Origin of the sequence: Olleya sp. UBA1516, from assembly GCF_002323495.1 — a bacterium.
Taxonomy (GTDB): domain Bacteria; phylum Bacteroidota; class Bacteroidia; order Flavobacteriales; family Flavobacteriaceae; genus Olleya.
On the sequence record NZ_DCQO01000005.1, the window covers coordinates 57672 to 115342 of the forward strand.

The window sequence follows — 57671 nt, forward strand, 5'->3', positions numbered from 1 at the left end:
ATGGTTGTTTTTCCGGATCCCGAAGGTGCTGAAAATACGATTAGTTTACCTTGTTTTTTTGTTTGTTTAGTCAATGTGCTAATAGTTTTTATTGTTTGACACTTCGATTGCAAGTCCTGCAGTCGTGGTTAGTGCGACAATGCCTTTATTAATTAAAGGACATTAAGTAATTGTTCTTTAATTTTTTCTAATTCGTCCTTCATTTGCACAACTAATTGCTGCATAGGTGCGTAATTACTTTTTGATCCAATGGTATTGATTTCTCTACCAATTTCTTGAGCGATAAAACCTAGTTTTTTTCCGTTAGAGTCTACACTGTTTATACTTTCTATAAAGTAATTTAGGTGGTTGTCTAGACGTACTTTCTCTTCAGTAATGTCAAATTTTTCAATGTAATACACTAGTTCTTGTTCAAAACGGTTTTCGTCATATTTTTCTTTAAGCTCTTCAACCCCTTTACGTAGGCGTTCTTTAACACCTTCAACACGATCAGGATCCATTGCAATAACTTGTTGTAATAAATCTGCAATGTTTTTAATACGGTCGTTAAAGTCTTGCTCTAACACTTTTCCTTCATTAAGTCTGTAGTCTTTTAAGCTATCCAAAGCGACATTAATTTCGGCTTCAATTTGTTTCCACTCAGTGTTATCAATTTCTTCTCTAACAGTATTTAAAGCATCAGGAAAACGTACAGCCATTTTAAGTAACTCCATCTCATTACCATCATTATAAACTGCTTTTAATTGCTCCATATATTGCTTTACAACAGGAGCATTAATTTGTGTTGAGGTATCATCTGCAGTGGTTTCGACGTATATAGAAAAGTCAACCTTACCACGTTCTAATTGCTTAGCTATTAGTTTACGTAAGTCTAGCTCTTTCTCTCTGTAAATTGAAGGCATTCTAGCGTTTAAATCTAGGTTTTTGCTATTAAGCGATTTTAACTCGATAGTTATTTTTTTTGTTGGTAATTGTAATACAGATTTACCATAACCTGTCATTGAATATATCATATAAACACTAATTAATTGCTACAAAGGTAAGTAAAATGTTAACGCCTAAGAAATCCAAATTTTATTATGCATGCAGAATATATTATTGTAATTTTGAAATAACAAAAGTTAACGATTATGTATAAAAAAGATTTTGAAATTAGATGGAGTGATATTGATGCTAATAGACATTTAGCAAACTCGGCTTACATTAATTTTATGTCGCATACCAGAACCGCTTTTTTACAAGATCATGGGTTTTCTTTAATGGCTTTAAGTAAAGCTGGTATTGGTCCTGTGGTGTTCCATGAGCATGTTCATTATTTTAAAGAAGCGTTTTTAGGACAGCCAATTACGGTTAGTTTAGAGGTGTCAGGATTAAGTGAAGATGGTATGTTTTTTAAATTTGACCATAATTTTTACAATAGTAAAGGACAAAATTTAGCATTTTGCGAAATCTCGGGAGCTTGGATAGATTTACATACCAGAAAGCTTACTGGTTTATCTGAAGACTTATTAGAAATGGCTAATAAATTTCCTAGAACAGCAGACTTTGCCATATTGACTAAAGAAGACATGCGTAAGCATGGTCGCTTACCTAAGGATTTAGTACTTTAGGTTTTTTAGTTACCAAATACACGCCAAAGAATATTAACGATGATGCTGTTAGTTTAACTATTGTAACTGCGTCACTACCTGCTATTACTGCATAAATACCAGCAATTAATGGTTGTAAGTATATAAACACAGTGACAGTAGAGGCTCTTAGGTGTCTCAATGCTAAGGGGTTAAGTAGGTAGGTACCAAAGGTTGCACCTATTATTACAAATACTACAGAAAACCATATGTATGGTGTAAAGGTCGTTATATTTATGGCTAGAATATCATTAAATCCAAAAGGTAAAACCATAAAAAAGCCTATTAAAAATAACCATCTTATAAATGTAAATGGATGATAGCGATAGGTTAGTTTTTTAATTATTATAATGTATATACTATAAGAAATAGCATTTAGTAATATCATGATATTTCCTAAAAAGACATTATCACCTGGACTCGCGGATTTACCATAGACTGTAAGTATTGTTGCACCTGCAAATCCAAAAAGAACACCTAATATTTTGATTTTTGTAATTTTTTCTTCTAAATAAAATGAAGATAGTAATAATACGATAATAGGGCTTATTATCATTATTACAGAAGCATGTATTGGTGTGGTTAATGCTAATCCTTTAAAAAATAAAAGCATATTTGTTGCCACTCCAAAAAAGGCTGCATAGATTAGGGTTAAAAAATCTTTTCGTTCTATTTTTTCTTTTGGTCCTAAGCTACTAAATAGCCAGAATAATATTGCTGCGCCACCAACACGTAGCACAATAAAACCAAATGGTTTTATAAAACCACCAACCATAACGTCTTTAGCAAAGGTGTAGTTTAGTCCGTAAAGTACTTGGACCATAAAGGCTGCTAATAATGCCCAATACCTAGTTTTCATTAAGTGCTAATTTGGTCGATGCTGTGGTTTTTTTAGAATTACCAATAAAAATAGACTGATCAATAACTACAACTGGTCGACTTAAAAAGGTGTAGTGTTCTAGTAGGTAATGTTTGTAATCTTTTTCGGTTAGGTTTTGATCTTTAAGTCCCATTTCCTTGTATAGTTTAGCACGTTTGCTAAATAAGGCTTCGTAACTACCTGATAATGCTGCTAAATCTTCAACTTGTTTTACGGTTAAAGGGTTTGCTTTTATGTCTTGTAATTCAAAATCTGATGGTAGATTAAGCTCTTTTAAAATACGTAAACAAGTACTGCAGGTTTTAAGATAGTATACTTTTTTCATGGTACATTTTATTTTTTGCTAAGGTCGTTTTTTTTGTTAAAAACTACTTCATTTTTTTATTAAAACTAGTCCTTGCAAGGCGAAGCTTCCGCGAAAGCGTTATGTATAATTGGAAAATTACATGAGCGTGCTATAAAGCACATGGTATTGGCTTTATGATGTAATTGGTTGGCTTTAGTAATCATGCTTGCGTCTGCAACTGTGACTTTTGGGTGTAGGGTAACGCTGGTAAATTGACCACTTCCATCTTTGTTTTCTTGCATTATGCCTTCTGCATGGTCTGTGTAGTCTGTAACTATTATATTGTTGGTTGCACACAGGTGTAAGTACCATAGCATGTGGCATGATGAGATGGATGATAGTAGTAACTCTTCTGGATTATAACGTGTGTCATCGCCGAAAAAGGTAGGGTCAGCACTTGCTAGTATAGTTTGCGATTTATTAGAGTTTGCTATGGTGTGATTGCGATTATAGCTTTTGTAATTAGTTGTTCCTTTGCCTTGATTACCTGTCCATGTAACGGTTGTGTTATAGTTGTGTGTTTTCATGTTTTAAGTTTAAACACTAAAGTTAAAAATTGAAGTTTAATTAGTTTTATTTTTTTTAATTTACTTTCTTGTGCAAAAATTAAAAACTATGGACTTTACATTTGATGTTACGCTAAAAAACAGAGCAATTTTTAAACAATTTTTAGAGACTTTTACGCTAGAGCAATTAAATAAAGTCCCAAATGGTTATAGTAATAATATTTTTTGGAATATTGCGCATACTGTTGTAACGCAACAGTTGCTAGTGTATAAGTTTTCTGGGTTACCTTTGGTTGTTAGTGATGCACTTGTTGAGGCATACAAAAAAGGAACAAAAACAGAACGAGCGGTTAGTCAAGCTGAAGTTGATGAAATAAAGGATTTACTATTTAGTACTATTGAAAAAACTGAGGAAGATTATAAAAACGGAGTCTTTAAATCTTATCAAGAGTATACTGTGTCTACAAAAAGTACATTAAAAAGTGCAGCAGATGCTATCGTATTTAATAGCTTTCATGAAGGGATCCACTTGGGTTACATCCTAGCGCTCAAAAAAAATATTTAGTAGTTAATATATTGATCTACTACGGTAAAAGGTATGGTAAACTCTAGTAACTGTGTGTTGACATGACCTAAGTCAAAATTGTCGTATATTATAATTACTCCGTTGTCATTAAAGCCAATGGTTTCTGGTAGTTTAAAGTCGCTAGTGTCGTTGTTTATGCTTGTGTAAGTAGTCATTAACTCCTTGTCATAATACTTTTTGACAATAGCTTTAAAAGCGTCAATATCGTTAATAAGCTCTTTTGTTGTTAATGATTTTCCATTGGTTAAATCAAAATTAAAAAACTTAAACTTTAAGTTGCTACTTGCAGCTCCTGTGTTGATACTTCCATTCATGGATATACAAACTAACGCTTCGTTTTGGTAAGATACTTCTCCATCAATTAAAGCTTCCCATCTTGGAAATTTACTGTCAAAATCGGATAAAAATGATTTATTAAAATTAGTGTAAGCCTCGTTAAATGCTGCAATGCTTTCTTCAATAGTTTCTTTTTTACTTTTAGCACTATCTATATTTAATATCTGACAAGCAAAATTGTTAAGTGTAGCATTTATGTTTTTTGCAGTTTTGGTTTTACCATTTGCTTTAGGCAAAACGATTTCTACAAAGGTTTCTTTTTCTTTGGATATTTGGGTTTCAGAAAAAGTAATAGTCTTGTCTTTTTGACAAGAGGTTGTCATTATTAAGCAGTAAACTACAGTAATAAGTAACGATTTAGAGTTGGATAAAGTGTTAAACATAGACTAAAGATATTGTTCTAGTTTGAATACAGCGAATTAAAAACTATTTTTATTGTTAACAAAAGTTTTCTTCATGAAATTTAATACAAAAACAATACATGGTGGTCAAAAACCTGATCCAGCTTATGGTGCAGTAATGCCACCAATATATCAAACATCAACATATGCACAATCAACACCTGGAGGTCATAAGGGTTTTGAGTATTCTAGAAGTCATAACCCAACAAGGCAGGCTTTAGAAAATGCATTTGCTAGTTTGGAAAATGGCAATTTTGGATTAGCATTTGGATCTGGATTGGCAGCTATTGATGCAGTTATAAAATTATTAAAACCTGGAGACGAAGTTATATCTACTAACGATTTGTATGGTGGCACCTACCGTTTGTTTACCAAAATTTTTGAAGGCTTTGGTATTAAATTTCATTTTATTGGTATGGATAATGCTGCTAATATAGAAAAGTACATAAACGCAAATACTAAATTAATTTGGGTAGAAACACCAACTAATCCAATGTTAAATATTATTGATATTGCTGCAGCTTCAAAAATTTCCAAAAAGCATAACATACTATTGGCAGTCGATAATACGTTTGCTACACCTTATTTGCAGCAACCTTTGGATCTTGGAGCAGATATTGTTATGCATTCTGCAACTAAATATCTTGGTGGACATAGTGATTTGGTCATGGGAGCTTTGATAGTAAAAGATCACAACTTGGCTAAAAAACTATATTTTATACAAAATGCTAGTGGAGCAATCTGTGGTCCTCAAGATGCTTTTTTAGCTTTACGCGGAATAAAAACATTACACGTTAGGATGCAGCGTCACTGTGAAAATGGTAAGGCTGTAGCCGAATTTTTAAAGTCGCATCCTAAAGTAGAAACGGTCTATTGGCCAGGATTTGATACGCATCCAAATCATACCATTGCTAAACTACAAATGAGAAATTTTGGAGGTATGGTTAGCTTTGTTACTAAAGGAAATAATTATGATCAAGCTATTAAATTTGTTGAAAACCTTGAAGTATTTACACTAGCCGAATCCCTAGGTGGTGTCGAGTCACTGTGTGGACATCCAGCAAGTATGACGCATGCTAGTATACCAAAAGTAGAACGCGAAAAAATTGGTGTTGTTGATAGTATGATAAGGCTAAGCGTTGGAATAGAAGATGCTGAAGATTTAATTAATGATTTACAACAAGCCTTAGGTTGATATCTAGGTTGTAAACATAAAAACGGTCAAGTTTTTAACTTGACCGTTTTTTATATTGTAATTTGATTAATTAATCAAGGTAATAAATGTATCCAACATTTAACCAGACTAACCAATCATTGTATTTGTTATATTCTAACTGGTGGTTTAAACCATCAATCCAATCGTTAAAATAATATTGACCTCTCAGGTCTAACATTAAGTCAGAAATTGTATTTAATTTATATCGTACACCTATACTAGATACAACAGACCAAGTGCTGCCACCACTAATGTCAATAGGGTTTTCTAAAGGAGGTCTAGACCAAGGGTTATAAAAATTATTTAAGTTATTAATATTTCCAGGATCACCTTCGCCAAGGTATGACGTACTAACTTTAGGATTAAAAGATACATAATGCGCACCTAAACTAACAAATGGAGCAAATCGGTAACCAAACGCTTGAAAAGATCTAATGCTTAACGGAAAATACTCTATTTGCATTCCAATATCAAAGTTATTGGCTTCACCAGAGTGTGCTCTTAATCTATCTGCATCAGCACTAGTTTGTTCTGGTTGCACAAATAAACCAAGATGATCTAATTTAGTCTTGTTATAAGAAATTTCGGTACGTAATTTAAAGTGATCGTTAAAGTAATTGTCTGTAGTGTAGCAATTACAATCTGCTTGATAAGCAAAATTAATATAATGCACCAATCCAATACCAAAACCTGTGTTACCAGAGTTAGTCGAAAAATCATTACGTTCTCCAAAATCAGATTTAAAAGCAACAGGTCCAGTAATTATCCCAATTTCATGAGAGAAGCCTAACTGAGAAAATGCGTTACTAGTACTTAACAATATAAGTATGACTAGTATCAATTGTTTAAGGTTAAACATAATAAGGCTATGGTTTAGAGGCTATTTATTAAGCAAATATATAAAATCACGACGAACATACAAATTTTACAGATAACACGTAGTCTTTTATTTTAAATTTTAATATTTAGTAATTCTACTATAACGTTTGCGAAAATTAAAAAAAAATAGGTGTACAAATAAAGATAATGTATCTTTGTATCACATTTTTATGGATTGTATAACACTATCGTAATTATTTACATAATGAAAGATAAAATTGAAGCATTTTTAGATTTAGTAAAACAAAAAAATGGCAATGAGCCAGAGTTTTTACAAGCAGTACACGAAGTTGCAGAAACTGTAATTCCGTTTATAGAAGAAAATCCAAAATATCAAGGTAAGATGTTGTTAGAGCGTATGGTAGAGCCAGAACGCACAATAATTTTTAGAGTACCTTGGATTGATGATAAAGGAAATACACAAGTTAACAGAGCTTTTAGAGTTGAGTTTAACTCGGCAATTGGACCATACAAAGGTGGATTACGTTTTCATCCATCAGTAAACCTAAGTATTTTAAAATTCTTAGGATTTGAACAATTATTCAAAAACTCTCTTACAACTTTGCCAATGGGTGGAGGAAAAGGAGGAAGTGATTTTGACCCTAAAGGAAAAAGCGATAACGAGGTCATGCGTTTTTGTCAATCTTTTATGACAGAATTATTTAGACATATTGGAGCAAACACAGACGTGCCAGCTGGAGATATAGGAGTTGGTGGACGTGAGATAGGATATATGTTTGGACAATACAAACGTTTAAAAAACGAATTTACAGGAGTATTAACTGGTAAAGGATTATCTTATGGTGGATCTTTAATCAGACCAGAAGCTACTGGTTATGGTACAGTATACTTTGCAAAAAACATGTTAGCAACTAAAAACGATTCATTTGAAGGTAAGACAGTTGTTATCTCTGGATCAGGAAATGTTGCACAATATGCTTGTGAAAAAGCAACCGAGTTAGGAGGTAAGGTAGTAACTATGTCAGATTCTTCTGGATATATTTATGATAAAGATGGTATCGATGCAGATAAATTAGCATATATCATGGAAATCAAAAATGTTAATAGAGGTAGAATTAGTGAATATGTAGATAAGTATAGCTCAGCAACCTTCCATGAAGGAGAAAGACCTTGGAGTGTTAAATGTGATATTGCTATGCCATGTGCTACGCAAAATGAGTTAGACAAATCTGAAGCTGAAACTTTGGTAAATAATAATGTTATTGCTGTTGCAGAAGGTGCAAACATGCCAACAACACCAGAAGCAATTGAAGTGCTTCAAAAAGCTAAAGTATTGTTTTCTCCAGGTAAAGCATCTAATGCAGGAGGAGTTGCTACTTCAGGTTTAGAAATGAGTCAAAACTCTTTACGTTATAATTGGACTAGAGAAGAAGTAGATGCTAAACTAAATCAAATCATGGATGATATACATGCATCTTGTGTAAAATATGGTACTCAAAAAGATGGAACCGTAGATTATGTTAAAGGAGCAAATGTTGCTGGATTTGTTAAAGTTGCAGACGCTATGTTAGCACAAGGAGTCGTTTAAGATTTTATTGTAATTTTTATAAAAACCCCTTAGTTGCTTAATGTAACTAAGGGTTTTTCTGTTGTATAAAACAGACACACAATACAATAAATTATAGTATTTTTGAGTTTTATTAATTTACTTTTATAAATGTCTAAAATCAAAATAGTTTTCAATCTGTTTGTTATAGTGCTTAGTTGTCTTTTTGTGGTTAAGACTAATGCGCAAGATTTTTCTGACTCTTGGAAGGGTCATTTCTCATATTTAGACATTAAGGATGTGTCTCAAGGAAGCACTAAAATTATTGCTGCTGCAGAAAATGCTGTATTTATTTATGACAAAAACACTAATGTAATAGATAAACTTTCTACAATTAATGGGCTATCTGGAGAGACTATTTCTGCTATACAATATATAGAGGACAGTAGTTTGATACTACTAGGTTTTGAAAATGGTTTAATTCAAATTTATAAAGAAAGTGATAATACTATTTTATCTGTTGTAGATATTCTTGAAAAGCCAACAATTCCACCTAGTGATAAAAAAATTAATCATTTTAATGTTTTTGATGGCAAAGCATATATTGCTACAGATTACGGAATTTCTGTTTACGATATAAATAATTTAGAGTTTGGTGACACTTATTATATTGGTTCAAATGGTACGCAAATAGTTGTTTCGCAAACCACTATTTTTGAAGATAAAATTTTTGCAGCAACCTCTATAGGTATTAAAAGTGGAGCATTGTCAAATCCAAATTTAATAGATTATCAAGAATGGAACCATTTAGTAGGGTTTTATTGGTTAGGTATACAGGCAGTTGGTGATAAATTGTTTGCGACAAGAACAAATAGAAGTGTTTATGAATATACAACTAGTGGTGTTCAGCTTAAAGCAACTTACCCAAATAATATTGTAGATATTAGAGCTTTTGACAATCAATTAGTTGTTACTACAGAGAAAGAAGCTAATGTATATAATCCAGAGGGATTTGTAAATTTAGCACAAGTAGGAAACATACCAGAATATATTACTAAGTACACATGTGCTGTAATTGATGAGACTAATCAGATTTACGTAGGTACTGAAGGAACACTTTCAACAGCTAAACCTGGTTATGGTTTGTTAAAAACAAATGTTACTGATACCTCTATTCAAGAGGAAATACATCCTGACAGTCCATTATTAAATAAGTTTTTTAAAATAAAAACTTTAGCAGGTCATATTTATGGAACACATGGAGGTTATGATTTTTCATATAATCCTTATGCAATTACTACTAGAAAATCTGGGATTAGTCATTATTTTGATGATGCTTGGCAAAATATTACCTACGATTCTATTCAGCCAATTACTGCTTTTCCATGGTCTTTTTCTCATATATCTATTAATCCATTTAATCCTAACTTAGCATATATTAGTTCTTCTGTATATGGCGTCTTAGCTTTGGAGAATAATGAGCCAACGGAATTTTTTAACGGAGAAAACAGTACTATACAACCCTTTTTTACAGACAATCACTTTGTTTTTGCCTCAACTTTTGATGAAAACGGAACTTATTGGGTGTTAAATGCAAGATATGATGCACCTTTAAATAAGTACAAGGATGGTGAGTGGACTTCATATAGCTTTTTGGATTTAATGAATCCAGCTACGAGTAATAATGGTTTTTCTTCTATCGTATTTGACTCTAATAATAATATTTTTATGGGTACACACCAATATGGCCTTGTAGGGTTTAATGAAAATGGAGGAAATTATATTTTTGAACATGTTGTAGATGCAGAACAGAATATGCCATCACCTAGAGTAAAAGCAATAGCAATTGATCGAAATGGTCAACTGTGGTGTGGTACAGATTCAGGGTTAAGAATTGTGTATAATACAGAGCAATTTATGTCAGGATCTCCAGAAGTTGATAATATTGTGGTGTTAGATGATGGTATTGCTAGAGAGTTATTATTTCAACAATACATAACAGATATCGAGGTAGATGGATCTAATAATAAATGGATTGCTACTTTGGATACAGGTTTGTATTATTTTTCGTCAGACGGTCAAGAAACCATCTTTCATTTTACAAAAGATAATTCACCTTTACCTACAAACGATGTTTTAGATGTAGATATTGATAGTGTAAACGGTATTATATATATAGCTACAGACAAAGGTATGGTGTCCTTTCAGTCAGATGCCTCTAAACCTAAAAGTACCTTAGAAGATGCTTACGTATACCCAAATCCAGTACGACCTAATTTTAATATCCTAACCGAGAAGGTTAAAATTAGAGACATATCAGAAAACGTAAATATTAAAATTGTTGATATTGAAGGCAATTTGGTAGCAGAAGCAGAGTCTAGAACAAACTCTAGATTTAAAGGTTATAACCTTGAAATAGATGGTGGTACAGCACTCTGGAATGGTAAAAATTTAGGAGGAAATATTGTGGCATCTGGTGTTTATCTAATCATGCTAAACGATTTAGATACCTTTGAAACTAAAGTGTTAAAAGTGATGGTGGTTAGATAATGTTAACAACAACAAACGCTATTGTTCTCTCAAAACTTAGATTTAAAGATAACGACTTAATTGTTAAGTGTTATACTCAAAAACAAGGTGCGGTTAGTTACTTGCTTAAAGGGGTTTTATCCTCCAAAAAAGGAAATAAAAAAGTAGCTTACTTTCAATCGTTATCTCAACTCCAATTAAACACAGACTACAAGTCTAATAGGTCGCTGCAATATATAAAAGATGTAAAAACAGATTTTTTGTATACTTCACTTCATACAAATATATTAAAAAGTGCAATTGTAATGTTTTTGGCAGAAATCTTAGCTCAGGCATTACAAGAAGAAGAACAAAATGATGCACTTTATAGATATATACAAATCACATTACAGTGGTTAGATGCTAATGATAGTTATTCAAATTTTCATCTATTATTTCTTTTGGATTTAACTAAGTATCTTGGTTTTTATCCAGATCAAACAGAGATTGATACAGCTTCATATTTTAATTTAATGGATGGCGAGTTTCAGCATGAAAACAATTCTAAATATGCCATTACTGGCGAAAATTTAACACTATTAAAACAGTTGTTAGGCATGACATTTGATGATATAAAAACCATTAAAATTAGTGCAAAACAGAGGCAATCATTTTTAACTATAATTTTAGTCTATTTTGAACTACATTTAGGCAACTTTAAAAAACCAAAATCTTTACAAATCCTCAATGATGTTTTTAATTAAAAATATGAAATTATTATTAAGTTTATTACTAATAACTTTTTTTACACTTTCCTTGTCTGCTCAATCAATTACAGTGATTGATATAGACTCTAATCAACCCATTGCAGGCGTAGCTATTTACAATAAAAGTCAATCCAAAAGTCAAATTACTAATATAGATGGTATGGCTGATTTAAGCAATTTTAATGCTTCAGAGGTGCTATTCTTTCAGCATATTTCACACACAATACATCAAGTTAAAAAAAGTAATATTACTAATAGTAAAGTCTTCCTTGAGTCTAATGAACAAGGTTTGGACGAAATTGTTATTTCTGCCTCAAATTTTGGACAAACAAAAAGGGAGATTCCTAAAACAATAGCTACCATAAATGCCAAGGATATAAGCTTTACTAATCCTCAGACTAGTGCAGATTTATTAGAGGGAACAGGTCAAGTATATATACAAAAAAGTCAATTAGGAGGTGGTAGTCCAATGATAAGAGGTTTTTCTACCAACAGATTACTAATTACTGTGGATGGAGTAAGAATGAATAACGCTATTTTTAGAGGTGGAAATCTTCAAAATGTTATTTCTATAGATCCTTTATCTATTCAAAATACAGAGGTAACTTTAGGTGCAGGTTCTATTATTTATGGTAGTGATGCAATTGGTGGTGTAATGAGTTTTTATACTAAAAAACCTGAGTTTTCTTATACAGATACGCTTAACGTAAAAAGTAATGTATTGATGCGTTATGCCACTGCTAGTAAAGAAAAAACGGGACATATTGATTTAAATTTTGGTCTGAAAAATTGGGCGTTTTTAACTAATGTTAGTTACACGGATTTTGGAGATTTAAGAATGGGTAGTCATGGTCCTTCAGAATATCTAAGACCAGAGTTTGTAGTGACAAATAATAATCATGATGTTGTAGTACCTAATGATAATCCCAAAATTCAGAAAACAACAGGTTATGATCAAATTAATGTTATGCAAAAGGTTAGTTATAAAGCTAACGATGATTTAGATTTTGATTTAGGATTGTTCTATACCACAACCTCTGATTACTCAAGATATGATAGGTTGATACGTTATAGAGGTGATGATTTAAGATCTGCAGAATGGAATTATGGACCACAAAAATGGTTTATGTCTAATTTAAGCGTTACAAAAAGAAGCAGTAATGCAACGTTTTATGACAACATAAAAACAACTTTAGCTTATCAAAATTTTCAAGAAAGTCGAATGGATAGAGATTTTCAGGATACTGATAGAAATGTTAGAGAGGAGTCTGTGGATGCGGTTTCGTTTAATATAGATTTTGAAAAAGAACTAAGCACGACATCAAAAATATTTTATGGTTTTGAATATGTATACAATAAAGTAGGATCAATTGGTTTTACTGAAAACGTAGAGAATAATACTACTTTAAACACAGTGTCTCGTTATCCAGATGGTGCCACTTGGCAAAGTGCAGCTCTTTATGCTAGCTACAAATTTAGACCAACTAAAAAGTTTGTTTTTCAGACAGGTTTAAGATATAATACGGTAATCCAAAAGGTAGATTTTACAGATAATAACCAGTTTTTAGATTTACCATTTTCAGAATCTAATAATACCGCAAATGCTTTAACTGGGACTGCAGGTGTAACGTTTGTGCCTAATGAAACATTACAATGGAAATTTAACTTGTCCTCTGCTTTTAGAGCACCAAATGTTGATGATACAGGAAAGGTATTTGACTCAGAACCAGGATCTGTTGTAGTGCCAAATGATGATTTAGACCCAGAATATGCCTATAGTGGAGAGTTAGGTTTAAAGTTAAATTTTGACAAAGTGGTTATTTTTGATATGGCAACATATTATACTTATTTGGATAATGCTTTGGTTAGAAGAGATGGTACTTTAAATGGTGAATCACAGATTATCTATGATGGCGAGCTAAGTAATGTGCAATCTATGCAAAACGCTTCTAAATCTTGGATATATGGTTTTGAAGTTGGAGCGCAAGTTAATTTTTCGGATGCTTTTAAATTAACATCCCAATACAATATTATTGGTGGTACAGAGGAAACAGATGGTGTAGAAGTACCAGTTAGACATGTTGTGCCTAATTTTGGAAACACACATTTAGTATGGCAAAAAAATAAGGTTAAAGTAGACGGTTTTGTTAATTATAATAATGCGTTGTCATTTGACCAATTAGCACCTTCAGAAGCTGAAAAAGATTACATATACGCATTGGATCAAAATGGTAAGCCTTACTCACCATCTTGGTACACTTTAAATTTAAGAACGCAATACGAAATTGGTGATGCTGTAGTGGTGTCTGCTGCTTTAGAGAATATTACAGATCAACGCTACAAAACGTATTCTTCAGGGATTGCGGCTCCAGGTAGGAACCTGATAGTCTCCTTACAATACACATTATAACAAAAAAAACCTCAATGTAAATATTGAGGTTTTTTTATAGTTTATTTTTTTAAAGCTTTTTTACTAAGTATTATGCCATTACTTAATTCAATTTGTGCAATATAAGCAGTTGGATTAAGATTTGTAAGGTTGTAAGTTTCGGTGTTATTTTCTCCTTTTAAATTGTATAACAATCTACCCAACATATCATAAATTTTTATAGATTTTATGGTCAGGTCTTTGTTGTTTAATGAAAACGTCACAGTATCATTCTGGTCTTCGTAAATAATTAAATTCTCAGATGTAATAAGTGTTTCGTTAACAGATAAACTAGGTTGATTAAATACAATTTCAAATCTATTATTAAATTCACCTGCTTCTGCAGTAAATGAATAATCTCCTGCATTTAAATCTTGATAAGTGTTAGTAAGATTATCTTTTAAGTAAATCGTGTTGTTTGATAAAAATTCACCTTGAAACTGATTAATAGATATAGTATAAATTGTTGGTGTATTAATGTTATTGAAAAAACCTAGGTTTATAGTTTCGTTTAAATCTAAATCGCTTGGTGATTTACCTTGAATTGCTAATTTTTTTGAGTCACTTGGTAATACTGAGTAAAATGAAAAATCAGCAATGGTTGCACCATTTTTTTTAGCATCGTAATATGCTCCATCATTGGCAGCAGTTGCACCAGGAACATAACCAATAACTGTTTGGTTAAACAAACCTGTATCTGTTGTCATATTTAACCATAATTTGTTATTTGTAATTGTAGCTGTAGCTGAATTTGTATTGGATGCTCTAAAAAACTGAGTGTTATTATTTGTAACACGCATGGCATTATTAAAAGTAACAGTACCAGTTGTAGATGCAGGATTGTCTGAATATGTTACAAAAAAACCTTGACCAGAAGGTATGTGTCTAGTAGGTGTTATTCCGTCTCCACCAGCAAGTTCTGCTGTTCCATTAATTCTAGCATAGTCACTAAACGAAAAATTTAAGGCTTGATTACCATTAGCTGTACCATCAGGAGCTGTTGCGTGTGACCATAAATATAATTCGCCATCAAGTTTACCATTGGTTGGATTAGATAGGTAATTGTTTTCTGCAAAAAATAAATCAACATCAATAGCAGAAGGATATGGATTTCCTATTAAATTCCAGTTGGTGTCATTTGTTTCGGTATCATTTCTCTCAACAGGAACCGTTATATTTCCATTATTTAAAGTACCTCTAAATGAATAGCTATAACTACCAGCTCCAAAAATGAAAGCGTCTTGAGAATGTGTAGCAGTATAGCCAACGCCAGGAGCCATTAAATCGCTAGATCCTTTTAAAAACCAAACATCTCCATTGTCATCGATGTCATCTATTCCTGGACCATTAACTAAGGTGTTATCATTATTTGTTTCGTATTGTGAGTCAACAAAGTTTGCTGCGTTAAATTCAAATCGTCTATATTGACTAGATTGAAACAAGGCGTTGCCAAAAGTTTCGTTAGCAACAGGAGAACTCCAATAGGTGTATTCATACCATTGATTAATAAAGGACGTATTTCTTTCTACTACAGCTGCATTATCTGTTGTAAAAAAGGAACTGCCTGTATCATCATAAGTTGCAGAGTTGTCTACTTGTACAAAAGAGCCTGTATTTTGAATAGCTATACGACCATTATTTGTTACATCTGTAATAATTTGGACATACTCATTAGATGAAACGGTAAGATTAACTCCAGGATTTATAACTAGGCTACAAGCAGTAAAACTAGGTTGACCAACAGTACTAGTGTTATAGTTGCTAGCCAAAATAGCAGTGGTAGATCTGTTTGGAGTTGTTGGTAGCCAATTTGTGCCATCCCAAGTTACAGTTGAGGTGCAATTTTGAGTTCCCCAAATCTCAATGTTATCTATAGCTATATCCTCTTGACCTTGATTAAGTCTAAATCTAATACTAATATCCAAAAGGTTACCAGTTCCGGTAATGGGTCTAGTATGTTGTGTAAAAGTATCTGTAATTGCTACACCATCACCAATACCATCAAAATCAGTATCTATTAAAGGCGCTCTGTTTGCGCCACCATTATCATTTTCTATCCATAATAAATCAGAGTTGGTTCCGCTATTATCAATATTGTAAGTAAATCTTACACTGTCATTATTATCCCAATGTTCTGTTCTAGTTCCACCGTTAGTAGTTTGGTCGTCTTCCGCTAAGTGTACTCTAAATTCTAAGTTTGTATAATTACTTATGTCTATATTTTCAATAAACAGTCTAGCAGGTAAAGGTGCACCTTCACCATCTGTGTCTTGTGCTGCAAAGTAAAAGCCTCCTTGTAAATTATTAAATAAGACTCCATTTGGACCATGGTTAAAGTCTGTTCCGTCTGTTCTTAAAAAGTAGTCGCGACCATTGTCTGTAAATTCGGTAATATTAGTCGTGTAGCCACCAGGAGTTTCAAAATTTAATTCGGCGATTTTAGTTTGTGATAAACAGAATGAAACGGTAAGTAAGCATACTATTAAATGTAAAGATTTAACTTGCATTGAGGGTTTTTTAAAAAGATTATAGCAAGCTAAATATAGTTTGTAAACTTTTTTAGAACAAAAAACTCCAACTTTATTAGTTGAAGTTCTTTTTTCTATGATAAAGTGTAAGTTGTAATTACTGTTTGATAGCTTTTTTAGAAATTAATTGGCCATCACTTAATTGTATATGTGCGATGTAGGAAGCTTGACTTAGGTTTGAAAGATTATAAGTTTCAGTATTAGAGTTTCCTTTTAAATCATATAATAATCGACCTAAAACATCATATATTTTAATAGACTTTATGGTTAAGTTTTGACTTGTTAAGCTAAATGTTATATCGTTATTTTTGTTTTCGATTATCGAAATATTTTGTGTTACACTTGTTTCTTCGTCAATGGAAAGGCTTGAGTCTTTAAACACAATTTCAAACCTATCATTAAAGGTGCCTGTCTCTGATGTGAAATTATAGTCGCTATTTGATAAGTTATGAAGACTTGACAATAAGTTGTCTTTTAAATAAACGGTGTTGTTGGATAAAAAGTCTCCTTCTAGTTGTGCTATTGAGAACGTGTATACCGTTGCTGTTGTAATATTTGTATTAAATCCTACAGGTATAACTTCGTCTATAGTTAAGCTCTCTGGAGCTTTACCTTGTATAGCTAGTTTATCAGAATCACCAGGAACTGAAGTAAATATTTCGGCAGCATTATTATTATAAAGTGTTTTGTTAGCGTCATAGGCTTTACTGTCTTTTCCATCTGTTGCACCATTTACATAAGCTACTAGTATTTGATGAAACACACCTGTGTCTGAGGTTAGGTTTACCCAAAGTCTGTTGCTTAATGTATTACTAGATCTAAAAAACTGGTCATTACTTGTGGCATCCGCAGTACGTAAACTATTATTAAACGTTACACTACTATTAGCAACTCCTTGTACAAAAAAGGCTTGACCAGATGGTATATAACTGGTTGGTATAATACCATCTCCTCCTGCTGTGTTACCACTTCCAGTTGTAATGATGGCGTAATCACTACTATTAAAATTTGCGCCTTGATTCCCGCTTGCATTTGCATTTGCAGGTGTATTGTGTGACCATAAATAAGCGACACCTTGTATAGAAGCAGCGTTATTAGTTAAAAATGCATTAGCATCTATTGCAGATGGATAAGGGTTACCAATTAAATTCCAGTCTTCATCTCCATTTGCTCCATTATAAGCAATTGGGCTAGTAATAATTCCGGTATTAAATGCGCCTTCAAAAGTGTAAGTGTATTGTGAGCCGACAGAAAAACCAATTGGCGAATGCATAGATATGTATCCAACACCAGGAGTCATTACTGTGCTTCCTGGTATTAATGCCCAATCATTTCCATCGTCATCAATTCCGTCTGGTCCAGGAGTAAAAGTATTGGTGTTATTGATTTCAGTTAGATTATCTAAAAAGTTAACAGCATTAAATACATAGCGTCGACTTGGATTAGCAAAAGCTAAACCTTGTCCAATGGTAGTATTTTCAACTGGCGAACTCCAATAAGTGTATTCATAAATACTATTAAGTGGTGTAGTACGTTTGTTAACTAAAGATAATCCATCAGTATTTAGCGTAAATGTTGCTGCATCGTTATTCTGAACAAAGTTTCCTTGTGTTTCGATATATAATTCTCCGTCAACAACAACGTCATTTTCAATTTCCACGTAAGTGTTATTATTTACGGTTAATCTAAATTCTGTTCCAGAAGGATTGCTATTAATAGTTAAAGAACATGCGCTAAAACTACCAAAGGTTGCAGTGTCATAACTATCGTTTATGATTACTTTGGTGTTTAAGTCTGGAGTACCATTGTCCCAAGCGCCTAAAGTCCAAGTTGTTGTGCCTACGTTTATACGTGCTGCATTTGTGGCAGTACTACAAGATGCATCTTCAGTCACCTCGCAATAAAATTGGTAATCTTGTAGGTCTGCTCCTGCGATTGATAATGTGGTTGAGGTTTCTCCAGTGACTGTTCCTGGAGCAAAAGATGAACTAATTACACTAGTCCATCCATTAGAAACCGTATCGTTATAATACCATTGATATGTTAACGTTCCTGAGTTTCCTGGTGTTGCTGCTGTAGTAAATACAATAGCGTCGTTACAATTATTTATGTCTTGAGGCTGTAAGGTTATTGTAGGTGTATTAGTAAGTATTACAAACGTACCTAAGTTACTTGTGTCACCTGATGTTGCTGTTGTCCATTCGGAAGCATCAAATGCTGTATTTGGGCTAACCACGTCAGTATTTCTTCTATAGACATAACCTGTTGCACCAACTAGAGTGTCATGGAAGTCATCCACAACAACGCCTGTTGCTACTAATGTAAGTTCAAGCCTATCGTTGTCATTAAATCCTGCTGTAGAGCCACCAAAGATAAAATCATGTGCGCTTCCTGTGTCTGTACTGATCTTTCCTACTAATACTTGACCATCAGCTATTGTGCTTCCTGTTCCTGTGGCTGGGAATGTATAAGTGTGTGAACTGGTAGTGCTGGTTAATGTACCAAAACGATTAATTTCATATAATGTTAAATCGACAGTAGCTCCTGTTCCGTTAAAAATTTCAACATAACCTAAAGATCCTGATGAATTGTCATAGACTTCAGTCATCATTAATCCTGTAGTACTACCACAGCTTCCAGAATTATCAATTAATGTAAATGGTGTACTTGCAGGACAACCTAAATCATCTGTGATTTCAATAATTCCTGATGTTGCTCCTGTAGGAATTGTAACCTCCATTGTGGTCGCAGATAGATTATTAACTGTAGCAGCTAGTCCGCTTACAGTTGCTGTTGCTGTTGTTAAATTTGTACCTGTTATTGTTACAATAGTGTTTTCTGGACCAGATGTTGGTACTATTGTTATACTTCCAGGATTGCATAATCCATTACCTTGTACTGTAAACGTAAAAGGATTCTCGTCTAAATCGTTATTAGTAATTGTAATGGTAGCAGTTCTGGTGCCAGAAGCCATAGGCGAAAATGTTATTTCAAAAAGACCTGGTGGATTTTGATTTGGTGTGACCGTAAAAGGTGCAGGGTTTAAACTTATGGTAAAATCACCTGGATTAATTCCTCCAACAGCAATGTTGGCAATATCTAAATTAGCTGTTCCAATGTTTTGAATTCTATAAGACTTAGTTTGAGAGTTTCCTATGTTTTGAGCAGCAAATAATGTATTGTCTAAGCTGCTTGGTGTAATATCTCCATTAGCAATATCTGGAAAGGCTCCCAGATTACCTTCTACATTAATCTCTTGTTCTGGTGTAGTACCAGTACCTTGTAGTAAAATAGTACAAGTACCTTCATCTGCATCATTGTTGTTTATTGTAAGTGTAGCGTTTTTAACACCTATGGTCGTAGGCGTAAATCTAACAGTTACAGTTTGCGTACTACCTGCTGTAACAGTAAAAGGTGTTGCAGGTGTGACAATACTAAAGCTAGTTGCGTCTGTACCACTTAGTACTAAGGAAGCGATATCTAAATCTAAAGTTCCATCATTATCAATATCAAAAGTAATATCTGTATTAAATCCTGTGGCTTGCGATCCAAAAGCTATAGAGTAACCACAAGCTTGGTCTGTATTAGAGGTGTCAACTAGCTGTAATTCTGGAATAGAACAAGGAGAAATTAAAGTGTTTGCTCCAGGTGAACCACCTGTTGCAACTTCTTGCCAGTTACTACCAGTATTAGAGTTATCTAGAGTAGCATCAATAACATGTAATGTTGAGCCATTACCATTTGCTCCATCAGTACTGTTGAACACTACTGAGTCAACAATAGATGTTCCATTTGCAGCGTATAGGACAATAGTCTCACTTGTATTATTAAGGTTATTTGTATTATTAATCGAAGCACTTACACCATAATCTGACATGAAAGGGCAATCATTATTATATGATCCATCTCCATTACTACCTAGTGATACCGTAATACACGTACCAGCTGCAATACTTGTAGCAGCAGGAAAAGTAAACAATACACTTCCGTTATCTACAATATAGCTGTTTAAATCTTGCGCGATTCCAGACAAATTACATATTTCTATCCACTCATCATCACCACCAGAAGAGTTGTAAGATAATTCAGTAATAACAACATCTGCTAAAGGAGCTAAAACGTCTCCAGATAGTGCAACAGTTTTATTAGTTGCCAATGCGCTTGTAGCTGTTATATCTCCAGTATATGTGTTAACTGTCAAACCAGCAGCTAAGCGCGTGTAAATTGTGGTAGAAGCGACTGTTCCTGTTGTTGGAACTAAGCTTACTGTAGCGCCAAAACCGGAACCTGAAGTTGTTGAAATTTCATAATTAGTTGGTGCAGTAAGTAGTAAATTGGAGGTTAGTAAAAAACCTTCAGCAGTAAACGTTTGCTCTGTAGATGGACCTGCTCCAAGGGAATAATCTAATCCTGTTAAAGCTGTTGGATTTAATACAATTGTTGGTCCTGTAGGGGCATCTCCTTCTATTAAAACATCATCTATAACCCAAGTTTCGTTATTCGAGTTATTAGACATTTCAATTTTTATTCTAAGATTTGATGAGCTCGGTAGATTTGTGATTGATAAATAACTATAACCATCTGCAATACTGTATCCTCCAGTAGCTGGATTAAATACTGTGGTAGTATTGTTTCCATCGTAATTAATAGATGCAATACCTGTTCCTGCGTTAGTGCCACTAAATCCCCATTTAGCGTTGTTATTTCCGTTAATTTCTAATTCATCGGAGTAGGTTGTCCCACCATCAGTACTGATGGAAATTATTACATAATCTGAACCATCTGCACCATTACCTGAAGTGCCTGCAAATGATGCTAATCTAACACTAAAGTCAATATTAGAATAAGTTGAAGCGTCCACAGGAGAAAACTCTATTGTTCCCGTTGTGTTATTAATGCCAAAACCAGTAGTTGCAGAAACGTAGTTTGGTGTATTAGGGAAAAGCCCTGAGCCAATTATTGTTGTTCCTGCTGAATTTGTGTAATTTAAAGTGGGTAAACCACCATCAAAATCTTGCAGGCCAATTGTTGTTTGACTAAAAGTAAAAGTGATTGAAAATAGCAGTAATATAGAGAGTAGATTTTTTTTCATAATCAGGGAAATTGGTCAATCAGTTAGTTAAGTTGTTTTACAAACATAATAACGCACCATTAATTTAATCTTTAAAGTTTATTATTATAATGTTATTTTTAGCACATGAACATTACTAATACTTTTACTGTAGACGAAGCTAAAAAAAAGCTAGAGCATTATTGTGCGTATCAAGAACGTTGTCACCAAGAGGTTAGACAAAAACTAAAAAGTATGCATATGATACCTGAAGCAACAGATATTATAATTGTACACCTTATGGACCATAATTTTCTTAATGAAGAACGTTTTGCTAAATCTTTTGTTCGAGGTAAGTTTAGAATCAAAAAATGGGGTCGTCGTCGACTATTACTCGAATTAAAGAAAAAGGATATATCCAAATATAATGTAAATCAGGCGTTTAGAGAAATTGAAGAAGCGGAGTACATCGAAGTTTTTAATGATTTAGCCGAAAAAAAAGCACAAACTTTAAAAGAGACCGACAAATACAAGAAAAAGAAGAAGCTTATTGACTATTTATTGTATCGTGGGTGGGAAAATCATTTGGTTTATGATAAAGCCAATGAATTGATAAAATAGGACATAAAAAAACCTTTTAATGTATGACACTAAAAGGTTTTTTTATGATGTAATTTTAAGTGCTATAAGTTGAAAACAGCACCAACATTTACGGTAAATTGATTATGAATTTTTTCAGCAGGAGTTAAAATATCCGAATTGTATTTGGCAAACGTTGTTCCAAATTCTGAAAATATTCCAAAACCACTAGAGAAAAAGTAACGCATTCCTAAATGTCCACCAAAGTTTTTTAAACTTAAGCTAATACCAGGATATAAATCAAAATTATCACTAATGTTTAAAACGCTACCTAAGTTAGCATTAAAACGACCTTCAATCTCTACTCGATCTTCAAAATCTGCACTTAAACCATTATTTAAGTTTAATGCGTAACCAGTTACTACTCCAACAGATATGTTTTCGCCTAAACCATAGTCGTAAGTTACAGTAATACCGTTAACGTTATCCTGAAAGTTTGCTCCGATTTGTAATTTTTGATCGCCTTTTCCTTCAAAAGACTGAGCGTTTACTAATCCTATAGTTAGTAATACAGCTAATAAAAGTAATCCTCTTTTCATTTTAATTTGCTTTAAAGTTTTTGTTTGTATTAACAATGGCTTTATTGTTTTTCCAATTAATCCATTTTTGACCTTTAATACGTCGCATTAAGTTGTCAAAATTACGCATTATAAAGACATTGTATACTGCTTTACTTAAATTTTTTGGATTTCTGGCTATTGCACGTAGGCTCATGGAAAAACCTGGTGTTATGTAGCGCATGTAATGCCAATAGCCTTCTGGCATGTATAAAACTTCACCATGGTTTAATTGACATTGCCAACCTTTAGCATTTTTTAAAGCAGGCCATTTTGCAAAATCTGGATTAGAAAAATCTATATCTTCTCGTGTAATTAAAGCAAATGGGACTTTATATAAATGCTTGTTTTGTTGTTGATCAAATAAAATAACTTGTTTTTCGCCTTCAAAATGAAAGTGAAAAATATTTGCTAAATCTATATCATAATGCATGAAGGTGTAGCTGTCGCGACCTCCAAAAAAAAGCATAGGCAATCCCTTCATTAGTCTTAAACCAAAGTCTGGAAAGCTAAAATCCTTTTGAAGCTGAGGGACTTCTTTTAAAATATTCCATAAAAATATTCTAAATTTTGTTGGCTCGCGTTTAAGCAAATCAACATAGTCACTCATTTTCATTTTAGCGTGTGGCTCATTAAACCCATCTTTATGGTCAACTGGTCTGTCGTCATATAAAGGGACTGTTTTGTCTCCAGCAACTGTTTTAATATACTCTAAATTCCATTTAGAATATGCAGGCCAATCTGTTATAAACTGCTCAATAACAACAGGTTTTTGAGGCTTAAAATAGTTTTTAATAAATTCCTGTTTTGTTATTGTTTTAACTCTTGGTATGTCTTGAAGGTTTAAACTCAAATTTTTAAAATTAGGGTTCAAAGTTAATAAAACGTTACCAAAAAAAGTGTAAATGTTTGTGTTACACTTTAGTTAAAGTTAAAACGCATACCAAATAACACGTTACTTGGAGGCATTGGTGTAAAACCAGTTTCGATATAATCTGCATCAAAAATATTACTTGCAGTAGCTGTAAACTCTAATTGTTTAACAGTTAAAATTAAAGAGGCATCCCAAACATTATAGCTTTGTCCTGTTGTACGTTCGGCATGTTTATAGACGATGTTTTGTCTAACATTTTTAAATAATTGCGTGCTTAAGCGTGTTGTGTAATGATGCTTTAAAGTGTTTAAAGAGTATCGTGATAATTCTTTATTTTGATCTAAAATATCATCTTCTAAAAAGGTGTATCCAATAGCTAAGGATTGATTATAATCTGAAATTTTAAAATTGTAAGAGGCATCTACTTCAAACCCTTTGGTATTAACTTCTGCAATATTGGTCGCTGTATAAATAGTTTCAGTAGCATTAGGCCTAATAAAATCTATAAGGTTTTTTGCATCTCTGTTAAATAAAGCTATCGTTCCGGAAAAATTATTAGTGTTGTATTTTATACCAAGCTCTTGTGCAAACGCTTCTTCAGGCTCTAAATTAGCATTTCCAGAGGTTCTGAAATCATTATAAAATAGGTCTGTATAGGTTGGGATACGGTAAGTATAACCAATGTTTCCGTAAAGCTTTATATTGTCGTTAACTTGGTAGCCAAGATCTAATCCAGGAAAGGCATGAAATTTAAAATCTGAAAAGTATGTTACTGCAATTCCTGGAGTGATATCTAGTTTATCCTCTAGGAATTTAAATTGGTGTTCTAAAAATAGGTTAGTCATAAATCGATTACGATTCCCTAAATTATTACTTCTAATATATATTTTAGAAACATCAACACCAAAACCAGTAACACCAGCTGTTGATGTATAAGATGCATTTACTTCTGCTCCCATTTTGTCAGTAATGTGAAGGTTTCTAAAAAATGAAGGATCCTCACGTTTTAGTAAAAATAAATCTTCGTTACGTTTCCAATAAATACGAGGTTTAATTTTAAGTTTTTCTGTATTAAAAGTTGTTGTAAATCCAATTAAACTGTTTTTAGTTTCTTCATATTCATTAAAAGCTGGATTGGTCGTGTAAAAGTTTTCTGCTCCAAATTTACGGTCAGAAAAAGTTGTAATCATCTCTATAGCTTGCGCTTTTTTGTTAAATACACTTTTTATAAAGTAGTTAGTATTGTCGTAGTCTGAGTTGTTTCGGTAACCCTCAGATGTCATTTTACCAACGTGAATAATGTGTGACGAGTTGTCCAATTCTGTGCCAACAGTAACACCTGCATTTAATTGACCAAAAGAACCAGTTTCTAAATTTGCCGAAACCGAATTGTTTAAATTAGTTTTAGTTACAATATTTATTGCTCCTGTAAATGCGTTTTGACCAAATACTCTAGCAGCAGGACCTTTTATAATCTCGATACGTTCAATAACCTCAATAGGTAAGGCTGCGTTCATGGTGTGGTGACCAGTTTGTGCATCGTCCATTTTTATACCATCAATTAATAATAATGTTTGGTCAAAACCACCACCTCTAATATATAAATCGGCTTGACTACCAGCAGTCCCACGACGTCTAATGTCTACTCCTGCAACTTGTTGTAATAGATCTGCAACATTGGTTGCTGCACTATTTTTTATGTCTGAAGACGAAATAACAGTAATAGTTCTTGAGTTTTCCTTAAAAGGAAGCTCAATTCTAGAGGATGTAATTATAACCGAGTCTAATTGCTGTTGTTGCTCTAAATCTTGAGCATAAGATGTTAAAGATAATAGCCCAATTAAAGTAAATAAGTAAGTAAATTTCATAATAAAATATATTCGCATTTTTTGCGATGCAAAATTCGTAACTTTCCGGATCACTAAAGTAGTCCAGTTTTAAAACAATGAGTAGTCCGGTTGAAGATATATTACAAACGTTAATTCATTTTGAAAAATCGCCAAACACTTCGATTTATATTCAGATAGCACAACAAATGATAAATGCTATCCAACGTGGTTATTTACAAGAAGGAACAGCATTACCAGGAACACGAAAATTTAGTAACTTATTTAGTATAAATAGAAACACTGCTGTTGCTGTTTATGACGAGTTAGCCTCACAAGGTTGGGTGGATATTATAGCTAATAAAGGTACTTTTGTTTTAATGCCAGAACGTAAGACTGCAACTATAAAAGGTGTTTTGCAAGGTGTGGAGCAATTAAAAACGTATCCAGAGGTTGCTGGATTTAGGTTTCAGTCGTCTTTTAATTTGGCGTCAACTGAAGAGTTTTCAGTTAGTAATTATGTGGTTAACGATGGGCAACCTGATTTAAGATTGCATCCAACTTATCAATTTTCTAAATGGTATAGTGCTTCCATGAAGCGCACTTCCTTAATATCTAAATGGAATCAAACCCAAGAGCAATCCTACACAACTTTTAATATTCAGTTGTGTAATTATCTAAACGCGACGCGAGGTTTTTATATCAAGCCTAATAATATTGTAAGTACACGTAGTACAGAAATGAGTTTATATATCATTTCTCAACTATTAATACAGCAAAAAGATGTTGTGCTTGTTGGTAATTTAAGTCATTATAAATCTAATATGATTTTTCAGCAAGCAGGTGCAAATTTAATTACTATTCCTGTAGATGCACATGGTATTGATGTGGATTTTATCGAAAAAAACTTTACTAAAAATAGTATTAGATGCGTGTATGTGTGTGCACATAGACAATATCCAACAACAGTGACATTGACAGCAGAGCGACGTTTAAAATTATTGCAATTAGCTAAAGCCTATAATTTTGCTATAATTGAAGATGATTTTGATTACGACTTTCAGTTTGAAGGATCAGCAATGTTACCTATGGCTAGTGCAGATGTAGAAGGTGTGGTTATATACTTAGGGCGTTTAGGGCAGTCTTTTTTTCCTAGTTTTCAAATAGGGTTTGTAGTGGCTCCAGAAAACATTATAAATGAAGCTAAAAATTACCTACAAATTCTGGACAAACAAGGCGATTTAATTCAGAAGCAAATCCTGACAGAATTAATATCTGAAGGCGAAATACATAGGTTAATTAAAAAAAACATAACTATTTACAAGCAACGACGTGATTATTTATGTGCTTGTTTAATGACTCATTTTAAAGATGATGCTACTTGGCAAGTTCCTACAGGAGGTTTAGCGGTTTGGATAAATTTTAAGCCTCGTATATCACTTATAAAATTAGCTGAAAAAGCAAAAACGTACGATTTATTTTTACCAAAAACCATATTGTATCAAAGCAAAACGGTTTGTGCTATACGTTTTGGTTTTGGGCATTTAAACGAGACTGAAATTGAAACCATTGTTAATATTTTAAAGCGTTGTTTTGAGGCGCTAAGGCATCCATCGATTAATTAATCTGTATAAACTTTTGTACCATGATCTTTGTACTGCTTTTTATCCATCCACTTAAAGTCGCCTGCTTTGGTTGCATCAAGCATGTTGGCGTTTAAGGCATCTGCAAGTAGTAAGGCAAGGTTAAAGGCTTCTTTTTTATTTTGTGTAGTGCTAGCTTCAATTTTTTTATTATTTGTGCAAAAAAGATTGATAGCATAAATGTTTTCTGTAATGTTTGTGGATGCTGTGCTAACCCAAACCGCTGTGGTTAAGTTAGTTGAAAAAACAGAAACATAATCTATTTTTGGAAGCGGTAGCCATTTACCAAAGTTAAGACCTAAAATGGAGTAAGTTTTTCTGTAGGTATTTGATTTTAAATCTATTTGACAGCCCTCCGTTTGTAATAATAAAATGCTAAATGCTATAGGTACAATGCCATATATAAGACCTGAAAATACAATGTACAAACACAGTATTGCAATTGTAATACCAAGGATGGTTTTCCATATTGGTACTTTTTTAATGTAGTCTACGGTATATTTCATTTAAAAAAAATCTATTTAATATCAAATTCCGTGTTACAATTAGCACATCTGTATTTATCTTTTGAATAGAAGGGAAGTGTACCAGAGATAAACCCGAATATAAATGCGAAAAAAGATTTTAAACTTGTAATTGTAGAAAACAATTGTACTTCTGTACTATTACAATTTGGACAGTGTATTGCTTTGCCTTCATCATCAATAGAGTATTTATTAATACTCTCTAATATGTGCTGTGCTTGCATAGCATCTGTAGCCAAAACTTTTAATTTAACACCACCTATTGCATTGCTAACCAATGGGTCTGTGTCAATAGTAATATTGTCACTTAAAAAGACTTCAATACCTTCAGACTCTAACCTTCCCTTTATTATTTGGGCTTCTGATGAGTACTGGAATTTAGCTATAGTTTTAAAGGTTTGAGACATAGACTATTGATTTGATGTTTTTGTTAAATATACGACGTGTTGTTTCATTTTTAAAATGAAATTAAAGTAAAGAATAATCTATTTTATAAATATTATTATTGTTTTTCGATAATTTTATTATATTTGTTATTGTTAAACGATAATAATAATGAAAAAATTAAGTATTTTAAAAGTTATAGTAGACTTTTTTTGGATAATCTCACTTCCATTAATTCCTGTGTTATTTATTTTTATTGGCTTTGTAATATTTGATAATAGTTTGGAAGGGTTTCCTATTAAAATAAATAATATTGAGGTTACAAGTTTTGATGGTCTAAGCAAAGCTATTTTAATAACCTTAATGTGCTCTTATTTAATTTTAATGTATTGTGTGTTTTTATTTAAAAAGGTGTTGAGGTATTTTACTAAAGTTAATTTATTTGACAATGTTGTAATTTACAATCTAAATAACATTGGTATTTGGTTAGTGGTCGCTGCTTTTTTACAAGGTGTTCCAACTTTTATTTATAAAATTTTGTAAAAACAGAAAGTAGAACTTGAAATTGGTTTTAGTTCTTTTTTAATAATGCTTTGTTTTGGGTTATTTTTTATGGTGCTAAGTGAAGTGTTTAAGGTCGCTAAGTATACAAAACAAGAAAACGATTTAACTATATAGCCTATGTCCATAATAGTAAATCTTGACATAATGCTAGAAAAGCGAAACATGAAAAGTAACGAGTTGGCTGAAATTGTTGGTATAACCACAGCTAATCTATCCATACTTAAAACAGGTAAAGCTAAAGCTATACGTTTTTCTACTTTGGAAGCTATTTGTAAAGCATTAGACTGCCAGCCTGCAGATATTTTAGAATATATTGAAGACTAAAAAAACCTCACTGATATAAAATCGGTGAGGTTTTTTATTTATAATTTAATAGTAAAGTTATTCGGTCTTACTATCCTCTATTGTAGCTTCTTCAATACTTGGTTTATCTTTTCCTTTTAAATATTCTGGTAAGTCCATTCCGGCCATATTAAACATGTCTTGTAAAGGTGGGACAGATTTGTACATTCCAGATAAGAAGTTAGCAGTAGACGATTTTCCATCGTCACCACTTCCGCCATTCTCCCAAACCGTAACCTTGTCAATTTTAATATTTTTAATAGCTTCTGCTTGCGTTTTAACTAATTCTGGTAACTTATCAGCAATTAGTAATAGTACAGCGTCTTTAGAGTTGTTTCCTGCAGCCTTTACAATTTGTTCCATACCCGCAGCTTGCTTGGTTAAAATTTCAAATTGACCTTGTGCTTCGGCTTGTGCCTTAAATAAAATAGCATCCGCTTCCCCTTTTGCAATTCTTCTAATATTTTCAGCTCTAGCTTCGGCATCAATTTCAACTTTACGTTTATCAATTTCAGCAGGGACAATAATATCTGCCATTTGAGATGATCGCTCGCGCTCCGCTCTAGCAGATTCTGCAACTTGCTCAGCAGCATAAGATTCTTCTAGCGCTTTGGCAGTTTGTACTTTCTCTGATGCTACAGCGACACGTCCAGCTTCAGCTTCACGTTGACGACGTAAAGAGTCTGAGTTTGCTACTGCTATTTTAGCGGTATTTTCTCCTTCTACAGCTTGTGCATTAGCTGCTGCAACTTGCGTTCTTTCGTCTTGTACAGCATTAGCTTCTCCAATGGATCCATCTCTGTTTTTTTCGGCTACAGATTTACGTGCAGCATTTATGGCATGTGCGGCTGCTTCTTTTCCTAAAGCCTCAATATAACCAGACTCATCAACAATATCCGTAATGTTAACGTTAATAAGTTTAAGACCTACTTTCTTTAATTCAGACTCAACACTTTCAGAAATATTAGTTAAAAATTTATCTCTATCACTATTAATTTCTTCAATATCCATAGAAGCAACAACTAAACGCAGTTGACCAAAAATTATTTCTTGTGCCAATTCTTGTATATTATCTTGGTTTAATCCTAATAAACGTTCGGCAGCATTTTGCATAATACCTGGCTCTGTAGACACACCAATAGTAAATCTTGAGGGTACATTAACACGGATGTTTTGTTTTGATAGAGCGTTGACTAGATTAACCTCAATTGATATTGGTGTTAAATCTAAAAATTGATAATCTTGTATTACTGGTAAAATAAAGGCAGCACCACCATGTATACATTTGGCAGATTGTCCACCTCCAACTTTACCATAAACCACAAGTATACGGTCAGAAGGACAGCGTTTGTAACGTCTTATTAAAACAATAAAAAATAAGAAAATAAATAGTACAGCAGCAATAATAGCTACCGGGAATCCTAAATTTAAGGAGTCTTGGGTGATTTGTAAAGTCATAGGTTTATTTAGTTGTTCAGTTTTTCAATAATTAATATTCCGTTGGAAGTCACTTCTTTGACCTTTATTACAGTTCCTGTTTTTAAGTCTGACGGATTATCTGTTAGAGCTTCTAATTCGCGTAAAGCACCTTGTATTCTAACATGTGCTTTTCCTATTTTAGATCGGTTGGCGCCAACCGTTAAATAGACTTCTCCAATTTGGTTCAAGGCATTGTTATAATCTAAAGTACCGCTATCACTAAGTTTTCGCATAGAATAAAACATGGCAGCCATTATTGCCATCATTACTAAACCGCAACCTATTGCAATAATTATAGTAAGTGTTTGAGATAATCCTGCGTCGATGCATGCAATTCCTGACCAACCAAAAATGGTAAAAAAACCAACAAGGTTTTTAAAAGTTATAAATTGAAACCCAATGCCTGTATCGCCATCAATATCTGCGTTCACATCTCCAAAATCTTCCGTATCTCCACCAGCAAAAGACATGATAATGGTAACAATAAAAATAAACGAAGCTATTATTGCGATCATCCAAAATACTTTTGGAAACCACGCTAAGGCATTAAACCACTCTAACATAATTTTTAGTTTTAAACATTGAATATAGTGTGTTTGAAATTGTTAGGCAAAATTTAAAGGTCCACATTTCAACTTCTTAACTATAGGTAGCCAAAACTTTATTTTTGTTACAATAATTAAAATAATCAGTTATTTTTATTTTGGTTAAATTTTGGTTTATTAATAATTAGGTATGTATAAAATTGTAATTGTAGCAAAATAATGTTGTAGGTTATGTGCTGTAATGCCTATCTTTAAAAACAGGAATTAAATACGTTACTAACTTAATTTTTTAGGGCGTTACCCAAAGGGTCAGGCTTTCGCTACTTGCTCTCTGCGAGAAGCTCAGACAGACCGCTCAATCCTTAACGAGTAAGCAGATATCTAATAGAATAACAGTTATGATAAAACATAAATCAGGAAGCTTAACCTTCTTTACACCAGATGCTGTAGACAATGCAGCTGGACAATTTTTTGATACTGGAATTTCGGCAGGTTTTCCTTCTCCTGCAGAGGATTTTAAAGAGCATCGTTTATCATTAGACGAAGAACTTGTAAAAAATAAAGAGGCTACTTTTTATGCTAAAGTAAGTGGTCAATCTATGATAGGAGCTGGATTAGATGATAACGATTTATTGGTTATTGATCGTAGTTTAGAGCCTTCTAACAATAAAATTGCAGTTTGTTTTTTAGATGGTGAATTTACAGTAAAACGTTTAAGAGTCTCTAAAGATGAAGTGTGGTTGCAACCAGAAAACCCCAATTATCCAATTATTAAAATTACAGAGGATAATAATTTTTTAATTTGGGGAATAGTTACAAATGTGATTAAAAAGGTATAATTCTTTTTTAGGTATAAAACAAAAAAAACGCGAAACATATGTTTCGCGTTTTTTATTATGATTTAATAATATTAGTCAGCCAATATTATTACTTTGTTTCCATTCATTTCAAGTGTACCAGAGTTTATTTTTAATAAAGTTGTGTTTTTATCACCTGTTGTAAAGCGATCTGCTACTTCTTTATCTAGTACAATATTACCAGCTATTTTAACGGTTCCTTCTTTTAATAAAGACACCACTGGTGCGTGATTGTTTAACATCTCAAAGTCACCATTTACTCCAGGAACAGTAACGCTAGTTACTTCTCCTTTAAATAATGTTGCTTCTGGTGATACAATTTCTAAATGCATGTTTTTAATTTTTTAGATTAAGCTTCAGCAAGCATTTTTTCTCCTGCTTCAATAGCTTCTTCAATAGATCCTTTAAGGTTAAATGCAGCTTCTGGTAAGTGATCTAAACCACCATCCATAATCATATTAAATCCTTTAATAGTTTCTTTAATGTCTACTAAAACACCTTTAAGACCTGTAAACTGTTCAGCTACGTGGAATGGTTGAGATAAGAAACGTTGTACACGTCTTGCTCTACCTACAGCCATTTTATCCTCTTCAGATAATTCCTCCATACCTAAAATGGCGATAATATCTTGCAATTCTTTATAACGTTGTAATAACTCTTTAACACGTTGTGCACAGTTGTAGTGCTCATCACCTAAAATGTCTGCTGTTAAAATTCTAGAAGTAGAATCTAATGGATCTACCGCTGGATAAATACCAAGCTCTGCAATTTTACGAGATAATACTGTTGTAGCATCTAAGTGAGCAAACGTTGTTGCTGGTGCAGGATCCGTTAAATCATCCGCAGGTACATATACCGCTTGTACAGATGTAATAGAACCTCTTTTAGTTGATGTAATACGCTCTTGCATTGCACCCATTTCGGTTGCTAATGTTGGTTGGTAACCTACTGCAGAAGGCATACGACCTAATAATGCAGACACCTCAGATCCAGCTTGTGTAAAACGGAAGATATTATCAACAAAGAAAAGTACATCTTTTCCTTGTCCTTCTCCAGCTCCATCACGGAAGTATTCTGCTATAGTTAATCCTGAAAGTGCTACACGAGCACGAGCTCCAGGTGGCTCATTCATTTGTCCAAATACGAAAGTAGCCTTAGACTCTTTCATTATATTTTTATCCACTTTTTGAAGATCCCATCCACCTTCTTCCATAGAATGCATAAAGTCATCACCATACTTGATAATTCCTGACTCTAACATCTCACGAAGTAAATCGTTACCTTCACGTGTTCTTTCTCCAACTCCTGCAAAAACAGATAATCCACCGTGTCCTTTTGCAATATTGTTAATTAACTCTTGGATTAATACTGTTTTTCCAACTCCTGCACCACCAAATAATCCAATTTTACCTCCTTTTGCGTAAGGCTCAATTAAGTCAATTACTTTAATACCTGTAAATAATACTTCTGTAGATGTTGATAAATCTTCAAATTTTGGAGCAGATCTGTGTATTGGTAATCCTGCATCTCCTGCTTTAGGTAGTTCTCCTAAACCATCAATTGCATCTCCAATCACGTTAAATAGACGTCCGTAAACATCTCCACCAATTGGCATTTGTATTGGAGCACCAGTAGCAATAACTTCTGTTCCTCTACTAAGACCATCTGAAGAATCCATAGCGATTGTACGTACAGTGTCTTCACCAATGTGAGATTGTACTTCTAATACTAATTTTGAACCATCAGCCTTGATAATTTCTAATGAATCGTAAATTTTTGGTAGTTCAGAACCAGCAGCGAATTCTACATCGATAACTGGACCTACTATTTGAGCAACTTTACCTGTAACTTTTGACATTACTTATCTATTTAATATTATGGTATTTAATTGAAAGAAAACACCTTCTGTTTTCGCGTGCAAAGATAGGTGTTTTAATTTAAAAAAAAAGGAGGATTTCCTTTTTTATCTATAAAAAAACACCTGCTATCTTAACACAGAATAACAGGTGTTTATAAATTATATAATTTTTGTTTTTATTGTAGTGCTGGAGAATATGTTACACCAAAGTCTTCTGCTTTAGCAACATTACCTGAAGCTACAAAGTTTGATCCGTAAGTTGCATCTATAGCTTCTAAAAATTTATTAGCCATTAAAGCGTATCCTCTTGCTGTTAAATGCACACCATCTAAACTTACTAAACCACCAGTAACTAGACTTGTTGATAAGTTGTAATCATCAAATTCTACTCCCATTACAGAGGCTTGACTTAAAATAGCGTTTAAATCTACTAAAGCTAAACCTTTAGAGTTTGCTACACTTGCAATAGTTGCGTTGTAGGCATCTGTTGCAGTTTTGATTTCAGCTTGTTCTGATGGTAATACTACCCATTTGTCTGCCAAAGGTAAACTAACACCTTCTACAGAGAATTGTCCTGCTAAGGCTTGTGGTAAACCCTGTCCCATTAAAGTTGCAACATTGGCAGTATTAACTGTTCCTATAATTGAAGAGCTAGGTAATACCAATAAATCAGCTTCAGTAGCCTGTCTTGATTGTCCATAAGTAGCACCTAATAAATTTGCTACTAATGGTGCTGCGGATGCAGGTAAACCAAATTGTGCTATAAAACCTGGGAAGGTTGGACTTGCATTTAATTGTTGAATTATGATTGCAGAAATATCTGCTAAACTTTCATCTTTAATAACAACAGGACTTGCTGATGTTTCAGAAAATACAATTGCTCTAGCTGGATCTACTGCATTAAATATTGGGTTTAAAGCTCCAAATATTGAGTTTAATAATGGTATTTGTGGTCCAAAGCTAGGGTTTGTAGGATCTAATGGGTTATGCGGTACAGTTGTAAAGTGTGGTAAGTCGGTTATGTATGGCACATTAGTTACAACTCCGTTAGGACAAACAGCAGTTAATTGATTAACCATATCAGTAAAAACTACATCAAAAGTTGCAGTAGGTGTGATAGGGTCTGATCCATCTCCACCTGTAGTTGCATATCCTAAAACATCATTCCCACCAATTTCAGACAGTGTAAAAAATGTTGGGTTTTGTGCAATTGCATATTCTAACATTGAAATTGTTGAACTTGTAGCCATACGACCAAAGTAAGGGTTTGCAGTAGCGTATCCATTAAAATCTATATGTGTACTTTTAGCTCCAGGAACACCTACATTAGTAAAGATGCTACCATCTGCAGCTAAACTAGTTGTAATATCTGTTGTTGGTGTAGCAGGTAAAACTTGTGGTCCAGAACCATTAAAAAATAATCTTGGATTAGCCACAACTGTTGATCCAAATACAAGACCTCCAATATTATCATTCATTAATGGTAGCGTTATAGCAGTACCATTTACCTTAACAAATTGTTTAGATAATGTGTTTGGAAATGAATTTTCTTGAGCTGCTTTAAATAAAGCGCCATCAGTGTAACCAGAAGTAAATGATGCGCCTAAAGCTACGTATTTTGAAAAATCTACAGAACCATTAGTTAGTGTTGGTAATACAACACCTGTGTCTGGTTGTACATCTAAAAACTCTTCATAATCTGATTCATCATTACAAGATGTGAAGCCAATTGCAATAGCAATAAGTCCAATGTATTTTATGTTTTTTAAAGTCTTCATTATTATTAGTTATTAATAGTTATTGATGCATAATACATAGATCCAATAAATCCTGTACCAAAAGCAGTAAAGTACTCGTTACCTGTAAGGTTTGTAGCTCCTACTTTGATAACTGATTTTATGCTAGGTACTTCATAATTAATTTGCGCATCTAATACATGAAATTCTGGTACTATACCATTTCCAAATGTTGCTTCCCAGAAATAATCATCACTAAACCTATATGCGATGTTAAATCCAAAGTTTTCAAATAAATCTGTATGACCAAAAGTTGCTTTAAATTTGTGTTCTGGTGTATTAAAGCTAGTTTGGAAATCTGGGTTAGCAGCTTGATCAAAATCTTGTTTAGTAAAAGTATAACTTCCTCCTAGGTCAAATCCATTTAGTACTTTAGTAGAAAGTCCAATAGATGCTCCATAAGAGTTAACATCTGCATCAGAGTTTGTGTAAGCACTATAAGCTTGATAATCTCCATTAGCAATTGCTTGAGCAGAAAGTCCTCCATCACCAAGTCCTCCATTACTTACTGTTCCGTAAAAAGGAGCTATTACAACTTCTTGAGAAATAAAGTCTTCATACTTGTTGTAATAAGCGCTAATATCTACTATTACACTTTCGTATTTTCCTCTATAACCAACTTCAAGAGAAGTTACTTTTTCCGGTTTAATAATTTCAGGGTTAGCAACTGTTAATAAAGCTGGGTTTCCTGCAGCAGCAAAAGCTGTAACAGAACTTGCTGAATATGAGTTGTTGTATGCAGCTGCACCTGTTTGAGTAACTGTACTAGGTTGTCCAAACATGGTTTGACCTTCAAAACTAACATTAAAATCTCTAGTATATCTATTTAAGTTGTCAGGAGCAGAACCTACTAAAATTGCTCTACCAGCATCTAATCCAATAAATAAATCTTGAGTTGTCGGGTTTCTAAATCCTGTTTGTACAGAAGCTCTAATATTATGATTTCTGTTTAAAGTTAAACCAGCTGATAATCTTGGAGAGAAGAAACCATCAAATAATTCTGATTTGTCATAACGACCTGATAAGGTTAATTTAAGCTCCATTTCTTCTGATAATTCAATATCTTTCTGTATTTGAGAATATACTCCAAATTCAGAATATTCAATTGGGCTTTGACCATCAGTGTATATTGTACCACCAGAATTTAGTGTGTATTTTCTATAAGAACCACCAACTTGTATATCTGCAATATCCACTAAGTGGCTAAAGTTGTAATTTGCATCACTATGAAAATATTTTGATGCATCTTGAAATTTAGACCCAGTAGCTAAATTTGGATCATTTATACTTTTGTTAAATGCACTTTTAAATTGTGGTGATCCTGGTTCGTATCTTCCTGTGTCTGCTGCTGCTCTTGCTGCATCATGTTTTTGTTGGTCTGTTAATCCTAATGGGTTACCACCTAGTTCAATTCCAGCATAAGTTGCTATATAATCACCAAACCAGTCTTCGTCACTTTTCCAAGCTCTGTTAACATTAATTCCTGTAAACACCATGTCATAAGAATCTCCTGCTTTGTCAGACACTTCATAAGCTCTAACAAAAAAGTTGTCGTTTCTTACTTCTAGTTTGTGTTGTTGTTGGAAAAAACCATCAATATTATATCTGTTTGTTCCTTGATAAATAGTGGTACCTGTTCCTACTTTACCAACATATGAAAACTCTAAACTGTTACCTTCAATTGGACGGTAATATAAACCCCAATCTGCTTTTACGCTTTCTGCATTGTATGGTGTTAAGTCTCTTTCGTTATAACCTGTTCTACTTACTACAACATCTGGTATAACACCTAGACCTGATGCAGCTCTAATGTTAGTTGAAACTTCATCACCATAGACATTTATTCCGTCATAGTTTGTGTTTGATCTTGTTCTAGTTGGGTCAATTTTGTCAACTTCACTAGTCGCTTGCCAATCTGTACCTTTTAAGTAACCAAAGTTAATTTTTGCAGCAAATTTATCGCTAAACTTGTGCGCCATTCTTACACTTAAATCGGTGTACGGATTGTCACCTGCAGCTTCTTGAGATGTTATACCTCTTTTAAAAGAAGCACTAATACCTTCATGATCAAATGGGTTTTTACTTCTCATAAATAAAATACCATTAAATGCATTTGCACCATATAAGGCAGATGATGCACCAGGTAATAACTCTACACTTAATACATCAGTTTCTGTCATACCTACTAAGTTTCCAATAGGGAAGTTTAAAGCAGGAGTAGAGTTGTCCATACCATCAACTAATTGCATAAATCGTGTATTTGCAAAAGTTGCAAAACCACGCGTATTTACAGATTTGAAGGTTAAACTGTTAGTGTTAACATCTACACCTTTTAGGTTTTCTAAACCATCATAAAAATCTGCAGATGCAGTGTTTTTAATTTCTTTTAATCCAAATCGCTCTACAGTAACTGGAGATTCAAAAATACGTTCTGGAGTTCTAGACGCAGAAATTACTACTTCGTCTAACGCTGTACCTTCATTAAGGACAACATTAATAATTTGTTTATTAGTTGTTACTTCAACATCTTTAGAAGCAAAACCTACACTACTTATTTGTATAGTGAAAGGAGGATTTTGATCAGTCGTTAACGAAAAGTTACCATCAAAATCAGTTGCTGTTCCTACTGATGTGCCAGTAATAATAATGTTTGCACTAGGAATTGGTTGCTGACTTACATCATCTACTACTGTTCCTGTGATCGTTGTTTGCGAAAAAGTTAGTCCGCAAAAGCACAAAAATACAATTGAAAGGATTGTTCTCATTTTTTAGATTTAGTTAATTTATAATGCCAATATACGTTTTTTAACGAAATTTTTAGAAAAAGTGAGAATAAATTATGCACGCATAATAAGTATTTCTAAAAAAAAGACGCTTTAAAGCTAATTATTCACAAAAAACAGGGTTGGTTTTTGCGTAATTAGAAGCTTTAAAGCGTCTTTGATGTATAAACAGTTATCTGACTACTCTACAGTAACAGATTTTGCTAAATTTCGTGGTTGATCGACATTTTTTTCAAGCATTACCGCAATATGGTAAGATAATAGTTGAAGAGGAATTGTTGTAAGTAATGGAGTTAAAGACTCTATTGTCTCTGGTACTTCAATTACATGATCTGCAACATTTTTAACGTCTACATCTCCTGTGGTAACTATACCTATTATTTTACCTGATCTAGATTTAATTTCTTGAATATTGCTTACAACTTTTTCGTAGTGTCCTTTTTTAGTAGCTATTACAAAAACAGGCATTTGCTCGTCAATCAATGCAATTGGTCCATGCTTCATTTCTGCAGCAGGATAACCTTCTGCATGAATGTATGATATCTCTTTTAGCTTTAATGCACCTTCCAAAGCTACAGGAAAATTATATCCACGACCTAAATACAAACAGTTTTTAGCATCTTTATATATTTCGGCTACTTTTTTAATGTGTTCATCTGCTTTTAAAGCTTCTTTTACTTTTTCAGGTATTAGCTCTAACTCTTGTAAATGATGATGGAAATCTGAATTTGACATACTTCCATTAGCTTTAGCTAACTTTAAAGCTATTAAAGTCAAAACAGTAATTTGTGTTGTAAAAGCTTTAGTGGAAGCTACACCTATTTCTGGTCCAGCGTGTGTATATGCTCCAGCATTTGTTTCTCTAGCAATAGTAGATCCAACGACATTACAAACTCCAAATACAAAAGCACCTTTTGATTTTGCTAATTTAATCGCTGCAAGTGTGTCTGCTGTTTCTCCAGATTGAGAAATTGCTATTACCACATCCTTTTCTGTAATTACAGGATTACGGTATCTAAACTCTGATGCGTATTCTACTTCTACAGGTATTCTAGCAAGGTCTTCAAAAATATACTCGGCTACCAATCCTGCATGCCAAGAAGTACCACAAGCTACTATAATAATACGATTAGCATTCAAAAACTTTTCTATATTATCATCTATACCAGCCATACGGATTATTCCTTCATTGGCTAATAAACGACCTCTGTAAGTATCCCTGATTGCATTTGGTTGCTCATGGATTTCTTTAAGCATAAAATGCTCGTAACCACCTTTTTCAATTTGCTCAAGATTAAACTTAAGCTCCTGCATTGAGGGATTAACTTCAGAATCGTCTTTGATTTTTCTGATTTTTATTTTTTTATTTCGACGCACAATTGCCATTTCTTCATCTTCAAGATAAATAGCATTTTTTGTATATTCAATAAAAGGAGAGGCATCACTTGCTATAAAAAACTCGTCTTCTCCAATTCCAATTGCTAAAGGACTACCTAGTTTAGCTACGACAATTTCGTTTGGTTTGTTTTTGTCAAAAACAGCAATAGCATAAGCTCCAACAACCTCGTTAAGTGCTAGTTGTACAGCCTTACCTAATTTTACGTTTTGTTTTTTCTTAACTTCTTCAATCAGATTTATTAAGACTTCTGTATCTGTGTCTGATTTAAAAACGTAACCTCTTTTTATAAGCTCTGTTTTTATCGAGTCGTAATTTTCAATAATTCCGTTATGAATTATAACTAGATCACCTGAATTAGAATAATGTGGATGAGAATTTACATCGTTTGGTACACCATGCGTTGCCCATCTTGTATGACCTATTCCAACTGTTCCTTCTGTTGTGATTTCTTCTTTTACACGTTCTTCTAGATCAGCGACTTTACCTTTAGTCTTAGATAATTTGATATCAGTACCATCATATAGCGCAATACCTGCGCTATCATAACCTCTGTACTCTAATCGTTTTAAGCCTTCCATTACAATAGAATAAGCTTCTCTATGACCTATATATCCAACAATACCACACATAATAATTTAATTTTCAGGTTCTGTATAAAAAATTTCAAAACTAGCTCTTACGTTTTCTGGAACAGCTGGTGTATTCCCGTAAAGTATTGTTCCTTCTGGAGCGATAACTGAACTTTGAGGAATAATATTTACAATGTTACTTTCATTAGTATTAAATACTTTTGAAGTTCCAAATAAGTTAATATTATTGGTTACGTAAATACCTAATTTTGTATTAGTCGAGTCATTTAATAAGATGTTATTAATATGCTCAGTAAGTCTAATTTTATATTTCACTCCGTTTCCGCTATCATCTCTTTCAAGTTTTGGAGAGTAAATTATTTTTGAGTTATAAGGATCTGTTGAGTTACTAGTTACATCAACAAAATAATCGATAATTGGAAGGTTGTTTTTTAAATCATAAATCATTATCCTGTCTGGCTCTGATGTTCCTCCAGTATAAGCACTATGATCTACATATAGATTTAGATTAGCTTCATTAATTAACCATTGTCCATTTTTACCTTTAAAGTATTCCCAAGAATCTTGAGTAGCGTTGTTTTCGTCAATAATGTTACCGTTAAATAAGTCTAAAACAGTCATTGATCCTTCAAATCCTTTAATGAATAATTGATCATCACCAGAAGTGCTATTTCCGTCTGTTAATGGTGTAAAGTTTGAAAGGTTTTTAAAAGTATTAAACTTGTTACCGTTAAAGTTAAAGGTGTAGGTTCCTGTTTCTCTATCTCCTGCGTCATCACCATCATATTCATACTTAATTTCAACTTTAGCATTAGTAGTAAGGTCTAAAAACAGTAAGCTACCGTCAACAGAAGTATCGTTTTGCTCAACTTTTAAAATTAGTCCTCTAAAAAAGTTTTTAAAGTCAGCTGCATTTGTAATTGCAGGGTTTGCGCTTCCGTCTGCAGCAAAGATTATGTCTTCCCAAAAGTTAGCAGGTACAATACTTGGATCGTTTAAATCAACATAAATTCCTGGAGCTAATCTTTCTTCAACTTCAGGGTCTTCTCCTGGTTCAACCTCTGCTTGAATTACATGCTCTAAAGCACTAGGTGTAAATGTTTGATTAGGATCTGCAGGATAAAGTAATTGTTCTTCAAAAGCTTCTAAGTTTAAATTAGTGTAAGCGTTTGAATAATAAGCTTGTTCGTCCTCAAAATTTGTTTCAGGATCTAAGTTTCTTAAAAAGTAACTAGATTTGTAAATAGATAATTTAAAAGGACTTGAAGAATCTCCATATATTGAGTCTAGAGTGTAAGTTGAGTTACCATCTTCATCAGTTTCAGTTACTGTAGAAAAATACGGAAGATATAATTTAACAGAAAGTATTGATGGATTGTCACCAAAATCTGGAGCTAAATCGTCAGGTGTAATTTGAGAGATAAAACTTGCAGCTGTTGATCCGTAATTAGGATCGTTATATATACCTAAAACATTACTAGATAGACCACTTGTTTGTACTCCTTCTAATTTTTTATTGTATGCTATAAAAGGGAAAACTCTACTACTTGTAGAAAAATTTTGAGCACCTCTAATATCACTTTCTACATTTACAAAATCTTTGTCGCAAGCAATAGCGGTAAAGGCAATAATCATCAAAACGACTAATGGTTTGATGCTTTTTAATATGAATCTTTTCATAGATATTTCTTAAATATGGCAATATTGCGTTAGTCTAAAACGCTAGTTGTATAAAAATTAGTGTATGCTTCGCTAAATTCGTCTTTAGCATGAAAATCTAGTACAGGTTTTTTAGACTCTTTTAAATAGGATGTTAGCTCTTCAGGTAAATCTTCTGATCCAACAATTAAGGCGTCAGAGTTGTCTATTGCTACCTTCATTAGATTATTATAAGTAGGCTTAACTAAATCCTTTATTTGATCTTCATCAATATTATCAAATTTAATTTTATCAACTAATTTTGAATTTAACTCGTTTTCAAAGCCACTTTTATATACTGAAGTAACAATTTTACTTTCGTTAAATAAAGGTTCGTCTTTGTAAAATTGCTTTAAATATAGTGGTAGTAAAGAGGCTAACCATCCATGAACGTGAATAATATCTGGTGACCAATTTAATTTTTTAACGGTTTCAATAACTCCTTTAGCAAAAAAGATAGCTCTTTCATCATTATCAGAAAATAAATTTCCATCCTCATCTGTAAGTGTTGCTTTTCTTTTAAAATATTCATCGTTATCTATAAAGTAAACTTGAATACGTTCTTTAGGTATAGAGGCTACTTTAATAATTAAAGGCATGTCTAAATCATTCACAACTAAATTAATACCAGAAAGACGGATAACTTCATGTAATTGATGTCTTCTTTCGTTGATATTTCCATATCTAGGCATGAAAATTCTTATTTGTCCACCTTGCTGATTGATCATCCTAGGTGTTTCAAATGACATTGAAGAAATTTCTGTTTCCGGTAAATAAGGCACCACTTCAGATGATACATATAATATCCTCTTATCTTTCATATATTGTATAGCTTTTTCAGAATTATCATTAAAAAACACGCAAAAGTACAAAATTTTATGCAGATTGCCACTAAAATATTAAGTTTGCATCCGTTAATTAAATATTAAAAATGCTTGTATTTACTAATAAATCTAAAATTGGTGCCCATATTTCCTTGTTAAAACAAGAGGGAGAAACTATTGGTTTTGTACCTACTATGGGAGCTTTACATCAAGGACATTTGTCATTGGTAAAGGAAGGATTGGCTAATAACTCTAGGTTAGTTGTTAGTATTTTTGTTAACCCTACTCAATTTGATAATGCTGACGATTTAGCAAAATATCCACGAACTTTAGAGGACGATGTTGCTCTTTTAAAGACCGTTTCTGACAAAATAATTGTGTATGCACCAACCGTAGATGATATTTATGATGGTAATACAAAAGCCCAACAATTTAGTTTTGATGGCTTGGAGTTTGAAATGGAAGGAAAATTTAGAGCTGGACATTTTGATGGTGTAGGTACTATTGTTAAACGATTATTTGAAATTGTAACACCTAATAACGCTTACTTTGGAGAGAAAGATTTCCAGCAATTGGCAATTATAAAAAAATTAGTGAGTAAATATCAGCTGCCTGTAACAATAGTTGGGTGTGATATTTTTAGAGAAAGCTCAGGTTTAGCTATGAGTTCTAGAAATGTACGTTTAAAACCTGACTACAAACAAGCAGCACCTTTTATATACAAAACACTTAAAGAAGCTAAAGTTAAGTTTGGCACAAAAAGTGCAGATAAAACAACAAAGTGGGTTCAACAACAGTTTGATAAACATGAGTTATTGCAATTAGAATATTTTATTATAGCTAATGTTGACACTTTAAAAACCGTAAAAAGAAAAAATAAAACTAACACTTACAGAGCGTTTATTGCAGTTTATGCAGACGACATCAGATTAATAGATAATATCGCTCTAAATTAATTATCTTTGCCCTATGCAAATACAAGTAGTAAAATCTAAGATTCACAGAGTAAAAGTAACAGGAGCTGACCTAAATTATATAGGTAGTATAACCATTGACGAGGATTTGATGGATGCAGCAAATATTATTCAAGGTGAAAAAGTGCAAATTGTTAACAATAACAATGGTGCAAGACTAGAGACATATGCCATTCCTGGCCCAAGAAACAGTGGTGAAATCACATTAAATGGAGCTGCCTCAAGATTAGTTGCAAAAGACGACATCTTGATATTAATAACGTATGCGTTTATGGATATTGAAGTAGCTAAAGTGTTTAAGCCTTCTTTAGTTTTTCCTGACGAAGCGACCAACCTGTTAAAGTAAATGTCCAAAAGGCTTCTAGTAAAAATATTAAAAATAACGCTCCCAATTTTATTGGGAGTTTTTTTAATATGGTATTCTCTATCTCAATTATCTTTTACAGATATAGTTCAGTTTGCTAAAAATGCAGATTATAAATACATTTTATTAGGTGTTTTTTTTGGCTTACTAAGTCACTTGTCTAGAGCCTATCGTTGGTTATTTATGTTAGAACCTTTAGGTTATAAAATAAAATTAGGGAATAGTATAATGGCTGTATTTGCTACTTACTTAATTAATTACACAATCCCTAGAGCTGGAGAAGTAGCAAGAGCAACTATATTGACTAATTATGAAGGCGTCCCTTTTGAAAAAGGATTTGGTACAATAGTAGCAGAGCGTATAGCAGATATGATAGTCATGTTAGGTATAATAGCAATTACTTTGTTTTTGCAATTTGACTTTATATACAGTTTTTTAGTGGATAAATTTGATTTTACTAAAATCCTTGTTGCAGGACTAATCTTAACGGTTTTTGCACTATTTTTTATTCTTTTTATAAAAAGAAGTCAGTCAAAAATAGCTTTAAAAATTAAAGGATTTGTAACTGGTTTGATTGAAGGAGCTCTTAGTATTTTTAAAATGAAAAAAAAGTGGGCCTTTATATTTCACACTTTATTTATTTGGACCATGTACGTGCTTATGTTTTATGTAACTACGCTAGCTTTTCCCGATTTAAACGCTATGCCATTTGGAGCTGTTTTAATAGGGTTTATTTTAGCAAGTTTTAGTATTGCAGCTACAAATGGAGGTATAGGGTCGTATCCAGAAGCTATTGTTATTGCTTTTACTTTATTTAATCTGCCAGTGGACCCAAGTCGTGCATTTGGTTGGATTATGTGGAGCTCGCAAACAATTTTGGTTTTTGTTTTTGGAGGAATTTCGTTATTATACCTTCCCTTTTTTAACCGAAACAAATAATTTGTAACTTACACCCAAACTTAATCATCACACATCATGAAACATATATTTTTTCTATTTGTAGGTTTATTTTTAACGTCTAACCTTAGTGCGCAAACTATATATAAAGAGCTTAACTCTGAAAGGCTAGGAGAAACTAGACAAATAAAAATTCAATTACCAAGAAACTACGATACATCAAGTAAAAAATATCCCGTTATATATGTTTTTGATGCAGATTACTTGTTTGAACCTGTTGCAGGAAATGTGGACTATTATGCCTATTGGGAAGACATACCAGAAGCTATTGTTATTGGTGTTAATCAATACGGATTAAGAGAAAACGATTGTTATTATAGCGAACAAAACTCTCTGCCAATCGAAAGTGGAGCAGCCTTTTTTGAGTTTATTAGCATGGAGTTGGTTCCGTTTATAGATAAAACCTTCCGTACAGAAAACTTTAAAGTTGCTGTAGGACATGGTAAAACAGCAAATTTTATTAATTACTATCTGTTAAAAGGTATTCCTTTATTTCAATCTTATATTGTCTTAAGTCCAGAGTTAGCTCCAGATATGGCTAATTATTTAACAGAAGTATTTCCTAAACTAGAACAAAAAACGTTTTACTATTTAGCAAGTACTACCAATGATGCCTCAAATATTCATGAACAAACTGAAGCTTTGTCTAACGCATTAAAAGCAGTAGACAATAATAATGTTTTAAAAACATTTGAGACGTTTGATGGACCATCACACTATACCTTACCTACTCATGCAATTCCTAAAGCGTTAGAGAGTATCTTTTTAGTGTTTCAGCCAATTAGTAAAAAAGAGTACAAAGAAACAATTCTAAATCTAGAAGGCAATCCAGTGGATTACCTGACGGAAAAATACCAAATGATTGATGAGTTGTTTGGAATAGAAAAACCAATTTTAATTAACGATTTTAAAGCAATTGAAGCAGCTATTAAAAAGAAAGAAAATTGGGAATATTTTGAGGATTTAGGAAAATTAGCTAGAAAAGAATATCCAGATACATTATTAGGAAATTATTATTTAGGACGCTTTTATGAAGAAACAGGAGAGCCTAAAAAAGCAATGAAAACATACCAGTCGGCCTATGTACTATCAGAAATAGCAGGTATTACTAAAGATCACGTTTTAGAATTATCAGAACAGATTAAAGCAGATTTTGGATATTAACTTATGGCTAAAGTAAAAACCACCTTTTTTTGTCAAAATTGCGGTACGCAATATGCTAAATGGCAAGGACAATGTAATGCCTGTAAGGAGTGGAATACAATTGTTGAAGAGGTTGTGCAAAAACCAGAAAAAAGCGATTGGAAAACACCGACTAATAATACAAAACGAGCATCAAAACCATTAAGAATAAACGAAATTGATTCTTCTAAAGAAGCAAGATTAGATACGCTTGATGCGGAGTTTAATCGTGTGTTGGGTGGTGGGATTGTACCAGGATCTTTAACGCTTTTGGGCGGAGAACCAGGTATTGGTAAAAGTACATTGTTACTTCAAATTTCATTAAAATTACCTTATAAAACCTTATACGTTTCTGGAGAAGAAAGTCAAAAGCAAATAAAAATGCGTGCCGAGCGTATAAACCCGGAAAACGAAAGTTGCTACATTCTTACTGAAACAAAAACACAAAATATTTTTAAGCAAATCGAAGCCTTAGAACCAGATATTGTAATTATTGATTCTATTCAAACATTGCATTCTGATTATATCGAATCTTCAAGTGGAAGTATCAGCCAGGTTAAAGAGTGTACGACTGAGCTTATTAAATTCGCTAAAGAAACCAATACACCAGTAATTTTGATTGGTCATATAACAAAAGATGGTAACATCGCTGGACCAAAAATATTAGAACACATGGTAGATACAGTGCTTCAGTTTGAAGGAGATCGTAACCATGTTTTTAGAATTTTACGTGCGCAAAAAAACCGATTCGGATCTACACACGAACTTGGAATATATGAAATGCAAGGTTCGGGATTAAGAGAAGTTTCTAATCCAAGCGAAATATTAATTTCAAAAAAAGATGACGAGTTGTCTGGTAACGCTATAGCAGCAACATTAGAAGGTATGCGTCCATTAATGATTGAGGTTCAGGCATTGGTTAGTACAGCAGTTTATGGTACGCCTCAACGTAGTGCAACTGGATTTAATGCTAAACGACTAAATATGTTGTTAGCAGTTTTAGAAAAACGTGCAGGCTTCAGGCTTGGCGCAAAGGATGTTTTTTTAAATATAACTGGAGGTATATCTGTGGATGATCCAGCAATAGATTTAGCTGTGGTAGCAGCAATTTTGTCCTCAAATGAAGACGAAGCTTTACAAGCAAATTTTTGTTTTGCTGCAGAAGTAGGTTTATCTGGAGAAATCAGACCAGTACAGCGTGTGGAACAACGTATACTTGAGGCAGAAAAACTGGGCTTCTCCACTATATTTGTATCTAAATACAATAAAATTTCTTTAAAAAATACAGCAATAAAAATCCAATTAATCTCTAAAATTGAAGACTTAGTAGATTTGATAATTACTTAAACTTCAATTGTAATTATAATTTTGAGATAGTTTTTGTTAATGAACAAAACCATGCGTTGTGTCTTTAAACGGATTAATATTACGTTCTAACGAAAATAAAAGGTAAATTGAAACCTACATATGATATTTGTCGTAGGTATCTTGCTTTTATGTAAATCCTTTCCCTCATAGCTTTTAAAAGAAAGTAAAATATATGCTATAAATCTATAATTTAGTTTATTATGAGTGTTTTGAATGGTAAAAAAATATCGCTTTTATTTGATAAAATAGTTAGGTTAAAATACTTTTTAACCTGGTTGTTTGTTTTTTATAGACAAAAACATTTTTCATACTAATTTATCTGAATTTTCCTTCAAACAACATTTTGATGTGCTCAATATCAATATATTATTCCTTAAACAAATGGTTTTAAAACAAGCTCTAGCAAATATTTGCTTAAAAGTAGTGGTGTTTATTTTGCTTTTAATCGGTAATCAAACTGTTAAAGCACAATGTATTCCTTCAGGGATGCAATCATGGGACTATTTTAATATTAGTAATGTGCAAATAAATGGAGATGGAGCAAGTCAACTAATTAATTTTTCAGGAGGTGATAATGCTGTATATAAAGATTTTACTTCTCAATCCGTAAATGTGACTGTCGGTAACACTTATAATGTGACTATTGATCATGTAAAAGAGACATGGGGAAATGTAAAGGTAAAAATGTGGATTGACTATGAGGGAAATGGAACTTATATAGAGGTTTATGATTCAGGTATAGCAGTAAATAATAATCAATCAACTTATACTACTAATGCATCTTTTGCAGTAGGTAATGTTTCGATTCCAGGATCAGTTGTTTTAAGGGTTGCTGCAACTTACCATGGAGGAAGTATTACGGATGCCTGTACATTTATTGATAGAGCAGAGGTGGAAGATTACACATTAAATGTAACACCAATATCTGCTACACCAATTGCTGTAAATGAGGAATTGACTGTGACTAAAAACAGTACTGCTGGTTTGGATAATCAAGTAAATGTAGCTGCCAATGATTATATTGGAACTACAGGTGGTGACTCTGATGATTATGCTATATCTACATTGCCAAGTAATGGATCGGTTTCAGAAATTTCGGATGGTATTTTCCAATATATTCCAAACGCTAATTTTTTAGGTGCAGATAGCTTTACTTATAATTTATGTAATAATATTAATCAATGTGTACAAGGTACAGTATCTGTAACTGTCTTAAATAATTATTGTACACCATCTGGAATAACAAGTGGAATACGATACATTACTAATGTCACTTTACCAGGAGAAACTGTTACAATTGATAATGACTCAGGCGATGGAGGAGGTTACGAGGATTTTACACATATTCCTGCTGCAGATTTATATTTAGGAAATAGTTATGACTTATCTATTTTAATAGATGGAAATACCAATTTAACTGCTAGTAATCATAGGTCTGGATGGGTAGCATTTATAGACTTTAATCAGGATGGTGTTTTTGATACAGGAAGTGAGAGGGTGTATCGTTCTAATGGTAATGCTGGTGGAGAGGAGTCTAATGTATCTTTTCCTTATGCTTCAAGGGAGTTTACTGTTCCTTTTACTGCAGTTCATGGTGCAACTACTATGCGTATTGGTATGAGACAATATTGGTCACCTGACAGTGGCTGCTCTACTGCTACAGTAATAGATTATGAAGATTATAAAGTTAATATAGGGTTAGACCCTAGTGCGCCTCAAGATATAACAGTTACAGGAAATAGTTCTGAAATTATAAATGGACAAACCCAAACTACGTATTCTAATTTTACCGACTTTGGAACTTATGATATTAATGGTGGTGCAAAAACAAGAGTTTTTAAAATAGTTAATAGTGGTTCTCAGCCCTTAGTTTTAGGAGCTGTTCCAGTTCAACTTCAAGCAGGTTCTAGTGCTGATTTTTCTATCTTAACACAGCCAGCAGCAGGAACAACACTTGCAGCGGGAGGCGTTGTATCTTTTTCAATTAGTTTTGATCCAAGTACTATAAATAATAATATTACAGCTGTCGTGTTGTTAAATAGTGACGATCCGGACGAGAACCCTTTTACATACGTAATTAAAGGGGATGGTCAAGAGTTGTATCCTGATACAGATGGAGATGGTGTGTCAAACAATATTGATATTGATGATGATAATGATGGTATAACTGATGGAGAAGAACAATTACAGTGTTTAATGTATAGTAATGCTTCTGTTGTTGAAACCGAATTTTTAAATGAAGATTTTGGATTTGGTTTAAATCGAGCAGCTATAAATGGAAATACAATTGGAGTAACTACTTCATATTGTTATGAAGATGGTGTTTCTGGATTATCTGCAGATGAGTGTGATGCAGATGTAAACCTAAATGATGGAGAGTACGTCGTACATTACTCTGTCACAAATGGTGATGCTTTAAATAATAATGTAACTGCTACGGGAGAAAATATTGCAAATTTTGCTCATTATGCTTGGTATAAAGGAGAAGACCATACACCAGGAGATACAAACGGAAGGATGGCAATATTTAATGCAGCAACGGATCCAGGTGTTTTTTATGAAACAGCAATATCAGGGATTTTACCAAACGTACCTGTTAACTATAGTTTTTGGGCTATAAATATAGATAACGCAGACAATAGGTTTAGTTCAAGCGAATTGCCTAGAATAAATCCAAACATCACAGTTAGGTTTTTGTCATCTGATTACACAACAGAGTTAGCTTCATTTGATACAGGTGATATTACCAGATGTAATTCTGGAAATAGTTGTGTGGATTCTGTATGGAAAGAGTTTGGGACATCAATAATTATTAATCAATCAGAATTTGTTATTCAATTTATAAATAATTCACCTGGAGGTTTAGGTAACGATTTAGCTTTAGATGATATCAGAATAACGCAATCATTATGTGATTTGGATAACGATGGAGTAGCCGATGTTTTTGATTTAGATAATGATAATGATGGTATACCTAATATATATGAATATGGAGCTTTTCCATTTGGTGGTGATTATGATAGAGATGGATTGGTTTTTTCTGGAGTAGCATGGTCAGATAGTAATGGTAATGGAATGCATGATGCATTTGAAGGCTTGACAGGTTTGGATACAGATGGAGATGGTACTCCAGATTATTTGGATTTAGATTCTGATAATGATTCTATTTTTGATGTTGTCGAAAATGATGGATTTGGCGACTTGGATATAGATGGAGATGGTGTAGGAGATGGTAATGATGCTGGTACAGGTATAGCAAATGACGACTTTGATAATGATGGTCTTTTAGCATTAATAGATGGTAATGATAACGATGCGGACTCAGATGATCATGGAGCAGGATATAATGGATATAATTTTCCCGTAGATACTGATGGTGATGGTATTCCAGACTATTTAGATGTAGATAGTAATGATAATTTAGATGATATTTCAAATGGTAGTGATATTAGTAATACTATTTATTATTTTTTAGATGCGGATAACAATGGTGTTATAGATGGAAGTACTGATGCGGATAACGATGGTGTTTTGGATGCATTTGATTCTGATAATACACTATATGGGTCGCCAAGAGATATAGAAGATTCCTATAGTCTATTTTTTGACGGTCGTAATGATTACGTTCAGGATAGTAATGTAATTTCAAGTGGAACAGCTTCATTAATGGCTTGGATAAAATCAGAAGGAGATAATACGTTTAATTCAAATAGAATAGTTGCTGGCCAAAGCAATTTTTATTTAATGGTAAATGATTCCGATAATTCGGTTTCAGTTGTATTAAATGGTAATAATGTTTTAACCTCTACAGATATTGTCGAAGATGGTATATGGGTGCATCTAGCAGTAACAATAAATGGGTCAGAAACAATTTTATATTTAAATGGTCAAGCTCAAGGTGATCCTGTAAATGTTGGAGTTGTTAATGCGGATCCTTCTAACTTTACTATTGGTAGGTTGGCTAATTCAGATTCAAACTACTTCCATGGAGAAATTGACGAAGTTAGAGTGTTTGATGTAGCGCTTACAAAAGATGAGGTACAACGAACAGTATACCAAGAATTAAATGAAAACGAAAACTTTAATCAAGGTAAGATAATTCCTAAAAACATTTCCACAAATGATATAGGCGATAATCTAGTGCGCTATTATAAAATGGATGCTTATAAAGGTGACATCACAGATAATAAAGTAACACCAACAATAGACCAGTCAACAGGAGCTAAATTGTATAATATTAAAAATATTTATTTTCAAACAGCACCTTTACCATATCAGACTAGTCAAGATGGATTGTGGACTACCGAAGCAAATTGGCAACATGGAGAGGTATGGGATATAAATGAAATAGCAAAAAATAAAGATTGGAGTATTGTTAAAATTAACAACAATATTTCTACTACAACATCACATACTATCTTAGGATTAATAATTCAGTCAGACAAAACATTTAACTTATCAGGTGATAATTATGTTGATAATTCATGGTATTTGGAGTTAAATGGTACATTAGATCTTCCAGGTGATTCTCAATTAATACAATCTATTTCAAGTGATTTAGTGACAGGTTCTCAAGGTAAAATATTAAGACGACAAGAAGGGACAAATAATAAATATCGATACAACTATTGGGCAAGTCCAGTTGGAGCTTTAGGCGTATCTTCCATCACAAATAATAATGGATTAACCTCTAACTTAAATAATACTCCGTTTACTTTAGATCTTTTAAAAGATGAATTTGGAGCAGCAATACCATTTACATCCAGTTATGACCAAGTAGGAAGCATAAGTACATATTGGACGCATACTTATCAAAATGGATATTCATATTATAATTGGCTAAATTTTGATGAAACAGATGTTATACCAACAGGATACGGTTACTCACAAAAAGGAGTAGGTGTAGGCACAACAGATTATCAATATTTATTTGAAGGAAAACCTAATAACGGAACAATTATTATTACTGCGTTAGATACAGGTGGTCCTGGTTCTATTGGTGGTTCAACAAGAACAATTTCGGTTTTAGGAAATCCATATCCTTCAGCATTAAATGTAACATCCTTTTTAGCAGATAATAGTAGCGTAATAAGTGGAGAGATTTATTTATGGGAACAATGGGCTGGAGATACACATATTTTAAATCAATATCAAGGAGGATATGCAACTGTAAATAACCTGGCAGGTGTTAGCATATCAATTTATTGGATTAAATGGAGACTCAACTCAAAGTGGTGGTGGACCTGCAGAAGGTGTAAAAACACCAACTAAATTTTTACCAGTAGCTCAAGGTTTTGTGGTAGAAATTGTTAACGATGGTGATATTAAATTTTTAAATTCGCAACGTGTTTTTAAAACAGAAGCAACAGACGAAACAATTTTTTTTAGACAAGTAGCATCCAGTAATGAAGGCGAAGCATCAAATACAGAAGATGTGATTAAAAAAATCAGATTGCAATTAACCACTTCTAACGGTTTGGGTCGCGAAATAGTAATGGGTTTTAGTAGTGTAACAAGTGATGAATTTGACTATGGTTACGATGCAAAAGCATATGAGACTTTTAATAATGATTTATTAACGGTCTTAGAGGAAAATACTATGGTGCTTCAGGCGTATTCAGAGATTACTTCAGATAAAGTAGTTGACTTAACATTTAAAGCGGACGGTAATGGCATGTACAATATAAAAGCGACTCAATTTGTTGATTTTCCAATAGATCAGCCTGTCTTTTTATTAGATAATTTTACGGGTACTTATTATGACTTATCACAAGAGCAAGGTTATAATTTTACATCTCAGTCAGGTGTATATACTAATAGATTTGATATTGTATTTCAAGGATCAGAAACATTAAGTACAGACGGTTTTACTTTTAATAACGATTTTGGTATTTATTACAATTCAAACAGTAATAAATTGTTTGCAAAACAATCAAATCAAGATCTAAAGTCACTAACATTGTTTAATGCTTTAGGTCAGAAAATTTTTCAAATTCAAGATATCAAAGCTGAAGATTTGCAATCCGGTATTAGTCTAAAAAATGCTAGTACAGGTATGTATGTGGTAATCTTAAAAACAGTTGAAGGTAAGATACTAAACAAAAAAATTATAATAGATTAATCTCACCACTCTTCCATAAAAACTATAATGAAAAAAACTTTACAATTGATTGTTGTGCTTTTTGCGCTATCGCTTAAAGCTCAAGTTACTATGGCGCCAAGTGCTACTGCAGTTACAGCAGGAGCAAACTGGACAACAACAAAAATAACAGCTAATAACGCGCTAAACTATCCTTGGGAAATCACTGTTGGACCTGATGGAGATTTATGGGTTACTGAGCGTGTTGGAGAAAAAATCTCAAGAATTAGCACAGCAACAGCAACAAATACACCAATTACTATGTTGGACTTAAGTGCTAAAGTAACTTATTCTAAACAAGGAGGTTTAATGGGTATGGCAATACATCCAGATTTATATAATCCAATGGTGTCAATAAATAACTATGTTTTTGTATCATATACCTACAATGATGGTGGAGATTTAAAACTAAGGATAGCGCGATTAGTTTACAATAGTGTATCAGGAACTCTAACCGAGGATGTTTCGCTTTCTCCTAATGGAGCTATTTTAGAAGGTGTTCCAGCAAGTGGCGATCATAATTCTGGTAGATTAATTTTTGGGCCAGATAATAAGCTATATTACACCATAGGTGATCAAGGAGCAAATCAATTTGATTATGCGTGTAACCCTATTTTAGCACAAATTTTACCAACATCATCAACAGATTATGATAATTATCCAGGTAAAACGTTGCGAATTAATATTGATGGAAGTATTCCTAATGATAATCCAACTTTAAACGGAGTAAAAAGTCATGTCTATACCTATGGACATAGAAACGCTCAAGGAATTGTGTTTGCAGCAGATGGCACACTTTATGCTTCAGAACATGGCGCTAAGGTAGATGACGAAATAAATATAATTAAATCAGGTAAAAATTATGGATGGCCTCAAATAGCAGGTTACTATGATAACATGGCATATACCTATTGTAATTGGTCCTCATTAAATGGATCTTGTAATGCAGGTGACTTTAGTGATCACAATTGTCCTGCTGGAGCAGAAACTGCAACAGAATTTGAATCTTATCCTACAAGTAATGACTTGCCAGTAAATTTTGAACCACCAATCGGAACCTATGGTGGTACTGTAGCTACAGATCCTCCAGGAGGTTGGTTTACTTGGCCAAGTGTAGCTCCTTCAAGTATTGATATTCATGAAGCTAATACAATCCCTAATTGGGGAAGATCATTGTTAATTCCTACTTTAAAAAAAGGAACAATTTACAGAGCTAAATTAACTGCAAATGGAAGTGATATTATTGGTGATGATAACGTTGGGTCTATTGATGGTTATGAGGAATTTCATTCTTCTAACGATAGATATCGCGATATAGCAATTTCTCCAGATGGATTAACGATTTATGCTGTAACTGACAATGCAGGAGGGACCTCTGGTCCTTCGTCTAATAGTGGTGTTTCAATATCTAATCCTGGAGTAATTATTAAAATTGAATATGTAGGGCCACAAATTACCAATGCACCTATTGCAAATTGTCAAGATATTACTATAGCATTAGATGCATATGGACAAGCTACAATTACTCCTGCAGATATAGATAATGGGTCTACAAATGTGGATACTATGTTTATTAATCAGGATACATTTGATTGCTCACACATCGGAATACCTCAGGAGGTTTATTTAACAGTTATAAGTGCAGATGGAGGTGAAGATACTTGTGCTGCAATGGTCACTGTTAATAACACTTCAGAGCCTATAACAGCTCCTGTATTAGCGGATGTTTCTGGTTATTGTTCTGTTACAGCAATTGCACCAGTTTTAAACTATAAATGTGTGGATTACACTGGTGTTACATCAGATCCTACTAATTATACTTCAGAAGGTACTTTTGTGGTGCAGTGGACATTTGATGCTGGCTCAGAAGGAATTGTTGTTTCAAATCAAAATGTTATTGTAAACCCAATAGCCAATCCAGCTAATGTGATAGTGACAAGTGTTACTAATACTTCTGCGGAATTAGAATGGGATATTTTGCAAGGCACAACTTATCAAATTCGATATAGAGTTAGTGGCGCATCTGCATGGACAACTATAGCGTCCAACACAAATAGTGTTACATTAACAGGATTAGATTTTAATACTAATTATGAAGCACAAGTTAGGGCTGTTTGCGGAACTAGTTATTCCAATTATAGTAATCCATTAATATCATTTTCTACAACAGATATTACTTATTGTGCATCTCAGGGTGTTTCAAATGGTTATATTTCTAATGTTTCCATAAATGGTGAGAGTGCTACATTTATTAATAATTCTTCATCAGAAAATTCATCATATACTAATTATACAGCTGTTTCACCTGTTACTTTAAAAGCTGATGGTGAGACTTCGTATTCGTTAAGTGTTAATACAAGTTTTAATGCTTCCGGAGTAGCTGTATGGATAGATTATAATCAAAACGGAAGTTTTAATGATGTAGGAGAAAAAGTTTGGGATGATGCAACTGGTACAACAGGTAATAGTCCAAGGGTTAATACATTTACCATACCTTTAAATACACCAAATGGTACTACAAGAATGCGTATAGCTTCTAGGCAATATTGGACACCAAGCGGTAGTTGTGGAGACATTGTTGAAGCAGGTCAAGATTCAGAAGTAGAAGACTATATGGTCAATATTGTTGCGCCAACCTTATCTATTCAAAATTTTGATTTAGCTGTATTTAGTGTTTATCCTAACCCTATTAAAGATGCGTTTTCTGTTAAATTATCAAATTTATCAAACAAAGAAACGCATGTAAAACTAATAGATTTACAAGGTCGTATAATTCAACAAAAAATAATAAGTAAATCTCAAGATACAACTACATTTAATCAATTAAGTCAATTAAATAGTGGTGTCTATTTTATAACGATTGTAGAAGACAATAAAACTTTAGCTTCTAAAAAAATTATAAAAATTTAAATAATAATTTTTTATTAAACTCCAATGCATTTGCATTGGAGTTTTTTTATGCTCAATAATCAGAGTTTTAAACAGAATTCCTTAATTTCGCGACTCTATAACGAAATTAGAAAAAATGAGCGCAGGATTCACTGAATATAAAGGACTTAACTTACCAAACGTAGCAGAAGAAATTCTTAAATATTGGCAGGACAATAACATCTTTGAAAAAAGTGTAACAACTCGTGAAAACGCAGAGCCTTACGTGTTTTTTGAAGGACCACCTTCAGCTAACGGATTGCCTGGAGTACATCACGTTTTAGCACGAGCTATAAAAGATATTTTTCCACGTTACAAAACCATGAAAGGTTTTCAGGTTAAGCGTAAAGCTGGTTGGGATACCCACGGTTTACCAATAGAGCTTGGTGTAGAGAAAGAACTGGGTATTACCAAAGAAGATATTGGTAAAACAATTTCGGTGGAAGACTATAATGCAGCCTGTCGTAAAGCAGTTATGCGTTATACTGATGTTTGGAATGACCTAACTCAAAAAATGGGATATTGGGTAGATATGGAAGATCCATATATCACCTACGAGCCTAAATATATGGAAACCGTTTGGTGGCTTTTAAAAGAGATTTACTCTAAAAAGTTAATGTACAAAGGGTATACTATTCAACCATATTCTCCAAAAGCAGGAACAGGATTAAGCTCGCATGAGGTTAATCAACCTGGAGCATATCAAGATGTAACAGATACAACTATTGTTGCACAGTTTAAAGCTATTGAAAGTACATTACCAGACTTTTTACAAAACGAAGGCGATATCCATTTTACAGCATGGACTACTACACCTTGGACATTGCCAAGTAACACAGCATTAACGGTTGGCCCAAAAATAGATTATGTTTTGGTAGAAACGTATAACCAATATACATTTAAGCCTATTAATGTAATTATGGCTAAGGCTTTAGTTGCTAAACAATTTGCAGGAAAATCGTTTAATCAAGTACAGACTAAACCAGAACTTTTAGACTATAAAGATGGTGA

At 33.1% G+C, this 57671-nt stretch carries 45 protein-coding genes (2 of these 45 cut by a window edge); 22 read left to right on the top strand and 23 right to left on the bottom strand.

Annotated elements, in window-relative coordinates:
• On the bottom strand, window positions 1-74 hold the 5' portion of the coding sequence (gene gmk / locus B2989_RS01525; protein WP_191099368.1) for a guanylate kinase. 514 nt of this gene lie to the left of the window's left edge; the window shows 74 of its 588 coding nt (coding positions 1-74); it begins with the start codon at window positions 72-74; its stop codon lies off the left edge, out of view.
• Window positions 75-152: 78 nt separating this feature from the next.
• Window positions 153-1013: a YicC/YloC family endoribonuclease gene (locus B2989_RS01530; protein WP_036597603.1), complete on the bottom strand. Its 861-nt coding sequence runs from the start codon at window positions 1011-1013 to the stop codon at window positions 153-155.
• Between the two features lie 117 nt (window positions 1014-1130).
• On the opposite strand from B2989_RS01530, the gene B2989_RS01535 reads away from it, so the two are divergent.
• Complete coding sequence (locus B2989_RS01535) at window positions 1131-1610, top strand: acyl-CoA thioesterase (RefSeq protein ID WP_145005508.1); 480 nt, start codon at window positions 1131-1133, stop codon at window positions 1608-1610.
• On the opposite strand, the gene B2989_RS01540 is transcribed toward B2989_RS01535, so the two are convergent.
• The 3 genes from B2989_RS01540 to B2989_RS01550 all read right to left on the bottom strand — a co-directional run bounded on the left by B2989_RS01540 (window position 1591) and on the right by B2989_RS01550 (window position 3381).
• Complete coding sequence (locus B2989_RS01540) at window positions 1591-2487, bottom strand: DMT family transporter (RefSeq protein WP_292943134.1); 897 nt, start codon at window positions 2485-2487, stop codon at window positions 1591-1593. The genes B2989_RS01535 and B2989_RS01540 overlap by 20 nt on opposite strands.
• Window positions 2477-2833, bottom strand: a complete 357-nt coding sequence (locus B2989_RS01545; RefSeq protein WP_292943136.1) for an arsenate reductase family protein — start codon at window positions 2831-2833, stop codon at window positions 2477-2479. Before B2989_RS01545 ends, B2989_RS01540 begins: the two co-directional genes overlap by 11 nt.
• 65 nt (window positions 2834-2898) lie before the next feature.
• Complete coding sequence (locus tag B2989_RS01550; RefSeq protein ID WP_292943139.1) at window positions 2899-3381, bottom strand: OsmC family protein; 483 nt, start codon at window positions 3379-3381, stop codon at window positions 2899-2901.
• An 88-nt stretch (window positions 3382-3469) separates the two neighbouring features.
• Between B2989_RS01550 and B2989_RS01555 the strand changes: the two genes are divergently transcribed.
• Complete coding sequence (locus B2989_RS01555; RefSeq protein ID WP_292943142.1) at window positions 3470-3925, top strand: DinB family protein; 456 nt, start codon at window positions 3470-3472, stop codon at window positions 3923-3925.
• On the opposite strand, the gene B2989_RS01560 is transcribed toward B2989_RS01555, so the two are convergent.
• Window positions 3922-4665, bottom strand: coding sequence for a PdaC/SigV domain-containing protein (locus B2989_RS01560; RefSeq protein ID WP_145005523.1), 744 nt, complete (start codon window positions 4663-4665; stop codon window positions 3922-3924). The two genes, B2989_RS01555 and B2989_RS01560, sit on opposite strands and share 4 nt — an antisense overlap.
• 73 nt (window positions 4666-4738) lie before the next feature.
• On the opposite strand from B2989_RS01560, the gene B2989_RS01565 reads away from it, so the two are divergent.
• A complete protein-coding gene (locus B2989_RS01565) occupies window positions 4739-5878 on the top strand; it encodes a cystathionine gamma-synthase (RefSeq protein WP_292943145.1) in 1140 nt (379 codons plus the stop codon).
• 70 nt (window positions 5879-5948) lie between these two features.
• Here B2989_RS01565 and B2989_RS01570 read toward each other — a convergent pair whose 3' ends face one another.
• Window positions 5949-6758, bottom strand: a complete 810-nt coding sequence (locus tag B2989_RS01570) for a THC0290_0291 family protein (RefSeq protein WP_292943148.1) — start codon at window positions 6756-6758, stop codon at window positions 5949-5951.
• Window positions 6759-6983: 225 nt separating this feature from the next.
• On the opposite strand from B2989_RS01570, the gene gdhA reads away from it, so the two are divergent.
• The 4 genes from gdhA (at window position 6984) to B2989_RS01590 (ending at window position 13970) form a co-directional block, all read left to right on the top strand.
• Window positions 6984-8327: an NADP-specific glutamate dehydrogenase gene (gene gdhA / locus B2989_RS01575; RefSeq protein WP_292943151.1), complete on the top strand. Its 1344-nt coding sequence runs from the start codon at window positions 6984-6986 to the stop codon at window positions 8325-8327.
• A gap of 129 nt (window positions 8328-8456) precedes the next feature.
• The gene (locus tag B2989_RS01580) at window positions 8457-10835 is read left to right on the top strand and encodes a two-component regulator propeller domain-containing protein (protein WP_292943154.1); all 2379 of its coding nucleotides are present in this window, start codon (window positions 8457-8459) and stop codon (window positions 10833-10835) included.
• Complete coding sequence (recO, locus tag B2989_RS01585) at window positions 10835-11557, top strand: DNA repair protein RecO (RefSeq protein WP_292943157.1); 723 nt, start codon at window positions 10835-10837, stop codon at window positions 11555-11557. Before B2989_RS01580 ends, recO begins: the two co-directional genes overlap by 1 nt.
• Window positions 11558-11561: 4 nt before the next feature.
• The gene (locus B2989_RS01590) at window positions 11562-13970 is read left to right on the top strand and encodes a TonB-dependent receptor (protein WP_292943160.1); all 2409 of its coding nucleotides are present in this window, start codon (window positions 11562-11564) and stop codon (window positions 13968-13970) included.
• 41 nt (window positions 13971-14011) lie between these two features.
• On the opposite strand, the gene B2989_RS01595 is transcribed toward B2989_RS01590, so the two are convergent.
• Window positions 14012-16495 carry a T9SS type A sorting domain-containing protein gene (locus B2989_RS01595; RefSeq protein WP_292943163.1) on the bottom strand — a complete coding sequence of 828 codons (2484 nt, stop codon included), beginning with the start codon at window positions 16493-16495 and terminating at the stop codon, window positions 14012-14014.
• Window positions 16496-16613: 118 nt separating this feature from the next.
• A complete protein-coding gene (locus tag B2989_RS01600) occupies window positions 16614-21608 on the bottom strand; it encodes a choice-of-anchor D domain-containing protein (protein WP_292943165.1) in 4995 nt (1664 codons plus the stop codon).
• Between the two features lie 105 nt (window positions 21609-21713).
• Here B2989_RS01600 and B2989_RS01605 point away from each other — a divergent pair, with 105 nt between their 5' ends.
• Entirely contained in the window at window positions 21714-22187 is a 474-nt protein-coding gene (locus B2989_RS01605) for a regulatory protein RecX (RefSeq protein ID WP_292943167.1), read from the top strand.
• A gap of 62 nt (window positions 22188-22249) precedes the next feature.
• On the opposite strand, the gene B2989_RS01610 is transcribed toward B2989_RS01605, so the two are convergent.
• The 3 genes from B2989_RS01610 to B2989_RS01620 all read right to left on the bottom strand — a co-directional run bounded on the left by B2989_RS01610 (window position 22250) and on the right by B2989_RS01620 (window position 25504).
• Window positions 22250-22744 carry a DUF6646 family protein gene (locus B2989_RS01610; protein WP_292943170.1) on the bottom strand — a complete coding sequence of 165 codons (495 nt, stop codon included), beginning with the start codon at window positions 22742-22744 and terminating at the stop codon, window positions 22250-22252.
• A 1-nt stretch (window position 22745) separates the two neighbouring features.
• Window positions 22746-23615 (bottom strand): cupin-like domain-containing protein, encoded by an 870-nt coding sequence (locus B2989_RS01615; RefSeq protein ID WP_292943173.1) that lies wholly within the window; start codon window positions 23613-23615, stop codon window positions 22746-22748.
• Window positions 23616-23683: 68 nt separating this feature from the next.
• Window positions 23684-25504, bottom strand: a complete 1821-nt coding sequence (locus B2989_RS01620) for a TonB-dependent receptor plug domain-containing protein (protein WP_292943176.1) — start codon at window positions 25502-25504, stop codon at window positions 23684-23686.
• A 77-nt stretch (window positions 25505-25581) separates the two neighbouring features.
• On the opposite strand from B2989_RS01620, the gene B2989_RS01625 reads away from it, so the two are divergent.
• Window positions 25582-27087 carry a PLP-dependent aminotransferase family protein gene (locus B2989_RS01625; RefSeq protein ID WP_292943179.1) on the top strand — a complete coding sequence of 502 codons (1506 nt, stop codon included), beginning with the start codon at window positions 25582-25584 and terminating at the stop codon, window positions 27085-27087.
• Here the strand turns inward: B2989_RS01625 and B2989_RS01630 are convergent.
• Together B2989_RS01630 and B2989_RS01635 are read right to left on the bottom strand one after the other, a co-directional pair.
• Window positions 27084-27611 (bottom strand): hypothetical protein, encoded by a 528-nt coding sequence (locus tag B2989_RS01630; RefSeq protein ID WP_292943182.1) that lies wholly within the window; start codon window positions 27609-27611, stop codon window positions 27084-27086. The two genes, B2989_RS01625 and B2989_RS01630, sit on opposite strands and share 4 nt — an antisense overlap.
• An 11-nt stretch (window positions 27612-27622) precedes the next feature.
• A complete protein-coding gene (locus B2989_RS01635; protein WP_292943185.1) occupies window positions 27623-28036 on the bottom strand; it encodes a putative signal transducing protein in 414 nt (137 codons plus the stop codon).
• Window positions 28037-28184: 148 nt separating this feature from the next.
• On the opposite strand from B2989_RS01635, the gene B2989_RS01640 reads away from it, so the two are divergent.
• The 3 genes from B2989_RS01640 to B2989_RS01645 are packed head-to-tail and all read left to right on the top strand — an operon-like array spanning window position 28185 to window position 28901.
• Window positions 28185-28556 (top strand): hypothetical protein, encoded by a 372-nt coding sequence (locus B2989_RS01640; RefSeq protein ID WP_292943188.1) that lies wholly within the window; start codon window positions 28185-28187, stop codon window positions 28554-28556.
• Window positions 28557-28577: 21 nt separating this feature from the next.
• On the top strand, window positions 28578-28691 hold the full coding sequence (locus tag B2989_RS15370) for a DUF2975 domain-containing protein (protein WP_414692206.1): 114 nt from the start codon (window positions 28578-28580) through the stop codon (window positions 28689-28691).
• Window positions 28692-28694: 3 nt separating this feature from the next.
• Window positions 28695-28901, top strand: coding sequence for a helix-turn-helix domain-containing protein (locus tag B2989_RS01645; RefSeq protein ID WP_292943191.1), 207 nt, complete (start codon window positions 28695-28697; stop codon window positions 28899-28901).
• Window positions 28902-28958: 57 nt separating this feature from the next.
• Here the strand turns inward: B2989_RS01645 and B2989_RS01650 are convergent, their stop codons facing one another.
• Both B2989_RS01650 and B2989_RS01655 read right to left on the bottom strand, forming a co-directional pair.
• On the bottom strand, window positions 28959-30377 hold the full coding sequence (locus tag B2989_RS01650; RefSeq protein ID WP_292943194.1) for a flotillin family protein: 1419 nt from the start codon (window positions 30375-30377) through the stop codon (window positions 28959-28961).
• Window positions 30378-30385: 8 nt separating this feature from the next.
• The gene (locus B2989_RS01655; protein ID WP_292943197.1) at window positions 30386-30961 is read right to left on the bottom strand and encodes a hypothetical protein; all 576 of its coding nucleotides are present in this window, start codon (window positions 30959-30961) and stop codon (window positions 30386-30388) included.
• A gap of 380 nt (window positions 30962-31341) precedes the next feature.
• Here B2989_RS01655 and B2989_RS01660 point away from each other — a divergent pair, with 380 nt between their 5' ends.
• Entirely contained in the window at window positions 31342-31782 is a 441-nt protein-coding gene (locus B2989_RS01660) for a LexA family protein (RefSeq protein ID WP_292943200.1), read from the top strand.
• Window positions 31783-31853: 71 nt separating this feature from the next.
• On the opposite strand, the gene B2989_RS01665 is transcribed toward B2989_RS01660, so the two are convergent.
• From B2989_RS01665 to B2989_RS01695, 7 genes are all read right to left on the bottom strand, one after another.
• Window positions 31854-32132, bottom strand: coding sequence for a F0F1 ATP synthase subunit epsilon (locus tag B2989_RS01665; protein WP_099568195.1), 279 nt, complete (start codon window positions 32130-32132; stop codon window positions 31854-31856).
• Window positions 32133-32149: 17 nt separating this feature from the next.
• Window positions 32150-33658 (bottom strand): F0F1 ATP synthase subunit beta, encoded by a 1509-nt coding sequence (gene atpD / locus B2989_RS01670; RefSeq protein WP_145005583.1) that lies wholly within the window; start codon window positions 33656-33658, stop codon window positions 32150-32152.
• Between the two features lie 176 nt (window positions 33659-33834).
• Window positions 33835-35436 carry an SGNH/GDSL hydrolase family protein gene (locus B2989_RS01675; protein ID WP_292943217.1) on the bottom strand — a complete coding sequence of 534 codons (1602 nt, stop codon included), beginning with the start codon at window positions 35434-35436 and terminating at the stop codon, window positions 33835-33837.
• 5 nt (window positions 35437-35441) lie between these two features.
• On the bottom strand, window positions 35442-38219 hold the full coding sequence (locus B2989_RS01680; RefSeq protein ID WP_292943220.1) for a TonB-dependent receptor: 2778 nt from the start codon (window positions 38217-38219) through the stop codon (window positions 35442-35444).
• 198 nt (window positions 38220-38417) lie between these two features.
• A complete protein-coding gene (glmS, locus tag B2989_RS01685) occupies window positions 38418-40265 on the bottom strand; it encodes a glutamine--fructose-6-phosphate transaminase (isomerizing) (RefSeq protein WP_292943223.1) in 1848 nt (615 codons plus the stop codon).
• A gap of 6 nt (window positions 40266-40271) precedes the next feature.
• On the bottom strand, window positions 40272-41906 hold the full coding sequence (locus B2989_RS01690) for a DUF4270 domain-containing protein (protein ID WP_292943226.1): 1635 nt from the start codon (window positions 41904-41906) through the stop codon (window positions 40272-40274).
• 29 nt (window positions 41907-41935) lie between these two features.
• Window positions 41936-42745 carry a glycogen/starch synthase gene (locus B2989_RS01695; protein ID WP_145005597.1) on the bottom strand — a complete coding sequence of 270 codons (810 nt, stop codon included), beginning with the start codon at window positions 42743-42745 and terminating at the stop codon, window positions 41936-41938.
• Between the two features lie 110 nt (window positions 42746-42855).
• Between B2989_RS01695 and panC the strand changes: the two genes are divergently transcribed.
• From panC to ileS, 9 genes are all read left to right on the top strand, one after another.
• Window positions 42856-43704 (top strand): pantoate--beta-alanine ligase, encoded by an 849-nt coding sequence (gene panC / locus B2989_RS01700; protein WP_292943231.1) that lies wholly within the window; start codon window positions 42856-42858, stop codon window positions 43702-43704.
• A gap of 13 nt (window positions 43705-43717) precedes the next feature.
• Window positions 43718-44068: an aspartate 1-decarboxylase gene (panD, locus tag B2989_RS01705; protein ID WP_292943234.1), complete on the top strand. Its 351-nt coding sequence runs from the start codon at window positions 43718-43720 to the stop codon at window positions 44066-44068.
• Window positions 44069-45025, top strand: coding sequence for a lysylphosphatidylglycerol synthase transmembrane domain-containing protein (locus tag B2989_RS01710; RefSeq protein ID WP_292943236.1), 957 nt, complete (start codon window positions 44069-44071; stop codon window positions 45023-45025).
• A gap of 36 nt (window positions 45026-45061) precedes the next feature.
• Complete coding sequence (locus B2989_RS01715; protein WP_292943239.1) at window positions 45062-46207, top strand: alpha/beta hydrolase; 1146 nt, start codon at window positions 45062-45064, stop codon at window positions 46205-46207.
• A 3-nt stretch (window positions 46208-46210) separates the two neighbouring features.
• Complete coding sequence (gene radA, locus B2989_RS01720) at window positions 46211-47572, top strand: DNA repair protein RadA (protein WP_145005610.1); 1362 nt, start codon at window positions 46211-46213, stop codon at window positions 47570-47572.
• A gap of 402 nt (window positions 47573-47974) precedes the next feature.
• Window positions 47975-52864: a LamG-like jellyroll fold domain-containing protein gene (locus B2989_RS01725; protein WP_292943244.1), complete on the top strand. Its 4890-nt coding sequence runs from the start codon at window positions 47975-47977 to the stop codon at window positions 52862-52864.
• Window positions 52779-53714, top strand: coding sequence for a T9SS type A sorting domain-containing protein (locus B2989_RS01730; RefSeq protein WP_292943247.1), 936 nt, complete (start codon window positions 52779-52781; stop codon window positions 53712-53714). Before B2989_RS01725 ends, B2989_RS01730 begins: the two co-directional genes overlap by 86 nt.
• 27 nt (window positions 53715-53741) lie before the next feature.
• Window positions 53742-56642, top strand: a complete 2901-nt coding sequence (locus B2989_RS01735; RefSeq protein ID WP_292943250.1) for a PQQ-dependent sugar dehydrogenase — start codon at window positions 53742-53744, stop codon at window positions 56640-56642.
• A 115-nt stretch (window positions 56643-56757) separates the two neighbouring features.
• A protein-coding gene (gene ileS / locus B2989_RS01740; protein ID WP_292943253.1) for an isoleucine--tRNA ligase crosses the window boundary here: on the top strand, window positions 56758-57671 show its start. It continues 2494 nt past the right edge of the window; only the first 914 of its 3408 coding nucleotides appear in the window; its start codon is at window positions 56758-56760; the stop codon falls past the right edge of the window.

What these genes read in the sequence shown, in the direction of transcription:
- B2989_RS01715 (WP_292943239.1), top strand. Translation starts at nt 45,062, where the DNA reads ATGAAACATATATTTTTTCTATTTGTAGGTTTATTTTTAACGTCTAAC.
- B2989_RS01580 (WP_292943154.1), top strand. Translation starts at nt 8,457, where the DNA reads ATGTCTAAAATCAAAATAGTTTTCAATCTGTTTGTTATAGTGCTTAGT.
- B2989_RS01680 (WP_292943220.1), bottom strand. Translation starts at nt 38,219, where the DNA reads ATGAGAACAATCCTTTCAATTGTATTTTTGTGCTTTTGCGGACTAACT.
- recO (WP_292943157.1), top strand. Translation starts at nt 10,835, where the DNA reads ATGTTAACAACAACAAACGCTATTGTTCTCTCAAAACTTAGATTTAAA.
- panD (WP_292943234.1), top strand. Translation starts at nt 43,718, where the DNA reads ATGCAAATACAAGTAGTAAAATCTAAGATTCACAGAGTAAAAGTAACA.
- B2989_RS01695 (WP_145005597.1), bottom strand. Translation starts at nt 42,745, where the DNA reads ATGAAAGATAAGAGGATATTATATGTATCATCTGAAGTGGTGCCTTAT.
- glmS (WP_292943223.1), bottom strand. Translation starts at nt 40,265, where the DNA reads ATGTGTGGTATTGTTGGATATATAGGTCATAGAGAAGCTTATTCTATT.
- B2989_RS01590 (WP_292943160.1), top strand. Translation starts at nt 11,562, where the DNA reads ATGAAATTATTATTAAGTTTATTACTAATAACTTTTTTTACACTTTCC.
- B2989_RS01530 (WP_036597603.1), bottom strand. Translation starts at nt 1,013, where the DNA reads ATGATATATTCAATGACAGGTTATGGTAAATCTGTATTACAATTACCA.
- B2989_RS01605 (WP_292943167.1), top strand. Translation starts at nt 21,714, where the DNA reads ATGAACATTACTAATACTTTTACTGTAGACGAAGCTAAAAAAAAGCTA.
- B2989_RS01625 (WP_292943179.1), top strand. Translation starts at nt 25,582, where the DNA reads ATGAGTAGTCCGGTTGAAGATATATTACAAACGTTAATTCATTTTGAA.
- B2989_RS01645 (WP_292943191.1), top strand. Translation starts at nt 28,695, where the DNA reads ATGTCCATAATAGTAAATCTTGACATAATGCTAGAAAAGCGAAACATG.
- B2989_RS01650 (WP_292943194.1), bottom strand. Translation starts at nt 30,377, where the DNA reads ATGACTTTACAAATCACCCAAGACTCCTTAAATTTAGGATTCCCGGTA.
- B2989_RS01535 (WP_145005508.1), top strand. Translation starts at nt 1,131, where the DNA reads ATGTATAAAAAAGATTTTGAAATTAGATGGAGTGATATTGATGCTAAT.
- B2989_RS01610 (WP_292943170.1), bottom strand. Translation starts at nt 22,744, where the DNA reads ATGAAAAGAGGATTACTTTTATTAGCTGTATTACTAACTATAGGATTA.
- panC (WP_292943231.1), top strand. Translation starts at nt 42,856, where the DNA reads ATGCTTGTATTTACTAATAAATCTAAAATTGGTGCCCATATTTCCTTG.
- B2989_RS01600 (WP_292943165.1), bottom strand. Translation starts at nt 21,608, where the DNA reads ATGAAAAAAAATCTACTCTCTATATTACTGCTATTTTCAATCACTTTT.
- B2989_RS01560 (WP_145005523.1), bottom strand. Translation starts at nt 4,665, where the DNA reads ATGTTTAACACTTTATCCAACTCTAAATCGTTACTTATTACTGTAGTT.
- radA (WP_145005610.1), top strand. Translation starts at nt 46,211, where the DNA reads ATGGCTAAAGTAAAAACCACCTTTTTTTGTCAAAATTGCGGTACGCAA.
- B2989_RS01655 (WP_292943197.1), bottom strand. Translation starts at nt 30,961, where the DNA reads ATGTTAGAGTGGTTTAATGCCTTAGCGTGGTTTCCAAAAGTATTTTGG.
- B2989_RS01660 (WP_292943200.1), top strand. Translation starts at nt 31,342, where the DNA reads ATGATAAAACATAAATCAGGAAGCTTAACCTTCTTTACACCAGATGCT.
- B2989_RS01630 (WP_292943182.1), bottom strand. Translation starts at nt 27,611, where the DNA reads ATGAAATATACCGTAGACTACATTAAAAAAGTACCAATATGGAAAACC.
- B2989_RS01690 (WP_292943226.1), bottom strand. Translation starts at nt 41,906, where the DNA reads ATGAAAAGATTCATATTAAAAAGCATCAAACCATTAGTCGTTTTGATG.
- B2989_RS01550 (WP_292943139.1), bottom strand. Translation starts at nt 3,381, where the DNA reads ATGAAAACACACAACTATAACACAACCGTTACATGGACAGGTAATCAA.
- B2989_RS01640 (WP_292943188.1), top strand. Translation starts at nt 28,185, where the DNA reads ATGAAAAAATTAAGTATTTTAAAAGTTATAGTAGACTTTTTTTGGATA.
- B2989_RS01725 (WP_292943244.1), top strand. Translation starts at nt 47,975, where the DNA reads ATGGTTTTAAAACAAGCTCTAGCAAATATTTGCTTAAAAGTAGTGGTG.
- B2989_RS01665 (WP_099568195.1), bottom strand. Translation starts at nt 32,132, where the DNA reads ATGCATTTAGAAATTGTATCACCAGAAGCAACATTATTTAAAGGAGAA.
- B2989_RS01570 (WP_292943148.1), bottom strand. Translation starts at nt 6,758, where the DNA reads ATGTTTAACCTTAAACAATTGATACTAGTCATACTTATATTGTTAAGT.
- B2989_RS01620 (WP_292943176.1), bottom strand. Translation starts at nt 25,504, where the DNA reads ATGAAATTTACTTACTTATTTACTTTAATTGGGCTATTATCTTTAACA.
- atpD (WP_145005583.1), bottom strand. Translation starts at nt 33,658, where the DNA reads ATGTCAAAAGTTACAGGTAAAGTTGCTCAAATAGTAGGTCCAGTTATC.
- gdhA (WP_292943151.1), top strand. Translation starts at nt 6,984, where the DNA reads ATGAAAGATAAAATTGAAGCATTTTTAGATTTAGTAAAACAAAAAAAT.
- B2989_RS01595 (WP_292943163.1), bottom strand. Translation starts at nt 16,495, where the DNA reads ATGCAAGTTAAATCTTTACATTTAATAGTATGCTTACTTACCGTTTCA.
- B2989_RS01710 (WP_292943236.1), top strand. Translation starts at nt 44,069, where the DNA reads ATGTCCAAAAGGCTTCTAGTAAAAATATTAAAAATAACGCTCCCAATT.
- B2989_RS01545 (WP_292943136.1), bottom strand. Translation starts at nt 2,833, where the DNA reads ATGAAAAAAGTATACTATCTTAAAACCTGCAGTACTTGTTTACGTATT.
- B2989_RS01675 (WP_292943217.1), bottom strand. Translation starts at nt 35,436, where the DNA reads ATGAAGACTTTAAAAAACATAAAATACATTGGACTTATTGCTATTGCA.
- B2989_RS01735 (WP_292943250.1), top strand. Translation starts at nt 53,742, where the DNA reads ATGAAAAAAACTTTACAATTGATTGTTGTGCTTTTTGCGCTATCGCTT.
- B2989_RS01635 (WP_292943185.1), bottom strand. Translation starts at nt 28,036, where the DNA reads ATGTCTCAAACCTTTAAAACTATAGCTAAATTCCAGTACTCATCAGAA.
- B2989_RS01565 (WP_292943145.1), top strand. Translation starts at nt 4,739, where the DNA reads ATGAAATTTAATACAAAAACAATACATGGTGGTCAAAAACCTGATCCA.
- B2989_RS01555 (WP_292943142.1), top strand. Translation starts at nt 3,470, where the DNA reads ATGGACTTTACATTTGATGTTACGCTAAAAAACAGAGCAATTTTTAAA.
- B2989_RS01540 (WP_292943134.1), bottom strand. Translation starts at nt 2,487, where the DNA reads ATGAAAACTAGGTATTGGGCATTATTAGCAGCCTTTATGGTCCAAGTA.